The following is a 57,401-nucleotide window of genomic DNA, read 5'->3' as shown; positions in this document are numbered from 1 at the left end:
GGAATGCTGAAAAGCCAGCCACAGGCGCTGAACAAACTGAACGACCAGCTTATCGGCCAGGCAAAGCTAACCGTCGGCAGCAGATGCGGCTTTATACGGCGGCGGAACATACTACCGCGCTATTGCGCCAGCGCCGGATTGAGGGCTTAAGGTGGAAACACAGATTTACGCCGCCGGGACGACACTTCTTTGCCTGCAGATATCATCCGGCTGCGCAGCAGACCGGCGCTCGCCGGAGGTGCATCTTACCCTAAGTGGCTGTCCCTAAGTGACGTCGAGCCGGCTGGAGAGGTCAGTCACGCTTGGTAATGGCGATTTTAACGCCACGCCCGATGAAACAGAGGGGGCCTGTGCTGACAAAGTCGACACCATAAATAACGGGCAGAAGCAAGGAGATGAACAGGCAGCAAACTTTTAACAGCGCACTGACCTCAATCGGCGATAACGCCGTCAGGCGTTTGCCTGAGCCATTAGGAAATGAACGTCTGGCTGGCGGCAAGCAGGGACGGTTCGCTGCCGCAGGATGAGCGCTGCCCCCGTCCAACGCGCAGCAAACCCGGCGTTCAGGCCGGGGGCGCGGAGACGGTTTGTTGAGGGATAAGCGGGCAGTTTTTGTGAAATGATCGTCTCGTCGTCCGCTGGCAATGTAAACAGTCAATAACGAGAAGAGGGAACGGGCATGCTTCTGGTAGCAGTCCACCCTGTTTCTCCGTGCCCGTTCTTTTTGCTCCGCTTACCTGTCGCCATCATCAGCGGCAGCGTGAGCATTGTCGTCAACCTGATAAAGAAACGGATTTGCATATTGAGATCTGAATTGCGTTCTGGCGCAAGTGAAGGATTTGCAAGCGCATTGCGAAGGTGAAATACCCTTGTGGCAGGCGATCAAATCATCCAAATGAGCTTATCAATCCTTGAGGAGGTTCTGATGAACTCCCTGATGATTTGCCAGGCTTTGGCGGTGGTCGCACCTGAGGGGGGCCGTTTTCAATAGAGGCTGTCGAACCCCTGTGACTCGCCCCACAGGCGATTAAACTCCTGCAGGTAGGTGGCCGCCAGCGTTGGCGCATTCAGCACCAGAAGCACGTTTTCAGCGTTGCGCTTCGCGGCGTTGGAAGTGTAGTTGAATGAGCCAGTTTGTACCGTATTGCTGTCAACGACCATAAATTTATTGTGCATGAAGATGTATTGCGCATTCAGACGTACCGGCACGTCCTGATTAGTCAGGAAGGTAACGGCGGTGTACTTATCGTTATTGGCTTTTGCATCGGCTACCACGCGTACAGATACCCCGCGGTTTTGGGCGGCGATGAGTGCGGCAGCAATCGGGTGGCTGGTGAAGCTGTAAGCTGCCATATCAATGCTTTGTTCTGCACCATTAATGGTGTTCAAAACGATCTGCAACGCGCTCTGGCCCGCAGAGGGAGAAAAACCGACGGAAATTTCAGGCGCGTCTGTGGCGTTCGCCAGGGCGGACATGATAGCCAGCACAAAAAATATTAATTTACGCATAGTTGTTAACTCCAGATTATTTCAGCTTATCGAGGAGGGAATTAAGCGGATTAGGGGTCTTTTTATTAACGCATACCGCTTTATTATTGAGTCAGAATTAAAGAGATAACCAGGCAACATATTACTGACGCTGCCGGAGTGATGATTTTTCATCAGCCACCCGCAGCGCCACCGGGTAGTGCTTGTCTCTGCCAGCCGCACGCATGTTCAATGATGTAGGGAATCTCAACAGCGGGGCAGTAGTGGCACTGGCTCAGGCCTGCCAACAGGACTGACATTCGGGGGGACATAATCTGTCCGGTGTTTATTGCGTGAACCAGCAGCGGGTCATGGATTCAGATAGAACCAATAATCTGTCAAGCTGCCTTTATGATCTGAACCTCTCATGCTTCAGGCGGTAGAGGTATTTTCTGCCTCCCTTTATGCGTTCATTAAGCTCATCGTGCTTGACGTAGCTGCCGCTTTTCAGGATGGTGAATTATTTTTATGGCTATTCCATTTCTCAGAAGATTTATTGCTCATCATATTAACATCAACAGATGGTTTGATCTTATGGGATTTTGCGAAGCAGTCCCCATTTTCTGAAAAAGGTTTTTTCTGCATGCAAGGACTGCGGAAAAGGTTATTCCACAGTTAAGGTAAATTATCAGTGATTATTCACTGGCTACAATTCAGCAAATGGCCTGACGGAGTCAGTCGCAGAATTCATGTCGTTATTACAGGTAAGGGTAAATTGTTGTGCTATTGTCCACTGTTGCTGCCCAGTACTTCAGATTGTTGTATCGGCAAGATGAGAGTTTATAATGCCGAACTGAAGGGTTAATAATTACATCACTATCTTTTCTTTCTTATAAGCAAACGGCTTGGTGTTAAATGCAATTTAATTTGTTGAGTTACAGCGGCTGTTAGTCATGACGGGATGGTAAGTGATTGCCTTGCCAGAGTGATCATTCACAAGGAAGCGAAAATATTAATTTTCTGTGAAACCCGCTATGTCAGTCAATCCCTGATGCTAGCCAATAAAGTATTTTTGAAGGTTAGGGAATATCCTGACTTTTCTGGCGCCAAACAGGAAGTAATTATGTGGTTTATAAATGTCAGATCTTCACTGCGCATTGCCTGACGGCGGCGTTAAAGCGGTCGCGATGTGGGCGACTTTTTTGATAAGGTTAATATGTGAACGGGTATATTGACGGAAAGGGCAATTAACAGAGTCGGAGGCATGTCTGACCGTGACAGGGCGACGCTCCTTGAGCGCCCGGACTGTTAACCGGGGAGCGCCCAGACTGTTAACCTGGGAATAGGGGTAAACAGAAAACCAGATAGCTTCAGCACGGCCAACCTGCATCCTGAACGCTGCGATTTACGCAGCACCCTACTTAACTTTGCGAAATGCACACTGTTGATGTTGATCATTCCAGATAACGGCGGTCAGCACGACGATGCTGTTGCTCATTCAGCTATGCAGCGCTTCCGTAAATTCATTAAAGGAGAGTCATTTTATTTCGGTGGGATATTCAAAGTTTAGTCCGTTTTCTCGGTGATCAGGGGGTAGCGGTGACTTTTCTCATCGCAGCTGCCGGGCTCTTCGCGCCAAGCCGGGAAAGCGACCCCAGCGCAATGGCAGCATATCCGACACGGGGTTGCATCGTTCCAGCTACCGCTGGCAGCAGGGCGAGTCGTACGCGGTACGGAAATGCAGGTAAGAGTCAGCGGCTTAAAGCGCCTGTTGATGAAGAAGCGGGAGTCACAGCGAACTGACCCATGCTCCGGCACAGAATGAATTTTTTGCGACACAATTCTCTTTCTGTGATTTCATCTCCACATGGAATTAATACTTCACAAAATGGAATTATCGTATAGTATTACTGTTCCATTTGGCGCGATAAGGGTACAAATTTATGATGAATTGTCCGTTGTGCGGTCGGTCGGCCCACACCAGAAGCAGTTTCCAGGTTTCAGCTGAAACGAAAGAGCGCTACAACCAATGCACCAATATCGAATGTGGACACACATTCGTGACGCATGAAACCTTTGTGCGGACGGTCAGCCGGCCGGCAAAAATCAGCTCAGCACCGCCACATAAGACAGGAGTGCCGGAAAAACGCCTATCGTAGCCCGGTCTTGACTGCTCCAAAATGCAGGCATCTGTTCCCGTTGAGGCCGCATCAGCGGCCTTTTATTCAGCTCAATCCGAGTGGAAGCCTTCCCGACTGAAGTCTAACTGGCCGGAAACCGTGAATAAGCGGTCCTGGCCGATCTGGTGAGATGCATTCCAGCAAAATCTCTGTTTAATCAGAAGATAAATCAGTTTTGCAGATTGAGCATTTAACGGGATGAGATTGCGGATGGTAAGAAACAAACGGATGACAAATCTTTCCATCAACCTCAGAAAAAAAATAAAACGATGCACTATAAAAATCCGCAGAGATGAAAGCTATTGGTGCTTAATCGAATGCTGTTGAAAATATAATTGCTGTGGTTATTTGGCTTAGGTATTTATGATGGACTCACTGCTTATATAAAAGGAGAGGGAATTAGCATGGAAAAGCGGTACGCGAAGGATATTACCAGTCATTTAATCGCCCAGATAAAAGCGCCGTACTCTGCGGAAGAAATAGCTCCCGGCAACGACGACAGGCATGCCCTGTTTGAGGAGCACATGCGGGAAATGGCCCCTGGTATCCTGACCGATGATTTAAGGGTTCCCGTTCAGGCATGTCCTCAGGCGGTGGCGTAATGGCCACCGGATATTGGATAGTCAAAGGGGATAAAACCAGCTGTGGCGGCACCGTTCTGAACGGTCGTCCCGAAAAAAAACTGGGAAAAAATAACAGCTTTACCGCCGTGAACGGCAGCCCGGTTTCATGCGGGAAACATCCGGGCACCTACAGCGTGGGTGGGGGGCATCCCGGCGATATCATTCATGGCAGCTACGCTGCCAGCACGTTGTACAGCCGTTCGACCTGTCCGTGTAAGGCTTTTTTTATCCCGTCTCAAACCTTTATGTCACATGGTCTTTATCAGGCACCACAACGGGCAGCAGCTGTTGCTGCGGACATATCCGAGCCAAAACAGCTCGCGCAAGCGGCCTGCAAGAACGCGCCTTCAGATACTGGTGATGACGAAAAAACGCCAAAGAAAAAGCGGGAGATCACGCTGACTATCGGGGTGTTTTTCGACGGCACCGGCAACAATGCCAATAACTGCGGCGACCGTCAGGCTGCCTGTACCGCCGATAATTTTGGCATGAGCGACGCGGAGTCAGCGTCTGCGTTAAGCCAATGCATCTTGCTAAACCGCGGATTAAGCGGCACCGCCGCCGCAAGTTATCTCGGCTATTACACCAACGTGCACTGGCTTCGCACGTTGTATAACCAGAAACTTATCCCAGATACGGGATATGGCCAGTACACTATTTATATCGAGGGGATCGGCACGGAAAGCGGAGAAGGCGACAGCACCTACGGGATGGGCACCGGCCGGGGTAACACCGGCGTGGTAAGAAAAACCGATAAGGCGGTCGCGGCACTGGCTGCTGGAATTCAGGACTATTTAGTCAACCATCCCGAAGCTGGCTCCTGCATCATCAAGGAATTGCAGTTTGATATTTTCGGGTTCAGCCGCGGGGCGGCGGCGGCGCGGCATTTTGCCAATCGGGTTTTCGGTCAGGACAGCGCCATTATTGCGGCCATCAAGACCGGGCTGGATGGCGTTGAGTTCGCTGGCACCCCCGGCGGTAAGACCCGTTTTCTGGGGATATTTGATACGGTAGCGGCCATCGGCAGCCCGGCGAACGGTTTCAACCCGCACAGCGCCGATACTGGCGAGGTGAACATCGTGCTGCGTCCGGGCGTGGCGGAAAAGGTATTCCACCTTACCGCGCAGCACGAATGCCGGTTTAACTTCGCGCTGAACAGCGTGAAACCGGCGTGGCCGGAGCTGGCCCTGCCCGGTGCGCACTCCGACATTGGCGGCGGCTACAATCCCGATGAGCATGAAGCCTGTTTTTTGACCCGCCCGCAGTTTGAAACCGTACCTCTTTCCACGCCCGATACGGCTACGCGGATTTATCAGCAGACGGGTGAGCAACTCAGGGTGATGGAAACCTGTCCGGCGATAGCCCCGCTGTTGCAGTCGGTGGCGATTCATATCGATACCTGGCACGACGAGCGGATGCCCGCCGACCGCTACGGTATGCTACAAAAACGCAGCGGTGCGGCAGCGGTTATCGACCGTCCGACGCGCAATGACTGGTCAAAGGTGGCACTGCGGGTGATGCTCGATGCGGCACAGGATGCGGGAGTAGTATTCAATCCGATCTTACCTAAAGACGACAATCTGTCACTGCGGCCAGAACTCAATAGCCTGTGTGAAAAAGCGATCGTGATGGGACGCGGCGTCCGCCGCGGTCAACCGGCCAGCGGGTTTACCACCCCGGAAATCGAGATGCTGGCGGTACAATACCTTCACTGCCCGGCCAACTGGAACGGCGTGGTCAGAGACGGCCATGGAATGATCGCCGGGGCGGTAAAGCCGGCGAAGATGGTGACGTTTACCAACCGGCCGGACGAACGCTGGCAGCGGACGGTTTACGATATGGAAGGGAATAAAATATGGAAATAACCCGTCTGGCCGGGCTTCTTCCGGTACTGATGCTGACGGCCTGTCAGGGTGCGGACCAGCCCGGCATCGTGGCGCAAAACGGCGTACCAACCAAGTGGACTTTTAATTTTTTCACGCCTCAGGCGCTGCCTGCGCTGGTGACGTTCGCCGTTGTTCAGGATGCCGGGGGTAAAGTTTATGAGTTTACAACTCTTGACAGCACGAAGGCACTGTACGGTGTTATCGGCGGGTGGGACGATCTCTCACGGACACTCAACGGCTACTGGAATCACGTTGAGCGTCCCCCCAGGCATATTATTTTTTGCTGGGACTCGGTGATGGATAAAAAGGTGTATGAAACCCACCTGACTATCCCGCAACCCGTACTGGAAAAAATGCTCAGACCCGGCGTGTACAAGGGTGATCCGGGTCACACCGGGTACCATAACGCCGTGCAAATTGGTCTGGCTCCGGAAGGAAAGGTGGCCGTCTGGTTGAGCGGGGTCAGCCGGGGAGAGCCCAATTACCGCGTAACGCCGTCAGTGCTGTATACGCTATCCGGCGATAAATTATCTATTTGCAAAGGGATAACACGTTTTTCCACTGGTTATGAATTTGGAGAAAACACAAAGGATTTTATTAAAGGGAAGGTCTATCCGTATGGCAACTGGTAGCCTCGACTGTTCCGGAAATCGAGATGCTGGCGGCACAATACCTTCACTGCCCGGCCAACTGGAACGGCGTGGTCAGAGACGGCCATGGAATGATCGCCGGGGCGGTAAAGCCGGCGAAGATGGTGACGTTTACCAACCGGCCCGACGAACGCTGGCAGCGGACGGTTTACGATATGGAAGGGTGTAAAATATGGAAATAACCCGTCTGGCCGGGCTTCTTCCGGTACTGATGCTGACGGCCTGTCAGGGTGCGGACCAGCCCGGCACCGTGGCGCAAAACGGCGTACCAACCAAGTGGACTTTTAATTTTTTCACGCCTCAGGCGCTGCCTGCGCTGGTGACGTTTGCCGTTGTTCAGGATGCCGGGGGTAAAGTTTATGAGTTTACAACTCTTGACAGCACGAAGGCACTGTACGGTGTTATCGGCGGGTGGGACGATCTCTCACGGACACTCAACGGCTACTGGAATCACGTTGAGCGTCCCCCCAGGCATATTATTTTTTGCTGGGACTCGGTGATGGATAAAAAGGTGTATGAAACCCACCTGACTATCCCACAACCCGTACTGGAAAAAATGCTCAGACCCGGCGTGTACAAGGGTGATCCGGGTCACACCGGGTACCATAACGCCGTGCAAATTGGTCTGGCTCCGGAAGGAAAGGTGGCCGTCTGGTTAAGCGGGGTCAGCCGGGGAGAGCCCAATTACCGCGTAACGCCGTCAGTGCTGTATACGTTATCCGGCGATAAATTATTTATTTGCAAAGGGATAACTAAGAGCGATTTTTCTTATGGATATGACAAAGACACAAAGGATTTTATTAAAGGGAAGGTCTATCCGTATGGCAACTGGTAGCCTCGACTGTTCCGGAAATCGAGATGCTGGCGGCACAATACCTTCACTGCCCGGCCAACGGGAACGGCATGGCCAAAGACGGCCATGGAATGATCGCCGGGGCGGTAAAGCCGGCGAAGATGGTGACGTTTACCAACCGGCCGGACGAACGCTGGCAGCGGACGGTTTACGATATGGAAGGGAATAAAATATGGAAATAACCCGTCTGGCCGGGCTTCTTCCGGTACTGATGCTGACGGCCTGTCAGGGTGCGGACCAGCCCGGCACCGTGGCGCAAAACGGCGTACCAACCAAGTGGACTTTTAATTTTTTCACGCCTCAGGCGCTGCCTGCGCTGGTGACGTTCGCCGTTGTTCAGGATGCCGGGGGTAAAGTTTATGAGTTTACTACGCTGAACAGCACGCCCGATCTGCCCAGAGTTATCGGTGAGTGGAATGACAAGGATCGCGCACCCGGAGGGTACTGGAATCACGTTGAGCGTCCTCCCAGGCATATTATTTTTTGCTGGGACTCGGTGATGGATAAAAAGGTGTATGAAACCCACCTGACTATCCCGCAACCCATACTGGAAAAAATGCTCAGGCCGAGCATAAACAAGGATTATCAGGGAAAGACTGCATATTACAACCGGGTGCAAATTGGTCTGGCTCCGGAAGGAAAGGTGGCCGTCTGGCTACAGGGCATAGGGCTTGAGCCCAATTACCGTGTAACGCCGTCAGTGCTTTATACGCTATCCGGCGATAAATTATCTATTTGCAAAGGGATAACACGTTTTTCCACTGGTTATGAATTTGGAGAAAACACAAAGGATTTTATTAAAGGGAAGGTCTATCCGTATGGCAACTGGTAGCCTCGACTGTTCCGGAAATCGAGATGCTGGCGGCACAATACCTTCACTGCCCGGCCAACTGGAACGGCGTGGTCAGAGACGGCCATGGAATGATCGCCGGGGCGGTAAAGCCGGCGAAGATGGTGACGTTTACCAACCGGCCGGACGAACGCTGGCAGCGGACGGTTTACGATATGGAAGGGAATAAAATATGGAAATAACCCGTCTGGCCGGGCTTCTTCCGGTACTGATGCTGACGGCCTGTCAGGGTGCGGACCAGCCCGGCATCGTGGCGCAAAACGGCGTACCAACCAAGTGGACTTTTAATTTTTTCACGCCTCAGGCGCTGCCTGCGCTGGTGACGTTTGCCGTTGTTCAGGATGCCGGGGGTAAAGTTTATGAGTTTACTACGCTGAACAGCACGCCCGATCTGCCCAGAGTTATCGGTGAGTGGAATGACAAGGATCGCGCACCCGGAGGGTACTGGAATCACGTTGAGCGTCCTCCCAGGCATATTATTTTTTGCTGGGACTCGGTGATGGATAAAAAGGTGTATGAAACCCACCTGACTATCCCGCAACCCGTACTGGAAAAAATGCTCAGGCCGAGCATAAACAAGGATTATCAGGGAAAGACAGCATATTACAACCGGGTGCAAATTGGTCTGGCTCCGGAAGGAAAGGTGGCCGTCTGGCTACAGGGCATAGGGCTTGAGCCCAATTACCGCGTAACGCCGTCAGTGCTGTATACGTTATCCGGCGATAAATTATCTATTTGCAAAGGGATAACTAAGAGCGATTTTTCTTATGGATATGACAAAGACACAAAGGATTTTATTAAAGGGAAGGTCTATCCGTATGGCAACTGGTAGCCAGACTATTCGGGGAGAGCGTCAGTAGCATCATAGTCCCGCAGCGTCAGCGATCCCCGAACAGCGGTTTCACCCTCGTACATCGCCGTTTCGGCTATCGAGCGACGGTTGTCGTCCTTCGTCTGTTTCTACCGGGCATTGCTCCCTTTCAGATACTGATTCGCCACAGCACGGTTGCTTTCTGCATACTCTTCAGGCCAGTAGATCCGTCCGCTGCGGCTGAGCGGATTTTCCTGTGGATCTGCCGGATAAGGCCCGGGAAAGCCTCTGCGTAGGTTACATTGTTCTGCGACAGGTCAGCACAGATGATTTTATGCGTCTTTGCATCGACTGAAAAATGTCGCTGTTGCCCGATCCGGCGGCGCTCTTTACCCTGTTGCTTTGCCACAGGATGACCGGTGTCGTCAGAATGATGCGTTATCTAATCCTGCCATTCAGCAAGAGTTCGATTTATGCAACAAAGCCGTTCAGGCGTCAAGATTGGTGGAGTTCGTAAGCGCATACGCTCAGACAAAAAACGTGTATGAGAATGAAGCTATCCGCTTATACGTGGAAAGTGTGAGCCCCCTGCAAGCACGGTTGCACTTCCCACAAATTTTTCGCCACCTCAGTCGCTGCAGCTAAGCCCTTCAGGTCAGATCGCTGGGCATAGCAAAGATCTCATGGGACAATTTTGTGACGCTGGCAGCCAAAAACAAAAAAGCCACTCTTGGCGGAGTGGCTTAATGCCCTGATTTTACAGGTAAATTCTGGTGGCCCCTGCTGGACTTGAACCAGCGACCGAGCGATTATGAGTCGCGCGCTCTAACCAACTGAGCTAAGGGGCCTGAGGCGCGGGATTATAATGTAACTGCGCGGTACGATCCAGTATTTAACATCTGATTGATGCATTTCCAGGCAAACTCACTACGTCGGGAAGCAGTTGAATCTTAAACTTTATCTTGCCAGCTTCAGTTATCACGCGTCATTGCCAGCGCGGAGCGGCGACCGTACGGCGAATTATTGGATTTGCCATTACGCAGCTGCGTGATAGTTATCATTTTTCGCCTGGTCGATGGGGTTTTTCCGCATCTTGGCATTGGCCCTGTACGCTAACAAATCTGTACTTTTCAGGCTGTCATCTGTTTGTCATACAAAGTGGTTATGATGTGGCACCCAAAGCACAACATGTAAGAATAATCCTTGTTTTCTGACTTTATTCATGGTGAAAAAAAATATCATCATTTTCTTTACGACGCTATGGCTATGATTTTATTAATTATAAATGATTGATGTGCTATCCGGTGGCAAAAAAACGCCTCTAAAATTGGTAAGGCTACTTGATTTATCTACACGCGTAGATACAATGAAGGGGTAGTGGAAATTCACGGTGTTTGATAGTTGTCAGCTACCACAAGGTCAAATTTGTTTTACGTTACTTATGCGACTGGTCATTTTAGACCGTCGGCGTAAAGCGAATATAGCGTTCCAACACCAGGGAACTTTATAACGATCCTTTGTTATGGCTTTTTAACATCGCATCTTCACTGGCGAATTTTCCTCCGCTGAGGAGTGTGTACCAGGGAAGGTGCCCAACACAGCTCCTCACCTCAGGGAAATTTTCATGTCTACACATCAAAACCATGCACAGGATGCTGCGATAACAGCTGATTCTGCGGCAGACGAACGTCTAATCACGCGCGAAGGGCGCAAAGATTTCTGGCGCGCCACCCTGTCATGTTGGCTGGGTACTGCGATGGAATATGCCGACTTTGCGCTATACGGACTGGCCGCCGGTATTATTTTTGGCGATGTCTTCTTCCCCGAATCAACGCCTGCCATGGCGCTGCTTTCTACCTTCGCCACCTGGTCGGTTGGTTTTATTGCCCGCCCGATTGGCGCACTCTTCTTTGGCTGGCTCGGTGACCGTAAAGGTCGCAAAACGGTAATGATCTCTACCATCATCCTGATGGGCGCCTCAACCACTCTTATTGGTCTTATTCCCAGCTACGCGTCGATTGGCCTGTGGGCACCGGCCTGTTTAGTGCTATTGCGTTTCAGTCAGGGCTTCGGCGCCGGGGCGGAACTCTCCGCAGGCACGGTGACGCTGGCTGAATATGCGCCTACACGGCGGCGCGGCCTTGTTTCCTCGATCATCGCCCTTGGCTCAAACAGCGGTACGCTACTGGCTTCGCTGGTTTGGCTGGCGGTGGTGCAGATGGACCAGCGGTCACTGCTGGAATGGGGCTGGCGCATTCCGTTCCTGTGCAGCTCGCTGATTGCGCTGGTCGCGTTGTGGATCCGCCGTAACCTGAAAGAAACTCCGGTATTCGAACGTAAAAAAGCCGAGATGGAAACGCAGCGTGCACAGGTGCTGGCTACACGTTCACAGGTGCTGGATACGCGTTCTTTCTGGCGGCGCAGCCGTGCTTTCCTGACCATGGTTGGTCTGCGTATCGGCGAGAACGGTCCTTCTTATCTGGCCCAGGGCTTTATTATCGGCTACGTGGTCAAAGTGCTGGCGGTAGATAAGTCTGTCGCCACCAGTGCGGTCTTTATTGCTTCACTGCTGGGCTTTCTGATCATACCGCTGGCAGGCTGGCTTTCGGATCGCTTTGGTCGCCGCATTACTTATCGCTGGTTCTGTCTGCTGTTAATCATCTATGCCTTCCCGGCCTTTATGCTGCTGGATTCGCGTGAACCCGCTATTGTTATTACCACTATTGTGACGGGAATGGGGTTGGCATCGCTGGGGATCTTTGGCGTGCAGGCCGCGTGGGGCGTGGAAATGTTTGGCGTGCATCATCGCTATACTAAAATGGCCACGGCCAAAGAGCTTGGGTCAATTCTATCTGGCGGAACAGCACCGCTGGTGGCGGCAGCACTCCTTTCATGGACAGGGCACTGGTGGCCGATTGCCACCTACTTTGCGGTGATGGCGACTATCGGTTTTCTTACCACTTTTGTGGCGCCGGAAACGCGTGGGCGCGATCTCAATGCGGCGGAAGATGCGATATAACCACGGACTGACAGAGTGGTGATGTATGGGCCAGAGATTTTCTCTGGCCTTTATCGTTTTGATATATGAGGGATATCAGCAGTGGCGAAACAGGTTAAGCAGCGCGCCACCCGAGCCGATGTAGCGCAGGAAGCTGGCACGTCGGTAGCGGTGGTCAGTTACGTTGTCAACAATGGTCCGCGCCCGGTCGCTCCCGCAACGCGCGAAAGGGTACTGGCTGCGATCAAAAAAACCGGCTATCGGCCGAACAATGTCGCGCGGGCGCTGGCTTCAGGCACCACTAAAACTTACGGGCTGGTGGTGCCAAATATTGATAATGCGTTTATTGCCTCTCTCGCACATGAACTGCAACAGGAAGCGTTGGCCAACGATATGGTCATGCTGCTGGGCGATGCCGGTGACGATCGCAAACGCGAGCTGCAGCTGATCAATAATCTGTTGAGTCAGCAGATTAACGGGATTATCTATGTCAGCGTTGACCGGCATCCCTATATTGATGTTTTGCAAGCCAGCGGTACGCCATGCGTGATGCTCGACCGGGTCGATCCGGCTTGGCAGGTCAATGTACTGCGCGTGGATGAGCGAGAAGCTGCGCGTCAGGTGACATCTCCCCTACTGAGTCATGGTTATCAGGAGGTGGGCATTATCTGCGGTCCACTGGAAAGGCTTAATTCGCAGGACAGGCTGCATGGCTGGCGCGAGGCGCTGGCAGAATATGGCGTGCAGGAGCGTCCCGAGTGGATCTTCTCCACGCCTTATACCCGTCAGGGAGGTTATCAGGCGGCACAGCAAATGTTACAGGGCGGAACGCTTCCGCGCGCGCTGTTTGCCACCAACGAGGCGCAGGCCATAGGCTGTATTCGTGCCTTGTCGGAGCGCGCGATCAAAGTACCGGATGATGTCGCGCTGGTGTGTTTTAACGGAACTGACCAATCTGCTTATCATCTGCCATCGCTGACTACCGCTCGTCAGCCGGTGCGTGAAATGGCAAAGGCCGCCATCAAAATGCTGGCGAACTGGAACGGAGAAACCGCGCTAAGTGAGTTTTCTCATCAATTAGAAATTGGCGAGTCTTGCGGCTGCAAGCTGGTCAGATAATAAAGATAACAACAGATGATACGATTAATTATTGACTGCGATCCGGGGAATGGCATTGCTGGCGCCAACGTTGATGACGGGCTGGCCATCGCGCTGGCGCTGGCCGCGCCAGAAATTTCACTGGAACTGGTCACCACCGTAGCGGGGAATACCCCAAGCGAGATCGGTTACAGCGTGGCAAGGGATCTGATCGAGCGCGCCGGTCAGTCGGTACCGGTGATTAAAGGGGCGGATGCGGCGTTAAATGAACCCAGCGCACCGTGGCGTGGCGTTCTGGATTCGCGGGTGCACCAGCAGCAGTTGGCACACCTTTGGCAGGGCGTGCGCCAGCCACCCGTTTACTCGCCGCCGCCAGAAGAAGCAGCCGATGCGATGGGACAACTGATTTGCGCCAATCCCGGTGAGATAACGCTGGTGGCAATTGGCCCGTTAACTAACGTTGCTCTGGCGCTGGAGCGTTACCCGCAGATGGCCGAGGCGGTGCAGGAAATTGCCATTATGGGCGGCGTATTTGCGCTGGATGACTTTATCAAAGACACCAATTTTGGTATCGATCCTGAGGCGGCACACAAAGTGCTGACCAGCGGAGCGAATATCACGCTGGTGCCGATGGATGTCACCAGCCAAACGCTAATGACCCATCGGGATCTCGACCGTATTGCGCAAATTGACACGCCGCTGGCGCGCTTTGTGACCGAGACGCTACGCCCGTGGATAGAGTACTCCATGCAAACCCGACGCCTGGCGGGTTGCTGGATACATGATGCACTGGTCGTCGCCTGGCTGCTTAACCAGCAGGTAGCAACCGCTAGCGACTATTTTGTCAATGTAGAACTGCGGGAAGGCATGACGCGCGGTAAATCATGGCGTTATCGCTACCCGCTGCGGCTGGATGTCGGGATTGGTCAGCCGCAGGGCAGCCCGGTGCAGGTATTGCAAACGGTTGATAACCCATTACTGCTGGCCATGCTGGAACAGTATCTGTCGCAGCCATTGGGTTAATGCCAGATCGCCAGGGCGAGCCTCTGCTTTCAGGCCCGCCCGTCAGATCATTTTATTGACCGCTGCCAGCGCCAGCGGTCAATGACCAGCAGAATCAGCAGGCTGACGCCCATTACCGGTAAACTTACCGCGACAAATCCCGTCAACATCAGCAGCATCAGACGAATACCGGGCGTTAACTGCCGCCAGCATCCCAGCAGCGTGGCAAACGGGGAAGTTTCTCCCGGCCCGGGGCGTCGTAACCACCACATGCGGTAGCCAATGGCAATCATCAGGCACAGCCCGAGGCCAAACAGTGCCAGTACCAGCTGATTGGCTATCCCGAACAGCACGCCCATATGCGCATCCACTCCCCAGCGCGTCAGCCTGGCCAGCAGACCAAATTGTGCAAAACCGACCTTATCCACAATCGCATTATTCTGTGGATCCACCGCCACGCTGTCTACCTGAGTCGGCCAGCGGTGATCAGTCTCACTTACCGTCCAGGCCCTGTCCGCGCGATAAGCCGGGCGGATTTCCAGCTTCGCCGCATCAATGCCTGCTGCGCGCGCCGCATGCAGGACCGCGTCGAACTGGTACGGAAAGATCCGGACGCCATCGTGCATTATCTGGCTGTGGCCTTGATGCTCTGCATGCTCATCCATTGCCATCGCCGGTGCGGGGTGTAGCGCGGTGCTAACCACTGGCGTCAACCAGCCAAAATGGCTGCGCAACAGGGAAATGTTATCCCCGGCCCAGCGTGACCAGGTCAGCCCGGTGGCAGAGAAAAACACCATTCCGACTAACAACGCCAGTCCAACAGCCGTGTGCCACTGGCGAAATCGCGCCAGGCGCCGTGCCGGCGTCGAATGGGGGCTGGCAGATTTGCGGCGCGCGGCGCAGTTGCTTACCCATAACAGCGCGCCCCCCAATGCGGTAACCCACAACCAGCTTGCCGCCAGCTCACTGTAAACACGGCCCACATCGCCCAGCAGCAAATTGCGGTGCAGGTAATCCAGCCAGGTGCGCAGGGGTAATATACCGCTGGTGCCGTACACCGTCATGATGCCACGCACCTCAAGGGTTTTTGGATCAATGAATACTGCGCGTGTTTCCGAGGGGCCAAGATCGGCTCGATAAAACATCACGCGGGTGGTTTCCCCCTGCTGGGGAGCGGGGCGCACGGCAGCAATCTTCACGTCTGTGCCGATAAATTCGCTGGCGCGAGCGACCTGAGCAGAAAGCGGCTGGTCAGCGCCGGATGATGAAGTCAACAGCTGCCGTTGATAAAGCACCTTCTCCAGCTGCGGGGTCATGACATACAGGGTGCCGGTGAAAGCGGCGATAAAAATAAACGGGGCGATAAACAGCCCAATATCAAAATGCAGACGACGCAGCAGCGCTGGCAGGCCGCTGCGGGATGATGTGGCGTGCGTGGACGCATGCCGGATTTGTTCTGACATAGACTCTTCCATCCGCCTGTTTAGCAGGCATAAAACGCGGGCTGCGGGGGATTTCCCACAGTCAATAGGCAACGGACTAACGTGAAGCGCCGTAGCGGGGTGGGGCGCGTGGATGGAAGAAGCCTGGGGTAAAACGGGCCAGTGGCGGCGGGGACCGCGTCACGTTCGGGATCTCTGCCACCAGGGACGCTGACCATAGCAGCCACGACGGCAGCAAATCGAGCGGCAGATGCACCAGCAGCAGGCAGTAGCCGCAAGCGCTGTCATCCATTATCGGTCGCACGGGGTGTTGAGTCTTGCCGGCGGCTGGATCGGCTTCGGCCAGCGAACGATCGTCCGCTGACATATCCATCTCCATCGCCATGCCCATGGCATGATGCATCATCATGCTGTTGCCGCCGCGTTGCTGCGCCAGTGATGTTGAAATCACCGGAGCAATAAACAGCAGCAGCATGGCCAGCAGGGCGAAGCAGGCGGCAAAACGGCGATGTGTGACAGAGTGCAGGATCGTTAACATCCTTCTCAGTACCAGGAATATTCTGTGGGATTGTACTGGAATTTACCGCGCGAGGTAAAAAGGAATAGCGTCGAACGGTCCTATTTCGGCGAAATGACCTTTATGATGCCCGGCTGTCCGGTCTCACACGACCGTTTGCGCTGGTGCTGGTGCAAACAAAACCCGGCAAGGCACGCCGCCGGGCCATTTGGCCATGCTGGCGCAGACCTGTGCCAGCCATGAAGAGCTGGATGAAAAAGTACGGATGGCGCGGCCTGTGCCCGATCGGCGCACTGCCGATCCTGCTGCTGGCGTTTATCTGGTTAAAAGCGCCGGAATCGTCGGTATGGCTGGCAGCGCGCCAGCGCCAGCAAAACGTGGCGCTGCTGCCGGTGTACGCTTATCTGATATTGCTGATGACCTGCTTCAACTTTTTCAGTCACGGAACGCAGGATCTCTACCCGACCTTCTTTAAGGTGCAGCACGGACCGGAACCGCATATCATCAGCTTGATGGCCATCTGCTACAGCATTGCGGCGATGCCGCGCGGGGGTTTTCTTCCGGGTGCTGTCGGAGGATCGTGGCCGAAAAAACGTTTATCGCAGCCATTGTTGCGCTGGCGATATTGCCGTTACGGGCGTTCTCCAGCGGTTCCCGCGCCATCGGTATCGGCGCGTTTATGATGCAGGGAGCCTGAGGCGTGGTACCGACTTATCTGAGCGGACCGCTACCCGCGAATGTGCGTGCGCTACTGCCGGGTTTTGTCTGCCAGCCGGAAAATCTGCTGCTTCAGGGAATGCCATCCTGCAAGCCGGCATTGCTTAAGCGCACGGTAATCACGACGGGCTGGCGATGGCCAGCGTTGCCGCAACGGTAGCGGGGTTGATCTGACTGATTGTTGCCGTTGGCCGTGAGACGCACGGCATGAAGATTTCGGGTCAGTCCTGGCATACTGCGCTGGTCTTCCCGCCTGAGGGTGAAAAAACGCGCAGACGCCGGAGAACGATGCGGTAGCCAGTTAGTTAGCACCTGATTTTTATATAATAAGTTAAATCAATGTGGCTGGCCCGCAGAGCAGTTCGGTTGGCTATTATACGATATCTGCAGGTTTACCGAGCGGCATTTTTGCCGCGTCCTGAAGGTGGGTAACCCTGTTACGCCCCCGGCTTTTAGCCAGATACAATGCCCGGTCAGCATGGGCCAGCGCCTTGTCAAAATCATCTGCTATTAATGGCGCAACACCCACGCTGATGGTGACCTGGGTAGCGACCTTATCGTTGAATCTGTGGGGGATCTCAAGACCCAGAACGAACTCACGAATACGTTCGGCCTGCTTTATGGCAATGGATTCGTTGACATTGGTCAGTAACACCAGAAATTCTTCACCGCCATAGCGGGTAACGATATCGCGGGAGCGCACCGCATCGCGTATAGCTACCGACACGCGCGTCAGCGCCTGATCGCCCATCGCGTGACCGTAATTGTCGTTATAGGCTTTGAAATGGTCGATATCCAGCAGCAGGACATAATGATTGCCGGTGAGCTGATCAGCGATATCCGCCAGGCGGTTCTTAAGACCGCGGCGGTTATACAGCCCGGTCAGCGGGTCCAGCATACTCAGGTCACAGTAGGTTTCCTTCTCTTCATAGAGCTGCCGGACCAGACGCCGGGTGAACTTATCGCGCTGCCGCAGCATCAGATGATGCAGAGTAAAACCCAGCAGCGGCAGAATAATGATAAACAGGATGATAAGCATACTTTGGCTTTTATCGAGCGTCAGAACGGCGATCGAAGTCGGTGCCGTATGCAGAATAAAGGCGGGCAGATAGTCTCCCAGTGCAATGGCGCTGATGAATAACACGCTGACCAGCGCAACCAGAAGATAAGCGCCATCAAGATACAAAGCCTGCTGATACCGGATAGTGATATGCCATGCCCACAGTATTCCGCCGATCGCCGCAGCGAGATTTAAAAGCGGAAACTTCGTTACAGGTTTTAACAGCATTAACGCGAGTAATACGGCGCTGGTGATGATAATGGCGATGGTCGGTACGGTGACCTTCAATGTTGCATGATGAATGACGCGAAGGATGCAAAAGGTTGCCGCAGCGATGTTGAGGAAAAGAAACAGCATCAACGACAGCCGTTGCTTGCTGTCCAGTAACTCATCGTAGCTTTGCAAATTCATTATATTTACTCGTGACTGCCCTGAAATATCAACGTGCCAGCACCGTTAAGCCACTGATTCACAGTGCGAATAGCTTGGAGTCATTATGGTGAGAATTTTCTGAAGTGTGGATGTCAATTTATCATTTAAAAACAGCACTGTCATCCGCAAGGGGAATTTCCCAACATTTGTTGCTGCAAAGTGATAATGATTAACATATGCTATTGGTAATCATTATCATTTATATCTGTAAGGGGATGCCGGATAATGTTCAAAAGACTGGACAGTGGCTGGGGCGTGCTGGTGCCCTGTGCAATGATGCCATTGCTGGCAGTGATGAAACTGTCATTTGCCGAATGGCGCATGCTAATGGTAACAGCGTTTTTGGCCACGGTATTCATGCTGTTTCATAAGCGGCTGCGTCACTTCATGCTGCTGCCGTCCTGCATGGCTTTTGCCGGTGGACTTACGGCGATCTCGGTGAATTTTAGCTCGGTATAGCGGTTAATGGGCGGTGAAGATGAATAAATAGCAGGGGGTGTTAAAGGGCGTTGAGCTGCGGGGAAGTAAGGGCGTAAATCAGCGGTATTCAACATGGTGCGAAGAGAGGGACTTGAACCCTCACGTCCGTAAGAACACTAACACCTGAAGCTAGCGCGTCTACCAATTCCGCCACCTTCGCGTCCTGTTGAACTTAATTCATATCACCGCATTGGTGCGAAGAGAGGGACTTGAACCCTCACGTCCGTAAGAACACTAACACCTGAAGCTAGCGCGTCTACCAATTCCGCCACCTTCGCGCAGATGCTGCGTAATATGAATATCGTGGTTTTTGGTGCGAAGAGAGGGACTTGAACCCTCACGTCCGTTAAGACACTAACACCTGAAGCTAGCGCGTCTACCAATTCCGCCACCTTCGCATACCCGCCATATAACAAGGTTATATCGCAACCACGGAGGCGCATTCTAGAGGTTTTACCCTGTACGTCAACAGTTATTTCTTATGGTTGATACAAACGCTGGAAAAAACAACTTGCAGCTGTGATTAGCGTAAAAAAAGACAAGCGGGCGGAAAAATAGCCGCCCCTTATACGTGGTTATTTTTTGGCCGGGCGGCCCTTAACGGCACGATAAACCTTAAAGCGGCCGTTTTGCAGCAGCACTTCATGGCTACCGAAAGCTTCGTCCAGCACCTGTGGATAGGGCAGGAAAGCGTTAGCGACGATCCGCAGCTCACCGCCGGTATTCAGGTGGCTCACCGCGCCACGGATCAGCGTCTGTGCGGCATCCAGGCTGGTTTGTACCCCATCATGGAACGGCGGATTAGACATAATCATATCGAAACGCCCGCTGATGTCGGACCAGACGTTACTGGCAAATACGTCGCCTTCCAGCTGATTGGCCGCCAGCGTCGCTTTGCTGGAGGCAATCGCCGCCGCGTTGACGTCGGTCAATGTCAGGCGAACTTTCGGTGAGAAGCTGGCCAGCATGGCGGAGAGCACCCCGGCACCGCAGCCCACATCCAGCACTTTGCCCTTCATATGCGGTTTTAAGGTGGACAGCAACAGCTGGCTGCCAATATCGAGGCCATCGCGGCTGAACACCCCCGGTAAGGTTTTGACGGTGATTTCGCCCAGCGGGTATTCATCCCAGAACGCGTCGGCATCAAAGGTGGGATGGCTGTCAAGGCGGCCATGATACAGACCGCAGCGGCGGGCGCTGTCGATCTTTTCCAGCTTTGCCCAATCAGCGACCATCTGTTCAGCGCTACGCACGCCGCTGCGATTTTCGCCAACGACAAAAATATCGCTGCCGATCGGCAGCAGCGCCAGCAGGTTTTGCAGCTGATACTGCGCTTCTGGCTTATTCTTCGGCCAGTAGTAAACCAGGGTATCACAGTCGGCTGCCATCGCGGCGCTGGCAACGAGGCCATAATGGGCATTTTCCCCCAGCACGCGACTGAGGATTTGCCAGTGATGATATTGCTGGGTGTGCACCCGGCTCAGCGCGGTTTCAAGTTGGGCGGGCAGGTCATCCTGCAGATCGCCAGCAAACAGCACGCGGCGTTGGGTAAATTCATCACTGTGGCGCAGTATCACTTCACTGGCCGGGGTAAATGCGGACATCGATGGCTCCTTATCAATCAGAGCGGCGATTATAGTTGTTTGTTGGCGCATAATCATCGGCTTTGTTAGCATACGTCCGGCATACTCCAAGACACAAAGGCGAACGCCGCCCTTCTGCAGCGCCATAATTTTGGCGAAAGCGGCGCATGGCGGTACCAGACAGGAAAAAATGATGTCTCCCAGACGTGACTGGTTATTACAGCAAATGGGTATTACGCAGTACACGCTGCGGCGTCCGCGCGCCTTGCAGGGCGAGATTGCGATCACGTTACCCGCTGAAACCCGCCTGGTGATCGTGGCGGATAATCCGCCCATGCTGCACGATCCGCTGGTGGTGGACGTTTTGCGCGCCCTCAATCTGCAGCAACCGCAGGTGCAGGTACTTACTCCTGACCAGCTGGCAATGCTGCCGGATAATGCCCGCTGTCCCAGTTGGCGTTTAGGGCTGGAAGCCCCGGTGACGTTAGCCGGAACCCAAATTGCTTCGCCCGTACTGGCGGAGCTTTATCACAATGCCGAGGCCAAACGGTCGCTCTGGCAGCAAATTTGCCAACATGAATCTGATTTCTTTACTCACCCCGCACGACCTTGACGCTGCGTTTGCCATTGAGCAGCGCAGCCACGCTTTTCCCTGGACGGAAAAGACCTTTGCCAGCAATCAGGGCGAACGTTATCTCAACTTCCGGCTTACGGTGGATGGGGTGCTGGCCGCTTTCGCCATTACTCAGGTGGTGCTGGATGAAGCCACGCTGTTTAACCTGGCGGTAGATCCGGCATTTCAGCGCCGTGGTCTTGGGCGTGAACTGCTACGGCATCTTATTGATGAACTTAAACAGCGCAGCGTCATGACCCTGTGGCTGGAGGTTCGTGCTTCGAACCGTTCCGCTATCGCGCTTTATGAGCAGCTTAATTTTAATGAGGTCTCTGTTCGCCGTCATTACTATCCGACGGCAGGTGGTAAAGAAGATGCAATTATCATGGCGCTGACCATTTAACGGAGATCTGACCGATGCTTAACAACTGGGACTGGATTTTATTTGACGCGGACGACACGCTGTTTCACTTTGACGCGTTTGCCGGTTTGCAGCGGATTTTTCAACGCTACGATGTCGCGTTCAGTCGTGCCGACTACGACGACTATCAGGCGATTAACCAGCCGCTATGGGTTGATTACCAGAATGGCAACATCAGTGCGTTACAGTTACAGCACCAGCGTTTTGAGGGCTGGGCAGCAAAGCTGGATGTGACGGCACAAAGCCTCAATAGCGGTTTTCTGGCGGCGATGGCTGAACTTTGTACTCCGCTACCCGGAGCTGTTGAACTCCTCAATGCGCTAAAGGGCCGGGTTAAAATTGGCATTATCACTAACGGATTTACCGCGCTACAGCAGGCACGGCTTGAACATACCGGCTTGTCCGGCTACTTCGACCTGCTGGTGATATCTGAGCAGGTGGGATCCGCTAAACCGCATCCGGCAATCTTTGATTATGCGCTGAATCAAATGGCTAATCCGCCGCGCAACCGTGTACTGATGGTGGGTGACAATCCGGACTCAGATATTCTCGGCGGCATAAACGCCGGCATGGCGACCTGCTGGCTGAACCATAATGACCGCAATAAGCCGCAAGGCATCCATCCTGACTGGCAGGTCTCCTCCCTGACCGAATTGCAGATTTTACTGGGCGCGTAAGCGCCTTAACTGCGCGCTGAAACCATTCATTAGCTAAGCTTAACCAATTATTTTGGTTATTTGTGCTGCTAATCAGGCGGGTTCGTTTATTTATTCTGGCAATCTGCCTTTGTACAGGTATTTTTAGCAATCAGTGCTATTCCGCCCTCATTTCTGGCGCGTTCGATTTTTCCTTGCCGTGGCGTTGAAAAAATTTAAAAAAAAATTCCAGTCATGCAGAGGTGATTTATCGTCGCGTCAGTACCGACTGGTGATAAAAACCCTTATTGATATAGGAATATTCCTAACTAATTTCAGTCTTTACGCTGATTTCTTACTTTATCCTTATATAAGTTTATCTAAAGATAAATTCCGCTCCGGGTCGCCGTTGAATTATTGCTTTTTGTCTGTAAAATTGCCGAAAACTTACAATTCAGGGTAAACCTTTACTGGTCAGCGGGATGACTGATGTCTGTCTCGTGCGGTAGCTATGCGAATAACTGCTAACCAGCTCCTCCCGACGCGATAGATATCACGCCTAATCCGCTGCATTTGGTTGATTTAGCCGCAGCATGACGGGTGATATTTTAAACGGTCAATCACCGGGGCTGTTCACGCCACCCCGTTTACGTATTTCGAAAGGTTATGACCTGTTACCATCAAGCGGGATCTGCGGGTGATATTGCGGTGCGCGACTTATCACTTATTTATCGATGAAAATTAATCATTCATGCCGCTATGCTTCGCCGGGTGCATTCGCTATGCCGCGTGCAATCAATTACCCGTGCTGATGTAAATCATCTTCCTGAGACAGCCGAAAATGGCTGACATTGCCAGCAAAATATTCAGTTCGCCGTGGTGATCTGTGCTGCTACTGCGCATTTCAACCGGGTCGTCACCCTTCCTTCCGGGCTGATTACTTTCACTTTTTTGATGTTGTACTGCGGGTTTGACTGCCCGTTCCCCGTTATTATTGAGAAAACGTTAAGAGGATTATGGTGAAAATTCGTATCGCATTAAGCTTGCTATTGGTGATGAGCGTCGTTGGCTGTAAAACCCCGCCTCCGCAAATCACCGACGACACGGTGGTTTCCAGCACGGTTGACGGCGTTAAACTGAGCTACCGCCACGCTATTACGCCGCCGCAAAGCTTTACGCCGGTTAATGAAGAGTATCGTGCGCTGTATGCGGCCTCGGTCATGAGCCGCCCGGATTTTGGCGGCAAGCTGGTACGCCATCTGGATAACGGTCAGACCTTTACCGTACTGGGCTCGGTTGAAAACAACTGGTTTGCTATTGCTGATGCCGGGCAGGAGCAGCTGATAGGCTATGTGCCGTTGCGTGCCGGTGTAAAAAGCGATCTGTACAACCAAACGTTAAAAGCGGACCAGCGGCGTAAACGTGTTCGCGCCCCGGCAAAAAAGAAGACCTGTGTTGCGGTGGACGGTGACAGCAAAGCCTGTCAGAACAACAACAACGGTACCTGGATCATTGACTGATAACCCGTTAATGGCAGCATCACTATGCACAGACTTTCGATTTTTCGCCTGGTGACTCAGGCGTTTTTGCTGGCAGCCTTTACCCTGCTGGCAGGTTGTGTTTCCACTTCACGCAGCGTCCCCGCGCAGTACAGCCTGGTCTTTCAGGCACATCCTCAGATCAACAACTCGGCTCCGCTGAAAGTACGGGTGCTGCTGCTGAAGTCGGATGCGGATTTAATGGCGGCCGATTTCTATTCGCTGCAAACCAATCCGCAGGGCGTGCTGGGGCAAAACCTGTTGAACAGCGAGCAGTTTTTCCTGATGCCGGGGCAAACTGACAAAAAACTGGCCGGGCAGAGCAGCCCGGAGGCGCGGTATATCGGCATTATGGCGGAATATCAAATGCTTGATGGCAAAAAGTGGCGTATTTCACTGCCGGTTCCTCTCCCCGCAGAACGCCATTTTTATCAGTTCTGGCAGGGGGATGCGGATAATCTGCGTGCCGACATCATCGCCGATATCAACGGTGTCCGTGTTGTTAATGCCCGCGATTAGCGCGGACACAGGAGTCATCATGAGCAAGGCAGAAAAAGTAGTCTGGACCGAAGGAATGTTTCTGCGTCCGCATCATTTCCAGCAGAGCGAAAACTACCTGCAGAGCACGCTGCGCGACTGGGGACAGGCGCAGCGCCCGTGGCTGTGGGGCCTGCACGACATTGAATTTGATGAATCGATGCTGCGCCAGGGCAAAGTTGCGCTGCTCTCGGCCAGCGGCCTGCTGCCGGACGGCACGGTATTTTCCTTCCGCAATGGGCAAGATGCCCCGGCGCCGCTGTTAATCCCTGATAACCTGACTCAGGGCAAAGTGGTACTGGCGCTGCCGGCGCGGCGCGGCGGCCGTGAAGAGGTGATCTTCAGCGAAGCGGCCGATTCGCTGGCGCGCTTTATCAGCTTCGAGCGCGAAGTCGATGATGTTAACGCCATGGCGGTCGGTCAGGCGGCGGTACAGTTTGGCCGTTTACGTCTGCGGCTGATGCTGGAAAGTGAACTCAGCGCCGAATGGACCGCCATCGGCGTGGCGCGTATCAGCGAAAAGCGTAGTGACCACCAACTACGCCTTGACGCCAGCTATATTCCACCGATGCTTAATGCCATCAACCAGTCACAGCTGATGGAATACATCGGTGATATCCACGCCCTGCTGGCGCAGCGCAGCCAGCAGATTGGCCAGCGCTTACAGCAGCCCGGACGCTTTAACACCGCCGATATGGTGGACTTTATGCTGCTGACGCTGATTAATCAGCAGCTGGGGCATATCAGCCACCTGAAAAGCTTGCCGCTGCTCCATCCTGAAACGCTGTTCCACGGCTGGCTCACCTTTGCGGCTGAACTGACCAGCTGGATGCCGTCGCGCACCCCGGACGGCGCACTCCCGACCTACCAACACGACGATCTGGCTGGCTGTTTCAGTCAGCTGCTGCTGTTGCTGCGTCAGGGGCTGTCGCAGGTGATGGAAGAGAATGCGCTTCAGCTGCCGCTGACCGAGCGCTCTCACGGGCTGAACGTGGCGACCGTGCCGGAGTCCTCAATGGTGCGCGAGTTTGGCTTTGTGCTGGCGGTGCGTGCCAACGTGCCGGCCGACGCGATACAAACCCACTTCCCGGCGCAGATGAAGGTGGCTCCGGTGACGAAAATCCGCGATCTGGTTCAGCTGCAGCTGCCGGGCATTATGCTGCGCGCCATGCCCGCCGCGCCGCCGCAGATCCCGTGGCACGCCGGCTACAACTATTTTCAGCTCGATAAGGGCAGCGAACTGTGGCAGGAAATGGAAAAGTCCGGCACCTTCGCGCTGCACCTGGCCGGTGAATTCCCGGGGCTGGAGATGGAGTTCTGGGCAATCCGCAGTCACGCAGTCTGAGCAGGGACTAAAGCACAATGAAACAGCAAAGACATTCAGATGCCGCCCAGACGGGTATGAACGGTGCCAACGGTCATAATCCCCTGGTCGCCGCCGCCAACCCGTTGCTGAACGCCATTCCCCAGATCCGCCATTCGGTCGCCCATCCCGATCCTGCCGGACTGCGTCAGCGGCTGGTCGACGAAATTCGCCAGTTTGAAATGCATTGCCAGCGTGCCGGGCTGCCCTGGGAAGTGATTATCGGCGCACGTTACTGCCTGTGTACCGCGCTGGATGAAGCCGCTGCGCTTACTCCCTGGGGTGGGCGCGGCGTCTGGCCCGGCAACGGGCTGCTGGTTACCTTTCATAATGAAACCTGGGGCGGCGAAAAATTTTTCCAGCTGCTGGCGCGTCTGTCGCAGACGCCACGTGAGCAGATCGCCCTGCTGGAGCTGATTAATTTCTGCCTGCAGCTGGGCTTTGAAGGGCGCTACCGGGTGATGGATAACGGGCGCTCCCAGCTGGAGACCATCAGGCAGCGGCTGTTGCAGATGATCCGCTCGGTGCGCGGTGGCTATGCACCGCCGCTGTCGGCACATCCCGAAGACCATCCGGTAACGCGACAACTGTGGCGGCCGCTGGTGCCGCTGTGGGCCTGTAGCGCCGTGGTGGGCTTCCTCGCCTGTCTGCTCTATATCCTGCTTAACTGGCGGCTGGGTGATTATACCAGCCCGGTGCTGGCCTCGATTTACCAGACCACGCTACCGGAAGTGAGCATTCACAATCCGGCTCCGCCGCCGCCGGCAGCGGTTAATCTGAAAACCTTTCTGCGGCCCGAAATCGAACAGGGGCTGGTGGCGGTGCGCGACGAGGCCGACCGCAGCGTAGTGACGCTAAAAGGTGACGGCCTGTTTACCTCCGCCTCCACCGAAGTCCGTGGCCGCTACGCCGAGGTGCTGGATCGCGTTGCCGCCGCGATGAACAGCGTGAGCGGCCGCATTCTGGTGGTGGGCTACAGCGATAATGTACCGATCCGCAGCGCGCGCTTTGCCTCCAACTACGAGCTATCTCTGGCGCGTGCGCAGTCGGTTTCCGAGCAATTGCAGCAGCATCTTACACAGCCGCAGCGGGTGAAAGCGGAAGGGCGGGGCGAAAGCAACCCGCTCGCGCCGAACAACAGCGCCGGGAACCGCGCCCGCAACCGACGCGTAGAGATCACCCTGCTGGTTTCGCCGGGCAGCACCCGGGCCGAGCTGAACGACATGGCGCAAGGAAATTAACCGATGTTGAATATGCTGTTTGCCGTTTTAACCCATCGCCTGCTGTGGGGCTTTGTGGGGATTACCGCGCTGTCGTTTATTATCTGGGTAATTGGCCCGGTATTTTCGATAGTCGACTCGCGCCCGCTGGCGCCGGAAGTCAACCGCCAGATCAGTATTGGCCTGCTTTATCTGGTGTGGGCGCTGGGCAACCTGGTGCCGCGCCTGTATAACGCCTGGCTGAACCGCAAGCTGATGGGTAGTCTGAAAACCACTCCCGGCGAACAGCCGGACGGCGACAATCCGCGCCTGACCAGCGAAGACCGGGTGCTGGCTGAACGCTTTAACGAAGCCTCCGAGCTGCTGAAAAAAGCGCATTTCACTCACGCCGACGGCCGCCGCTCGCCGTTCTGGGCGCAGCGCTTCAGCCGCCAGTATCTCTATCAGCTGCCGTGGTATGTGATCATCGGCGCGCCGGGTGCCGGAAAAACCACCGCGCTGGTCAACTCCGGGCTGCAGTTCCCGCTGGCCGACCGCTTTGGCAAATCCGCGCTGCGCGGTATTGGCGGCACGCGCAACTGTGACTGGTGGTTTACCAATGAAGCGGTGCTGCTGGATACCGCCGGGCGCTACACCACTCAGGAGAGCCAGCAGCAGCAGGATGCCGGAGAATGGCAAGGCTTTATCAATCTGCTGCGTAAATACCGCGCCCGCCAGCCAATCAACGGGGTGATTGTTACCGTCAGCGTTTCCGATCTGCTCACCCAGTCGGCCGAGGCTGCGCAGCAGCAGGCGGTGGCGCTGCGCCAGCGCCTGACCGAACTGCATGAACAGCTGGGCATTCGTTTTCCGGTCTACGTGCTGGTCACCAAGACCGACCTGTTGAAAGGCTTTCGCGCCTACTTTGCCCAATTCGACAAGGCCCAGCGTGAACAGATCTGGGGCTTCACCTTCCCGTGGGAACGGGCGAAGATGAGCGATTTTGACCTGCCGACGGCGTTCAGCCAGGAATATGCGCTGCTGCAACAGCGGCTGGATGCCGGACTGGCGGACACCTTGCTCCAGGAGAGCGATGTAAAGGCGCGCGCCGAAAGTTTCTTATTCCCACAGGAATTCGCCGCGCTGCGTCCGCTGCTGGCGGAGTATCTGGACACGGTATTTGCCCGATCTGACTTTGAAACCCAGTTCTCACCGCGTGGGATTTACTTCGCCAGCGGCACCCAGGAAGGGCTGCCGTTTGACCGGGTAATGGGCGAACTTAACCGCGCCTTACAGCTGCCGCAGCAGGATGCGGCCAGCGGCCAGAGTGGCAGCTGGGACCAGACCAGTAAAGCGGCACCAATCCCCGGCAACAAGGGGCAGAGCTTCTTCCTGAAAGACGTGCTGCAAAAAGTGATTTTTCCCGAGTCCGGGCTGGCGGGCAGCAACCGCTGGTGGGAACTGCGTAACCGGGCGCTGCTGTGGTCGGGCTATATCGCCCTCGCCGCCGCGCTGGTGATTAGCGCACTACTGTGGTTTACCAGCTACGGCAACAACAAAAGCTATCTGCAACAGGTGCAGGCGCGGGTGCCGGAAGTGGTGCGGCAGAGCAGTGCGCTACAGGGCAGCGAGCAGGGCGATCTGTTTGCCCTGCTGCCATTGCTGAACAGCCTGTTGAAGCTGCCGGAAAGCAGCGAATTTGACCTCAACTCGCCGCCGATAAGCCGCCGTATGGGGCTGTATCGCGGAGCCGAGGTCAGCGATGCCACCCAGGCGCTGTACCAGAAATCGCTGAAACAGCTGCTGCTGCCGCAGGTGGCGCAGTCGATCGCCGGCTGGTTGCGTAACGACAACGGCAGCGATGCCGACTACAGCTATGAGGCGCTGAAAGCCTATCAGATGCTGTATCAGCCGCAGCACTATGACGGCAAGTTCCTGCACGCCTGGCTGATGCTCAACCTGCAGCGTAACCTGCCGCAAAACGTCACGCAGGCGCAGCTGAAACAGCTGGAATGGCATCTCAGCCAGCTGCTGGAAAACCAGATCCAGGCTTCTCCCTATGCGCGGGATGACGCGCTGGTAAAGCGCGAGCAGGCGCTGATTAACCAGATGCCGCTGTCACAGCGCGTCTGGGGGCGGCTTAAGCGCCTGCTGGAACGCGATGAAAGCCTGAAACCGGTGTCGCTGGCCTCTCTCGGCGGCCCGCAGAGCGAGCTGGTGTTTTCGCGCAAAAGTGGCGGCTCGATTGCCGATGGCATTTCCGGCCTGTTTACCCCGGACGGCTACTGGCAAAGCTTTGATAAGCATATCGCTGCGGTCACGACGGCGCTGCATGACGACGACCGCTGGGTGCTGGGCGCACAATCAGCCGGGGAGAGCCAGCAGCAAACCGATGCGGCGGTGCGCCAGCTGTATATCAGCGACTACATCCGCCAGTGGGATGGCTTGCTACAGGATATTCAGCTGAACAACAGCGCCGATCTTGCCCAGCGCATCAACAGCGCGCGGCTGCTCTCAAGTAACAATTCGCCGCTGCGTAAGCTGGTGATTAACCTCAGCCGCTACCTGGTGCTGGAAAAACTGCCGACGGATGAAAAACAGGCGGGCAAGGATAAGGATGCCGATGCTGATAACAGCGCTGCCCGCACCCTACAGGCGCTGTTCCGTTCGCGGCAGAACAGCGCGGCGGCGGCGGCAGATCAGGCGCCTGAACAGGCGGTTGCCAACCATTTTGCGCCGGTTATCGAACTGGCGCAGCCGCTGGAGCAGGGCGGAAAAACCATCGCTTTTGATGACTTCATCCGCCAGATCGATGACCTGTACCGCTACTTGACGGCGGTGCAGGATGCGGCCAACAGCGGTATGCCGCCGCCCGCCGGGGATGCCATCAGCCATTTGCAGGCCAGCGCCGGACGCTTACCCGGTTCGCTGCAAACCGTATTTTCCACCCTTGCGGTTGGTGCCAGCAGTGACGCACAGCGCCGCGAACTGGAAAACGTGCGCAAGCGCATCAGCAGCGAAGTCGGCGGCTTCTGCCGTCAGGCGATTGCCGGCCGCTACCCGCTGGTGCGTTCGGCGCGCAGCGAAGTCACCCCGGACGACCTGGCTCGTATGTTTGCCCCCGGCAACGGCCTGATGGACAGCTTCTTCCGCGATAACCTCGCCAATAAAGTCGATACCACGCAGCCAGCCTGGCGCTTTACGCCGGGTATTGACGGCAAGGGCATCGGCGGCGAAGACATACTGCGTCCGTTCCAGCAGGCGCAAAGCATCCGCGATGCCTTCTTTGCTAACGGTGCCACCACGCCAGCGTTTCGCGTGACGGTGCGCACGCTGCGCATGGATAACGATATTCTTAATCTGACGCTGGATGTTGACGGCCAGCTACTGCGTTACAGCCACGGGCCGCAGGCGGTACAGCTGATGAACTGGCCCGGCAGCGGCGGCACCAGCCAGGTGCGTATGCAGCTTGGGCTGGCGAATGGCACTACCTCGACGCTGGTGACTAACGGCGTCTGGGCGCTGAATCGCTTCTTTGACCGTGCGCAGTTAGCGCCGGGCAGCAGCAGCCTGAGCCGTCAGGCCAGTTTTAACGTTGACGGCCATCGCGTGACGCTGGAGTTTACTCCGAACAGCATCCGCAATCCGTTTCAGCTTTCCGGATTCTCATGCCCGTAGCCGCAAGGAAATGATGATGAGCCAGATGCCTGCAATTGGCTGGTACGGCAAATTGCCCAGTGCCGGTGATTTTTTGAGACGCCGCTTCCCGGATGCACTGTATAACGCGTGGATCCACTGGTTCCAGCTGGGGCTGCTGGACTGGCAGCAAAGCGAAGAGCAGCGCCCGGACAGCGGCCGCCAGTTTGCCAGCGCCCCGGTATGGAACTTTGTCATTCCGCCGCTGCTGGGTAGCCGCCTGGTGCAAATGGGCTGCCTGCTACCGGCGCGTGACAGCGTGGGGCGGCAGTATCCGGTCTGCGCGTTGCTCAGTTACAGCCTGACGCAGTGGTCTCCCCAGCGCCTGGCGCGGGCGGGCGAGTGGTATCAGCAGCTGGGGCGCACCCTGTTACAGGGCGTGCGCAACGGCTGTTCAGCTGAACAGCTCGACGCGGCGCTGCTGGCGATCCCCGCACCGCCCGAGCCGAAGGATCACGACGCATCCGGCATTCTGCAGGCAATTGGCTACGATGACCAGCAGGACACGCTGGGCTGGCGTCAGGCAGCGGATTGCTTCAGCCCGCAGCAATACACCAGCTTTTGGTGGACCAACCGCACCGACGGCTATCCGCTCTACACCCATCTGCACAGCGGCAACTTCACCAGCCAGCTGTTTAACATGCTGTTCGACCCGGCAGCGGGCGCAAAACCCGGCCGTAACGGGCTGTATCCACCGATGTTTGAGTAACCGAGTAAGGAAACGCGATGAATCTTGAAACGCTGCTGGCCCCGGTCACGCCTGAACGCCCCTGTGGGGAAAATCTCGAATATGACGCCGACTACATGGCGATGGAACAGGCCAGCGCCGGCAAAGCCGAGCAGCAGTTTGGCGACACCATCATTCCGGCAGAACCCGCAGACTGGAACAAAGTCGAGCGGCTGGCGCTGGGACTGCTGGGGCGCAGCAAAGATCTGCGCGTGATGCTGGCGCTGACCCGCGCCTGGACCCAGCTAAAAGGATTGAGCGGTTACGCCGATGGCCTGCATCTTATCCAGCAGGCGCTGCTGCTTTACTGGCAGCCGCTGTGGCCGTCACTGGAAGAGGATGGCGCAGAGGATCCGTTTTACCGTCTTAATGCGCTGGCGGCGCTGGGGGACAAATCGGCGCTGACCAGCGCGCTGCGCCAGGCGCCGCTGCTGCGCTATGCCACCGATGAAATCAGTCTGCGTGACGCCTGTGCACTGCTCGACGGCAGCAAAACCGAATGCCCCGGCTACCCCGGCGGCCGCACCCGTTTGCAGGATGAGCTGATAAGGGGGGGCTGCCCGGCATTGATGCTGTTCTCAAAATAAGTGAGCGGTTACTGACAATTCGCGAAACGCTGACTGAGCAGCTGGGCGCTGCGGCGCTGCCGGAAATGGAGCAGCTGCTGAAAACCGTCAATACCGTGGCCGCCGCCTGTCAGGCCACCGACCTCAGCACCCTGATCCCCCGGGTGGAAACCGCCGCCAGCAGCGCAACGCCGCCGCCAGCCGCCGCGCCAGCGGCACAGCAGCACGCCGACTGGCGCAGCGTACAGCTTGGCTCGCGCAGCGATGCGCAGCTGATGCTGGAAAAGGTGAAACAGTACTTCAGCCAGCACGAGCCAAGCCACCCGGCTCCGCTGATGATCGAGCGGGTACAACGCATGATAGAGCTGGACTTTATGGACATTATCCGCGACCTCGCCCCGGACGGCGTGCACCAGCTGGAAACGATTTTCGGGCGTCGCGACCACTCATAGCCTGCTTCGTCAGGCCCTGTAAGCGTCACTATCTCTAAAGCGCACACACAATGGAGAACACCATGGCAGTCAGTAAATCCAGTGGGCAGAAATTCATTGCCCGTAACCGCGCGCCACGCGTGCAGATTGAGTACGACGTGGAAATTTATGGCGCGGAACGCAAAATCCAGCTGCCCTTCGTGATGGGCGTGATGTCCGACCTGGTCGGTAAACCGCTGGAAGCGCAGCCGGGCATCGATGAACGTAAGTTCCTTGAAATCGACGTCGATAACTTTGATGAACGCATGAAGGCGCTGAAGCCTCGTGTGGCATTCCAGGCAGAAAACACCCTGACCGGCGAAGGGCGTCTTAACATCGACCTGACCTTTAACAGCATGGAAGACTTCTCGCCGGATGCGGTAGCGCGCAAGGTGGAACCGCTTAATCAGCTGCTGGATGCCCGTACCCAGCTGGCTAACCTGCTGACCTACATGGATGGCAAAAACGGTGCGGAAGAGCTGATCGGCAAAATCCTGCAGGACCCGACGCTGCTGCAATCACTTAGCCATCTGCCGAAAGCTGACGACAAGGCAGCCGACGACCACGGCAACAAGGAGTAAGCGATGAGCAATCAATTCCAACAGTCTGGCGACCTGCAACAGCAGGCCTACAGCGAGGACGCGTTCAGCGCGCTGCTGAATAAAGAGTTCCGCCCGAAAAGCGACCAGGCGCGCGCCGCGGTGGAAAGTGCGGTGAAAACCCTGGCGCAGCAGGCGCTGGAAAATACCGTTACCGTATCCAACGATGCCTACCGCACCATTCAGGCGCTGATCGCCGAGATCGACGAGAAGCTCTCCCTGCAGGTCAACCAGATTATCCACCATGAAGACTTCCAGCAGCTGGAAGGCGCGTGGCGCGGCCTGAGCTATCTGGTCAACAATACCGAAACCGATGAGATGCTGAAAATCCGCTTTATGAGCATCTCTAAACAGGAGCTGGGCCGCACGCTGAAGCGCTACAAAGGCGTTAGCTGGGATCAAAGCCCCATCTTCAAGAAGATCTATGAGGAAGAGTACGGCCAGTTTGGCGGCGAACCCTTTGGTTGCCTGGTGGGCGACTACTACTTTGACCACAGCCCGCAGGACGTGGAGCTGCTTAGCGAAATGGCGCGTATCGGTTCTGCCGCCCACTGTCCGTTTATCACCGGCACCGCGCCGGGCGTGATGCAGATGGAGTCCTGGCAGGAGCTGGCCAACCCGCGCGACCTGACCAAAATCTTCCAGAACACCGAATATGCCGCGTGGCGCAGTCTGCGCGAGTCGGAAGATGCACGCTATCTTGGCCTGGTGATGCCGCGCTTCCTGTCGCGCCTGCCGTACGGCATTCGCACCAACCCGGTCGACAGCTTCGACTTCGAAGAGCAGACCGACGGCGCTAACCACGGTAACTACACCTGGACCAACGCCGCCTACGCGATGGCCGCCAATATCAACCGTTCGTTTAAGGATTTTGGCTGGTGTACCTCAATTCGCGGCGTCGAGTCCGGCGGGGCGGTGGAAAATCTGCCGTGCCACACCTTCCCGAGCGACGACGGCGGCGTGGATATGAAATGCCCGACCGAAATCGCCATCAGCGATCGTCGTGAAGCCGAGCTGGCGAAAAACGGTTTTATGCCGCTGGTGCACCGCAAAAACTCCGACTTTGCCGCCTTTATCGGCGCACAGTCGCTGCAGAAACCGGCGGAGTACCACGATGCCGACGCCACTGCCAATGCGCGTCTGGCGGCGCGCCTGCCGTACCTGTTCGCCTGCTGCCGCTTTGCCCACTATCTGAAGTGCATCGTGCGCGACAAAATTGGCTCCTTCCGCGAGCGCGACGAGATGGAGCGCTGGCTGAACGACTGGGTGATGAACTACGTTGACGGTGACCCGGCTAACTCCTCACAGGAAACCAAATCGCGTAAGCCGCTGGCTTCTGCCGAGGTGCAGGTGCAGGAGATTGAAGATAACCCGGGCTACTACGCCGCCAAGTTCTTTCTGCGTCCGCATTACCAGCTGGAGGGCCTGACCGTATCACTGCGTCTGGTTTCTAAACTGCCGTCGCTGAAATCGAACGACGCGTGATATGCCCCCGCAGTAAATAATCAGCGTTTAGCCTGTGGGCCAATCAGGCAGGCCAAACGCCCTTAAATTTAGCGATTAATCATTGAAATGTTATTAATCGCTATCTCCTCTGAGATATCCCGTGTAGCGATATTCAGAAGCAAGGCAGAGGTAAATATGAAGTGCTTATGCATTCATCTATTTTCCTGTATGCCATATCAGTGCTTTATCTAAGCCCAAAGGTTTCCTGAAGGAAGCAGGGTAAAAGCAATAACTTAACTAATGAGAGTAGATAACCATGGCTATTGATATGTATTTGAAAGTTGACGGTGTAACCGGTGAATCTAAAGATTCTAACCACACCGGTTGGATCGACGTGTCTTCTTTCTCCTGGGGCGCTACCCAGCCGGGCAATATGTCGGTAGGCGGCGGCGGCGGTGCCGGTAAAGTGAACTTTAACGATCTGCACATCAATGCAAAAATTGATAAAGCGGTCACCGCGCTGCTGAAAAACTGCGCCAGCGGTAAGCACGTAGGTAAAGTAGAAGTTTCCGTATGTAAAGCGGGCGGCACTCAGATTGAGTACACGCGTATTACTCTGGAAGACGTGCTGGTCACCAACGTGCAGTTCGTTGGTTCCGACGGTGACGATACTCTGGGCGTAACCTACGCATTCCAGGCTGCCAAAGTGAAACAGCAGTACTGGGAGCAGAGCACCTCCGGCGGTAAAGGCGCAGAAAGCAGCGCTGGCTGGAATATTAAAGAGAATAAAGAAGCGTAATTATTCAGCCAAATTGCCCATTCACGATGGAATGGGCAATTTATTTCTTCAGTACTTTTATTCTCATAAGGAAAATTTATGGCAATAAGACCCGCTTTTTTACAGGCATGGCAGCGCTTCAGTGAGATAAATATCGATGTTTCATCCGTTGGGAAAAAGATAGGTGGAAATGTCGGTGCAAATATCATGCTAGGTGAACAGGACCCCTCACAGGGATTTACCAATGCGTGCGCGATAAGAATGAGTTACACGTTAAACTACTCTGGGGCTAGAGTCGAAAGAGGCGTCTGGAAAACGGTTTCAGGGGATGATAAAAATTGGTACATATATCGGGTAAAAGATCTGTTGACGTATATGCATAAAAAATACGGTAAACCTGACAAGATAGTAAAAAACCCAACGCCCGGTGATTTTCAGAATCTGAAAGGAATATTGGTGTTTGCAGTGAATGGCTGGAGTGATGCTAGCGGGCATGCAACTTTATGGAATGGATCGGTTTGCTCCGATCACTGTTATTTCCCAATCTCGAATGAGGGTTCTATATGGTTATTAAAATAGAATGGATTTCATTGGCTGCTGCATTATTATTTTCTGTCCAAGCTGGCGCTAAGACAGCTTATACCCCAGGTCAGTATTTAAAAAACTATGCGCTAAGCACCTGTATTTCTCAAGGCTATCAAAGCAAAGAGGTAAAAGAAGATGCCGCTGCCGCCGCTCGTGGCTATCTGGAATTTGGCGATTATTCCCTTGCGGCACATACGGCTGTTAGAAAGTTGGGTAAGGAGTTTCTGGCTAAGGAATATACCAGTCAGTCAGGTGAGCCGATGACGCTGGCAAAATGCATTGATTTCTATCATAGCAAGCAGCTGGATAATCTGGTGAAGCAGTTTAAAGGTAAGCAGGACGATTAACTCGTTGTCTTATTCTTCATCACCTGGCCTGTTTCAACACCGCTGTTCGCCAATAGCATGATATGCTGATATGCAGCAATGGTAGAAATATGGATAGCCATTTAGTGATGCATATATAACTATATAAATAAGTCCAGATGGATATGAACAGGCTGTTATCACTTTCTATTTATATCATTACATTGCAGGCCAGCTTCTCAGCTTACGCAATTAACGATTGTTCAAAGGAAACCAGCGATCCTGCTGTTTTTACCTGTGCTGAAAACAATAAAGACGTAGCCGAGAAAAACCTTAACCATGAGTACCTCGCAGCGAAGAAACGCATCGAAGATCTGTTTTCTCATGAGGCTGATGTAAAAAAAGAATATCTCACGAATTTTATTGAGTCTCAGCGTGGCTGGCTGAAATATCGCGATGGGCAATGTAAGTTATATGCACACGTTGCCGACAAAAACAGTAATCCTTATATTGTATTCACCAATCATTGCATCGCTCAGCTGGATGAAGACAGAAGCAAGCAGTTAAAAGAGATTCCATACGATTGAATTTAACGCTCTAAAAAAACGCAACCTGCTTTCAGGCGGCGTTGTATTGATTTATTTTTGTAAAAAAATAAAGAAGGGTAAAAGCACGCTAGTTATTACAGAAGTCATCGCTGACAAGGAAAAACATGAATAAGCTATTATCACTTTCTTTTCTGATCCTTTCACTACAGGCAAGCTGTAACGCGTATGCAAACAATAAATATAGCCCGCAAACGAACCTGAAAAACTACGCATTAAGCAGCTGCATATCCCAGGGCTATCAAAGCAAAGAGGTAAAAGAAGATGCCGCTGCCGCCGCTCGTGGCTATCTGGAATTTGGCGACTATTCCCTTGCGGCACATACGGCTGTTAGAAAGTTGGGTAAGGCGTTTCTGGCTAAGGAATATACCAGTCAGTCAGGTGAGCCGATGACGCTGGTGAAATGCATTGATTTCTACCATAGCGGGCAGCTGGATAAGCTGGTGAAAGAGTTTAAAGGCAAGCAGGATGATTAAGACCTTTGCCGCAGCGCTTAAACCCCGCCGCTTTCCCCTTAAAGCGGCGCAGTTTAACCGCCGTATTACCCTGCATCACCTTTGCAGACGGGTCACCACCTAAACGCAGGAACACGTTATGCGATTTACGATTATAACGACTAAACAGGGCCAGCAGCCGCCGCAGGGCAGCTGCGATTTTCTGCCGCCCGGCGGCACCATTGGCCGTGGAGCCGATAACAATCTGGTACTGCCGGATGACGACCGCACCATTTCGCGCCTGCAGGCTATTGTGCATATCAACGCCACGGGCGAATGCCATATCACCAATCGCGGCAATGTCACGCGCGTCCACCTGAATGATATTCCGCTTGAGCGTGGCCGCCAGGTGGAGCTACAGGATGGCGATATCATCGGCATCGATGACTATCGCCTGCAGGTCAGCGAACTTAGCGCAGCGGCGCAGCCGATCATTCAGCCGGTGCCAGCACCCGCAGCTACGCGCCCGCAGCCGGCCGCCGCGCCTGTCGCTCCCGCTCCGGCGGTCAAGGCTGCGCCAGCGGCGATCCCCAGCGAAATCTGGGACAGCCTGGCCCAGGAGTTCTCGATCTCCGATAACCTCTCCAGCCGCAGCAAAGCGAAAGCGCAAAGCCAGGCTAACCCGCTGACCGCCCCGGCCGCCGCCGAGCGTAATCCGGCCGATCCGCTGGCCCAGCTGGCGCAAAGCAGCGATCCGTTAAACCTTGAACGCCGCGATCGGACCCCCGACAGCCTGTTTAACCAGGATCCGCTGTTTAAACAGGACAGCATCTTTGATGACAGCACCCCCAGCACACTGTTCCAGCCGACGGGGGCGAAAAACAGCGTTGCCAATGGCGGACGTGAAAACGAGCAGGACCCGCTGGCGCTGTTCGGCACGGGCGCAGCGCCACAGGTCGACCGCGACGATCCGCTTGGCCTGATGATGGGCAGCGCGGTGCCGCTGACGCCGCCAGAGGATAAGCCGCAGCAGATCTCCGGGCAGCCGAACATCCCGCCAACGCCAGAACCCGTGCCGCCTGTACCCGGCGAAAAAACGCCCTCTCCGGCGGATGAACTGCCGCTGCCGGACTGCGATTTCAGCCTGTTTGGCGATGCCAAAACCCAGCAGTCAGACGAGGCCAGTTCGCCGCTGTTTGACGTGCCGCCGCCAGCTCCGGCTGCGGCTCCGTCCTCCGCCAGCGGCGACTATGGTGGTATCACGCTGCCCACGCCGCAGGCGCGCGCGCGCGCCAGTACGCCACCACCAAAAGGGCGTCTGCGCATTGACCCGGTCGCCAACATCACGGCGCACAGCAGCGATAAAGGCGACAGCGGTGAAGTGCTGGAGGGCGATCTGATGGCGGCGCTGATCGGCGGGATGGGCCTGCAGGATCTGCAACCTACGCCGCGCTTTGACCATCATGCGATGCAGGAACTGGGGCAGATGCTCAGTATGTTCTCGCAGGGCACGGTGGCGCTGCTCTCTTCGCGATCGATCCTCAAACGCGGCGTAAAAGCCGAAATGACGGTGATCCTCGACGAGGCCAACAACCCGTTTAAGCTGCTGCCGTCGGGCAAATCGGTACTGATGCAGATGTTTGGCAGCCGGATGCCGGGTTTTATGCCGCCGAAGCAGTCGGTGCGCGATGCGCTGGTCGATTTGCAGGCGCACCAGCTGGGGATGATCGCCGGCATCCGGGCGCTGATCGCTTCTATGCTGCAATCGTTTAACCCGCAACAGCTGGAGGAGGAAGCGCGCCAGGATGGTGCCATCTCGCGCCTGTCGCTGCCGGGCAGCCGCAAGGCCGCGCTGTGGGACCACTTCAGCAAACGCTATAGCGAAACCGCCGGCGAGATTGAAGACGACTTCCACACCCTGTTTGGCGAAGCTTTCCTTCATGCTTACGATATGGAAGTCAACCAGTACAAAGACTCACAGATCAGATCGGAAGAAAGATGAATATTACTTTAGCCTCAATGTCGAATCAGGGAGCGCGCACCAGTAATCAGGATCAGGTCGGTGAAATTGTTGGCGACCGTTCTGCCTGCTTCGTGGTGTGCGATGGCGTGGCGGGCCTGCCCGGCGGCGATATCGCCGCCAGCGTGGCGCGCGACACGTTATTGCAGCGCTTTAACGGTCAGCAGCATCTTAACGCCCAGCTGATCCGCCAGTATGTCAACGATGCCAACAGCGCCATCCGCCAGCGGCAGAAAGCCGATCCGCCCCATCACCGTATGGGCACCACGCTGGTCAGCCTGTTTATCGACCGCGATTACCAGCTGGCCTACTGGGCGCATGCCGGTGACAGCCGCCTCTATCTGTTCCGCCGTGGTTATCTCTATCATGTCACCACCGATCACAGCCTGGTGCAGCAGATGAAGGATGCCGGCCATCAGACCGACGGCATCAACGGTAACCTGCTCTATTTTGCCCTTGGCATGGGCGATGAAGACCGGGATGCCAGCTACAGCGACGTGGTACCGATAGAAGATGGCGATGCGTTCCTGCTGTGTACCGATGGTTTCTGGCACGGCGTGTCGCAGCATCATATGCAGCAGTCGCTGCATATGGTCAATACGCCGCAAGAATGGCTGACGTTAATGCAGCAGATGATCAAAAAGAATGAACAACAGTCGGACGACAAGCAGGACAACTACAGTGCGGTTGCCGTCTGGGTGGGGGAGCCACAGGACACCACGCTGCTGCATTCCCTGTCGGAAGCGGCACAATTTATTTCTCTGCGCGACTAATACAGGAAAAAGGAACTTATGAAATATTGGCTGTCAGGTGCGTTCACCTTAATGATCGCGTCCAGCGCCTGGGCGCAGGATTTCCGGCTCGTCCAGTCCCCGGCGCTTAAGCTGGATATCTGGATCGATAACGTAAAAAGTACCCGTGCCGAAAGCTGGTGCGCGCGCGAGCTGCCGCTGCGCATTGTTGCCAATGGAAAAAAGGATCCGGCGCTGCTGGATGACTATTTGCCGAAGGTGGGCAGCTTTTTGCAGAAGCAGTGCGCCGCGCTCAATCAGATTAACTGGCAGATGACTGACGGCAGCGGCAAAAAGCTGGCTGCGGGAAGCGCCAGCAAAGCGCTGGGCTGGGCGGTGAAGACCCAGCCAGAAGCGCCGGTTGCCGCGCGGCCAGTGACGCCAGAAACGCCGTCTTCAGCGCCAGTACAAACGGCCGCGCCAACCCCGACGGCGGAGGATCTGTCACCCGCAGCAGATACCACGCCGTGGGTGCAGTTCAGCCTGTTGGACGGCTGTCATTTCCGCACTTACTGGCTCGACAGCAGCCAGACCAGCGCGCTGTTTGTTCCGGCCAAAGGCGGCGTCAGCTGTGGCAGCGACGGCTGGCTAAGGGGATCGGGCGAAACCACCCAGCTGGCAAATGGTGCGGCGAAAAATCTGCCGATGACCTTCCTGCAAGGCTTCCCGGTGGCTGGCCTGAATGGCAAAACGTTGAGCAGTGGCCTGCAAATTGTCACGGTAAACAACCAGCGCATGGTGCTGAACGACAGCAAGCTGGCAGACAGCTGGATGGTGCTGCCCTATGTGCCGGAGCTGAACGGCTGGCAGGCGAACGGCGTGCTGGTGGTGCAGATCCCGGCCGCAGATGCTGCCAATAACCGCACTCTGCAAAAACGCCTGAATGAAGTGCGTAACCTGTGGTCGCCGCTGCTGATAAACAGCACCGACCTGACCATCAAACTGGTGGACGAGCTGCTTCCACAGCTACAGGACCCGGCTGCCGGCGCCTACCGTACCCTGCATTAAGGACACGCCATGCACTCTCTACAATATCTGATGGACGGCCAGTCGCTGGCCGAAACCCTGGCCCGGCTGGAAAGCCAGATTAAGCGCCAGCCCGGCGATGCCGATTTACGTGCCAGCTTCGTCCAGCTGCTGTGCCTGGCGGGCAACTGGAGCCGGGCGCAGACGCAGCTGAAATCCTGGCTGGCGTTGAAGCCGCAGGCACAGCCGACGGTCACGCTGCTGGAGCAGGCAATTAACGGTGAACGCCAGCGGGCGGCGGTATTCGCCGGTGAAGCGACGCCACGGATGCCGGGCGCGGCCTGGAACTGGGCAGAGCAACTGCTGGCCGCGCTGGCGGCCGATGCCGGGGGTGACAATGCCGAGGCGCAACGGCTGCGCGCTGCCGCTATAGATGCGGCGCAGCTCAATCCCGGGCAGTTGACGCACCAGGGCGAGCAGCACGCTTTTGCCTGGCTGGCCGACGGTGACGGACGGCTCGGCCCCGTCTGCGAACTGATCGCCAACGGCCAGTACAGCTGGCTGCCGTTCGGCGCCATCAGCGAAATGCGCTTCCAGGCTCCGGTCAGCGTCACCGATCTGGTGTGGCGGCATACGCTGGTCAGGCTGGTGGACGGCAGCGAACAGGTGTGCCAGATCCCGGTACGCTATCCGTTTGGCGAACAGGCCGACGACCGCTACCGTCTGGCCACGCTGACCGAATGGCAGCCGCTGGCGGGCGACGACCAGCAGTTCAGCGGCCACGGTCAGAAATGCTGGTTCAGCGCCGATGGCGAATTCCCGCTGCTGGGCATGGAGACGCTGGCGTTTAGCGATGCAGAGCCAGCGTTATGAGCCAGCACAGCAACGAGGGGCATAAGCTGCTGCACGGCGGTTACCGCCAGCGCCGCCAGCAGGAAGGGCTGAACGTGCGCGACAAAATGCAGCCATCGCTGCTCGACCGCTTAACCGATAACGCGCCGGATAACCCGCGTGAAGCGGCGCACAGCACCCTGATTTCACACAGCGCGCTGCGGCGTAACGTGCTGCGCGACCTGCAATGGTTGTTTAACACCATTAACAACGAAGCGCAGCAGGATCTGTCACCGTTTCCCCATGTGCAACGCTCGACGCTGAACTTCGGCATATCGCCGCTGGCGGGGCAGCGCATGTCGGATATTGAATGGCTGGATATCCAGCGCAAGCTAAGCGCGGCGATCCTTAACTTCGAACCGCGCATTCTGCCCGCCGGGTTACAGGTGCGCTGCGTGTCGGACACCCGCTCGCTTGACCTGCACAACGTGCTGTCGATAGAGATCAAAGGCCGTCTGTGGTGCGTGCCGTACCCGCTGGAATTTCTGTTTCGTACCGATGTGGATCTGGAAAACGGCCACTTTGCGCTGCGCGATATCGGTTAACCAAGAAGGTCAATTGTCATGGACAGTAAGCAGCTCGACTATTACAACCGTGAACTGGCGTATCTGCGCGAAATGGGCGCGGAGTTTGCCGGGCGTTATCCGAAGGTGGCAGGCCGTCTTGCCATGCGCGGCGACGAGGTCGCCGACCCCTACGTCGAGCGGCTGATGGAGGGCTTTGCCTTTCTCACCTCCCGCGTGCAGCTGAAAATGGACGCCGAGTTTCCGCGCTTCTCCCAGCGCCTGCTGGAGATGATTGCGCCGAACTACCTGTCACCAACGCCGTCGATGGCGATTGCCGAACTGCAGCCGGACAGCCGCAAAGGGGATATCAGCAACGGTTTTCTGGTGCCGCGCGGCACCATGATGGACAGCCAGGCGCTGAAGCAGAACGGCGTCACCTGCAGCTACAGCACCGCCCACGATGTGATGCTGCAACCGGTACGCATCAAAAGCGTGGAACTGGGCGGTATTCCGGCCAATGTCCCACTGGGCGATCTGGGGTTAAGCCAGCGCGGTGCGGTAAGCGCTCTGCGCATCCGCATCGCCTGTGATGAAAGCGTCACGCTGGCGCATCTTAACTTCGACAGCCTGATGTTCTTCCTTAGCGGGCCGGATATGCAGGCGCTGCAGCTGCTGGAGCTGGTAATGCAGCACTACGTGGGCGGCTACTGCCAGAGCGTGGGCAGCAACCCGCAGCGCACGCTGCTGGGCGATAACGCGCTCCGGCAGGAAGGATTTGCCGCCGATCAGGCGCTGCTGCCGAACGATCTGCGCAATTTCGATGGTTATCGTCTGTTGCAGGAATACTTCGCCTTCCCGGCGCGTTTCCAGTTTATCAGCATCGGTCAGCTGCGCCCGCTGTTACAGGCATGCGATGCACAGGCGCGTGAATTCGATATCGTACTGCTGCTGGACAGCACCAACCCGGCGCTGGAGCGGGTCATCGACCACAGCCATCTGGCGCTGCACTGCACCCCGGTAATCAACCTGTTTCCGAAGGTGGCGCAGCGCCAGAAGCTCAGCGACAGCGTGCACGAATATCATCTGGTGGTGGATAACATCCGCCCGCTGGACTACGAAATTTTCTCGGTGCAGAAGCTGTATGCCAGCGGCGAACGCCAGCGCGAGGAGCAGCAGTTCCGCCCGTTCTGGAGCACCTTCAGCGATGATGGCGGCAACTACGGGGCTTACTTCTCGCTACGGCGCGAACAGCGCACGCTGTCCGAACATGCGCAACGCTTCGGCACGCGCACCGGCTATGTCGGTTCGGAAGTATTTCTGTCGCTGGTTGACGAGCACAACTCGCCGTGGCATGAGGATCTGCGCTATCTCACCGCCGAGGTGATGTGTACCAGCCGCGATCTGCCGCTGCTGCTGCTGCAACAGCAGGGGCAGTTTGTGATGCCTGATTCGATCCCGGTGCGCCAGCTGACGCTGCGTAAAGGGCCGACGCCACCGCGTCCGGCGCTGGCGGAGGGGAAAATCGCCTGGCGGCTGGTCAGTCATTTGCAAATGAACTACCTCAGCCTGATGGACGGTGATAATGACCAGGGGGCGGCGGCGCTGCGCCAGATGCTTGGGCTGTATGCCAACCTGGCCGAAGCCGCAGCGGCACGCCAGATCGACGGCATCCGCCACTGCCAGCTGAAACCGGTGTTCCGGCGCGTACCGGAGCCAGGCCCGATTGTCTTTGCCCGTGGCATCGGCATTGAGCTGGAGGTGGACGAGCAGGCATTTTCCGGCAGCAGCCCGTGGCTGCTTGGCAGCGTGCTGGAGCGGGTATTCTCGCGGCTGGTGGCGATCAACACCTTCACCGAAATGACGCTGACCAGCCAGCAGCGCGGCGAGGTCGGCTACTGGGCGCCGCGCATGGGCAAAAGGACGCTGATATGACACCGCAGCCCGCCGCGCAGGCAGAGAAAATTCACCGCCTGCATCGCCTGCCGCCGGACTTCTGGGCGGCGCTGTGCGCCACGCCGTGGCGCTACGATCTGTTCCAGCTGCTGCGGCGGCTGGATGCGCAGGGCGGCCAGCGCTATCCGCTGGGGCGTGCGCCGCTGCCGCGCCACGAGCCGCTGCGCATCGGCCAGCGGCCATCGCTGGCCTTTGCCCCGGCGGCCATCGCCAGCGTCTCGCCGCGTGAAAACAGCGCGCTGCATGACGTGTCGATCTACAGCTTTGGCCTGTTTGGCCCCAACGGCCCGCTGCCGATCCATTTGACGGAGTATGCGCGCGAGCGCAGCGACCATCATCAGGACAACAGCCTGAGCGCCTTTGCCGATCTGTTCCACCATCGCCTGACGCTGCTGTTTTACCGCGCCTGGGCCGATGCGCAGCCCACGGTGGCGCTGGACCGGGCGGAAAAACGCCAGTTTGAGCGCTGGCTCGCCAGCCTGATCGGCATGGGCCAGCCGGGGCAGCTTAACCAGGGTAGCGTTAGCCCGCACTCACGGCTGGCGCTGGCCGGGCATCTGACTCGTCACGCACGCGATGCAGAAGGGCTGCAAAAAATGCTCAGTCACTACTTTCAGGTGCCGGTGAAGCTGGTGGAAAACGTGCCCCACTGGCAGCCGGTTGACCGCCGCGACCGCGCCAGCCTGGGTGCGGGGCGGCGCAAACCGCGCCTCGGCATATCGGCCTTTCTCGGCGTGGCGGTGCGCGATGTACAGCACAAATTTCGTCTGGAGCTGGGGCCGCTGCCGATGAACCGCTATCAGCGTTTTCTGCCCGGCGAACCCTGGGCGCAGCAGCTGCGTGACTGGGTGCGTCAGTACCTGGGCATTGAGTTTGTCTGGGAGGTGCGGCTGATCCTTGACGCCGCCGACGTGCAGGGCGTTACCCTTGGCGGCCCCTCCCGGCTGGGGTACAGCAGCTGGCTGGGACAGCCCGCCGTGCCGCAGCACCGCAGCGATCTCACCTTTAGCCCGGAGCCGCTGGCGGAGATTGCGCCCTGAACCCGGCGCCGGGCTTAGCAATCAGCCGTACGATCAGGATTGCACAATACGCAATCATGCCGTTTTTAAACAGAATACTAACTACTGAGATCCATCATGTCAGAAATCAGCCGCGCCGTACTGTTCGGCAAACTGGATACGCTGTTATTTACCTCTCTGGAGAGCGCCACCGCGTTTTGCAAACTGCGCGGCAACCCCTATGTGGAGCTGGTGCACTGGCTGCATCAGCTGATGCAGCAACAGAGCGGTGACTTACAGCAGCTTATCCGCCATTTTTCACTGGATGAAGAGGCGCTGACGCGGGATATCGTGGCGGCGCTCGACAGGCTGCCGCGCGGAGCCAGCGCGGTCTCTGACCTGTCTGAACATATCGACAGCGCGGTGGAGCGCGCCTGGGTTTACGCTTCGTTGAAGTTCGGCGTACAGCAGATCCGTGGCGGCCACCTGCTTACCGGCCTGCTGAAAACCTTTAACCTTGCCAACCTGCTGAAAGGCATCTCGCCGCAGTTCAGCCGCGTCAGCGTTGACGTGCTGCTGGAGCAGTTCGATCGGGTATTTGGCGACAGCAAAGAAGCCCGGCAGGTCAGCGCTGCCCCGCAGACGCCCGGTGGCGAGGTGCCGCAGCAGCAGGGCACGCTGGCGCAGTATGCCCAGGATCTGACGGCGCGCGCGCGCGACGGCAAGATCGACCCGGTGGCCGGACGCGACCAGGAGATCCGCCAGATGGTGGATATTCTGATGCGCCGCCGCCAGAACAACCCGCTACTGACCGGGGAAGCCGGGGTGGGAAAAACGGCGGTGGTGGAAGGGCTGGCGCTGCGTATCGCCGCCGGCGATGTGCCGGAACCGCTGCAACAGGTGCAGCTGTGGCTGCTGGATATCGGCATGCTGCAGGCCGGAGCCGGCATGAAGGGCGAATTTGAGGCGCGGCTACAGGCGCTGATTAACGAAGTGCAGTCCAGCCCGACGCCGATCGTGCTGTTTATTGACGAGATCCACACCCTGGTCGGCGCGGGCGGCCAGCAGGGCACCGGCGATGCCGCCAACCTGCTGAAACCGGCGCTGGCACGCGGCCAGCTGCGCACCATCGGCGCTACCACCTGGGCGGAATACAAAAAGTACATTGAGAAAGACCCGGCGCTGACGCGCCGCTTCCAGACCGTGCAGGTGCACGAGCCGGACGAAGAAAAAGCGCTGCTGATGCTGCGCAGCACCGTCAGCCCGCTGGAACAGCATCACCGCATCCTGCTGCTGGATGAGGCGGTCGCGGCGGCGGTTAAACTCTCTCATCGCTATATTCCGGCGCGTCAGCTGCCGGATAAGGCGGTGGCGCTGCTGGACACCGCCTGTGCGCGCGTCGCCGTCAGCCAGAGCGCCCGGCCGCCGCAGCTGGAAGATTGCCTGCATCGCATTCATGCGCTGGAAATTGAACGCGATATCGCCGGGCGCGAAGCGAAAGTCGGCATCGGCGAGGCCGGGCGCGTCACGCAGCTGGAACAGCAGCTGGCGGAGCTGGCCGCACAGCGCGACCGGCTGAACGCACGCTGGCAGCAGGAGCGCAGCCTGGTGGATAGCCTGATTGCCTTGCGGGCGCAGCTTAGCGCAGAGACGGCGGAAAACCCGGCGAACCTGCATCAGCAGCTGGCCGAACGCCAGCAGCAGCTGCGTGAACTGCAGGGCGACACCCCGCTGCTGTTCGCGGCGGTGGATGCCAACGTGGTGGCGGCGGTGGTCGCCGACTGGACCGGCATTCCGCTGGGACGGATGGTGAAAAACGAAATCGACGCGGTGCTCAAGCTGGCGGATACCCTGAATCAACGGGTGATTGGTCAGCGCCACGGCCTTGACCTGATTGCCAAACGGGTGCGCACCTCACGCGCCCGCCTTGACGACCCGAACAAGCCGGTCGGGGTCTTTATGCTGTGCGGGCCATCCGGGGTGGGTAAAACCGAAACCGCGCTGGCGCTGGCGGAAACCCTGTACGGCGGCGAACAGAACATCATTACCATCAATATGAGCGAGTTCCAGGAGGCGCATACCGTTTCCACCCTGAAAGGTGCACCGCCGGGCTACGTTGGCTACGGTGAAGGCGGCGTCCTGACCGAAGCGGTGCGCCGCCGCCCTTACAGCGTGGTCCTGCTGGACGAAATTGAAAAAGCGCACCCGGACGTGCATGAAATCTTCTTCCAGGTGTTTGATAAGGGCTGGATGGAGGACGGAGAAGGGCGGCATATCGATTTCCGCAATACCATTATCATTCTCACTTCTAACGTCGGTACGCAGCTGATTAGCGCCATGTGTGCCGACCCGGAGCTGATGCCGCAGCCAGAGGACCTGGCCGGGGCGCTGCGCCCGGCACTGCTGGAGGTGTTTCCCCCGGCGCTACTGGGCCGCCTGCTGGTGGTGCCTTACTACCCGCTCAGTGATGAGGTGCTGGCCAATATCGTCCGTCTGCAATTACAGCGTATTCAGCGGCGGCTCCAAGAGAATCACGGTATCATCTCCGACGTGGATGACAGCGTAATTAGCCAGATTGTTCAGCGCTGTACCGAAGTGGAGTCCGGCGGCCGTATGGTCGACGCCATTCTTACCAATACCCTGTTGCCGCAAATGAGCCAGATGCTGCTGTCTGCCAGCGCGCGCGACGAACAATTCCGTCGCCTGCGCGTTACGTTACAGCAGGGCGAATTCCAGTGTCAGTTTGAGGCGTAAAGCCATTAGCTATCAGGGAGTTATCAATTATGTCACATCAGGATAACAGCCAGGGGATGCCGAATGCATTACCGGTTGGCTACCGATTCAATGAGTTTGAAATTGAGCAGGTGATTGGCGGCGGCGGCTTTGGCATTGTTTACCGTGCACGCGATCATCAGCTGGAACGTACCATTGCCATCAAGGAGTTTATGCCCGCCTCGCTGGCGGTGCGCAACGACGATCTGACGCTGGTACTGCGCAGTGAACATTTCAGCAAAACGTTCCATGCCGGGCTGAACAGCTTTATTCAGGAGGCGCGCCTGCTGGCGCGCTTTACCCACCCAAACCTGCTGCACGTGCTGCGCTTCTGGGTGCAGAACGATACCGCCTATATGGGCACCGCGTTCTACAGCGGCACCACGCTGTCGCGCCTGCAGCAGCAGCGCCCGGAAATCATTAATGAAGCCTGGATCCGCAAGCTGCTGCCGCCGCTGTTTGGTGCCATTAACACCATCCATCAGGAAGGCTACCTGCACCGCGATATCTCACTGGATAATATCCAGATTCAGGATAACGGCGTGCCGGTGCTGCTGGACTTTGGTTCGGCGCGTAAGGCGATTGGCAACCTGTCTGATGAAACTGAAACCATGCTCAAGCCTGGTTTCGCCCCTATCGAACAGTACAGCGACGATAACGAAAGCGAACAGGGCACCTGGACCGATATCTACGCGCTGGGCGCGGTGCTGCATACGCTGATTGTCGGCTCGCCGCCGCCGGTCAGCGTGGTGCGCAGCATTGAGGACAACTACCAGCCGTTAGCGCAGCGCCGTCCGGCAGGCTACTCGCTGGCGCTGTTGAGCGCCATTGACCGGGCGCTGGCGCTGCAGGCGGAAGACCGCCCGCAGACCGTTGACCAGCTGGCGGCGCTGATGGAGCTGAAAGCATCAGATCCCGATGCCATTCATAAGACTAAAGTCGATGCCCCCGGCACCATGCTGGTGGCGGTGGAGGATGAAGATCCCACGCCGACGGTGGCCAACAAGCTGCAGCGCTATAAGCTGCCGGGGCTGATTGCCGCCGGGGTGCTGGTGGGGATTGGCGTGGGTGCGCTGCTGAACTCGGGCGGCGGCGATGCGCCTGTCCAGAGCAGCCAGCCAACGGCGGCGAAAACCGCTACGGAGGTAGCCAGCGCTGCCCCGGCGGCCGCTCCGGCGCAGCCCACGGTCGCACCGCCGCCGGAACCCGTGGCACAAGTCTGGCTGCAGCTGGCACGCGGTGACCAGGTGGAGATCAACGGCAAGGCCGAAGCGCTGATGCCATCCCCCAACGGTTTCGCCACCCTGCAACTGCCGCCGGGCGAGTATCAGTTCCGCATCTCCAACGGCCGCCAGACGCGCAGCCAGACCATCACCATCGAACATGAAGGTGCGTGGTTGTTAAATCCGCAAAGCTAATCCCCCGCCCGCCGTCGCGCGGGCGCTGTTTTCCCGGAGTCATTCCATGTTTGATCGTATCACCGTGCAGCTGCCGATGGACGGCCTGCTGTTCTGGCGCCTGAGCGGGCGCGAGGCGCTGTCGCAGTCGTTTGAACTGAGCGTGCAGCTGCTAAGCACCGATGCGCGCATCGAGCGCCGGGCGCTGCTCGGCCAGCCGATCACCGTATGCATTCCCACTCAGGGGCTGCTGAACACGCGCTACCTGAACGGCAAAATCACCAAAGTCTCGGTCAGCAGCCAGGCGCTGGGCGGCACGCGCTATGCCGTGTACAACCTGGTGATGGAGCCGGACCTGTGGCCGCTGAAGCGTGACAAAAATCTGCGCATTTTCCAGGGCCAGACGGTGCCGCAGATCGTCAAAACCCTGCTGGGCGAGTACAACGTGACGCTGGAAGATCGGCTGACCGGCAGCTACCGCAGCTGGGAGTACTGCGTGCAGTACCAGGAGAGCAGCTTCAGCTTTATCAGCCGCCTGATGGAGCTGGAAGGGATCTACTACTACTTCCGCCACGAGGCGGACGGGCACACGCTGGTGCTGATGGACGCGGCGCAGCAGCACCGGCCGTTCAGCGGCTACGAGGCGATCCCGTACCACGTCACGCCGTCCGGCGGCAGCACCCGCGAAGAGGGCATCGGCCTGTGGTCGCTGGAGGACAGCGTAACGCCGGGGATGTACAGCATCGACGACTACGACTTCCGCAAGCCGAACGCGTGGATGCTGCAGGCGCGGCAGAACCCGGCCTCGCCGCAGCCGGGCGCCATCGACGTCTACGACTGGCCGGGGCATTTCGTTGACCACGACCACGGCGAGTTCTATGCGCGCATCCGCCAGGAGGTGTGGCAGGCGGAGCACCAGCAAATCAGCGCCGCCGGCACCGCGCTGGGGCTGGCGCCGGGCCACACCTTCACGGTACTGAACGCGCCGTTTATCAGCGATAACGGCGAGTACCTGACCACGGAGGCGTACTACGAATTTGAAGAGAACCGGTACGCCAGCGGCGACGGCAGCAGCGGCACGAAGCACAATATCGCCATCCGCGTGATCCCCTCCGCAGTGACCTTCCGCGCGCCGCCGGAAACGCCGTGGCCGCGCACCCACGGCCCGCAGACGGCGAAGGTGGTGGGTCCGAAGGGGGAATCGATCTGGACCGACAGATATGGCCGGGTGAAGGTGAAGTTCCACTGGGACCGGCTGGCGAAGGGCGACGACACCAGCTCGTGTTGGGTGCGCGTCTCCAGCGCGTGGGCGGGCCAGGGCTACGGCGGGGTACAGATCCCGCGGGTGGGCGACGAGGTGGTAGTCGACTTTATCAACGGCGATCCGGACCGGCCAATCATCACCGGGCGCGTGTACAACGAGGCCAGCATGCCGCCGTGGGCGCTGCCGGCCGCCGCGACGCAGATGGGCTTTATGAGCCGCTCGAAGGACGGACATAAAGACGCGGCCAACGCGCTGCGCTTTGAAGATAAGGCCGGTCATGAGCAAATCTGGATCCATGCAGAAAAAAATATGGATACCGAGGTTGAGCACTGCGAAACCCATGATGTGGGCATCGATCGCCATAAAACCATTGGCCGCGACGAGAAAAGCACCGTTAAACGCAACATGCTGGCTAACGTGGGCGTGGATGCGACCAGCAATACCGGGGCGAAACACACCATCAACGTGGGCGGGGATCAGGCCGTTCTGACCATGGATAAGCAGGGCAACGCGTTGCTTGAAGCCACTGCCAGCATCAGGCTGAAGGTGAAAAATAATTATATCCTGATCACCCCCTCAGCCATCGAAATTCAGGTAGCGGAAGGGGACCTGATGGCGGAAAGCGAGAAAGGGGCCTTATTTAAAGGCACAGACATTACCCTGCTGGGCGGCGGAACCAATGCGGAGCTAAGTGCTAATGACACCGTCAGCATTACCGGAACCAACGCTACCGATATCAAAGGTGCGCTGGTCAAAGTGAACAGCTAACCGGACGGGATAAGGGATCTGCATGGGTAAGCCAGCGGCCAGAGCGCGAATTGATAACGGCGCTCACAGTGGCCCAATACAATCCGGAAGCCCTGATGTCATCATTGGCGGTTTCCCGGCGGCAAGGAAAGGCGACACGTTAAGCTGTTCGCAGCATGGCGGCGGGATTATCGTCGGCGGTTCTGCCAGCGTAATCGTCAACGGACGACCTTTGGCGAGACGGGGAGATAAAACCCAGTGCCACAGCGGCGGGAAACCGCCCGCCCAGCCCCCTAAAGCCGCGCCGCCACAGTACTGGGGCGCAACCCTGGCCAAAAACGCGGCTAAAGACGGGTTATTACACGGCGACCTCTACGATGCGCGCATGCTGGGGGCTTTCGCCAGTACGGAAGATAAAACCGGCGATGGTGATCCAGACACCGCCTCGTTGGGATTTGCCTGGGCAGACCTCACTTTGGGCAATATGAAAAGTGGCAGCCTGTTAAGGGGGGAAAGCCGTACTAAGGTTGCTTTCGGCAATGCTGGCGGGACCTATTATGGCTATAGCGGTGATAGCGACATTGCCGGTTTTAACACCAGCGCCTCTGCCAGCGGCGTTCAATATGGCGGAACAGCTGCAGCGGGAAGGCAGAGCGGACTGTACGGCAGTATCACCGGGGATGTAACGGTTGCCACCGCCGAAACAAAGCTTGTCGGTGAGGTATATAAAGGTAACCAGGGGCGTTATGGATTTAACGCCGAAGCGGGCGCGGAAACGGCAGTCGTTAAGGGCGAGGCCGCGGTGAATATAGATGTCTATGGCGTTTTTGTATCGGAGGCTAAGCTCGGGGGGACTGGAGGTGGCGTAGGTGCATCTGCGGGATTTACAGGGTACTTCGATACTACCGATTATTCTATAAATGCACGTTTATCTGGCGAACTTGCGATAGTAGTTGGCCTTAAAGGTGATGTTTCGTTGAAAGTTGCTTTCAAGAAAATCGTAGATTATATATATAAGGGTGTGGGGGGTGAAAGTGAAATAATAGCTAAAGTTGATTCTGGTGATGGTGGGGTTAATACGGGTTGTGTCACGGTTTTAATTGGGGATTGATAAGTTTAGTGGGGGCAGTGATAATGAAATGGATGTTTTTTTTGATTTTCTTATTTGTTAATTTTTATTATTTGTGGAATGGAAAGGATAATTTTAGCAAAAAAACATGGTTGCTATTTGGTCTAAGTTTTATTGGAGTGATTGTTGGTGCTATTATATTCGGTTTTGCATTAAAGAATCTTGTATTGGTGTGGCCTGTCATTACTATTTCCACGGCGAAATTTTTAACTATGGCCGTGGGAGCATCATTTACCGCAGTCCTGGCAATGAAGTTTCTTATTGTCATGCTATGTACAATGTTTTCAGGGTTTATGAGATTTCATAAAAAATATAACTCAGAAAATTATCAAGCGCTCTCATCGCTTTCAAAGGGTTTTTCCCCATCGCTACTTATACTGGCGAAATGTGTTGTTTCATGCGGTAGCGTGTTAATCTTTTATGGCATTTGGCTGGCGTGATTATCTGTCGTTGAGGTATTTCGATGAGCATTAAATTTGGTTTTGACTTTCCGCTAAAATCTCCTTTCACGCAGGAAGAGGTGCAACAGCGCTTCTGGAAATGTCTGTATACCTCAGCAGATCAGCAAATGCTGCATTACTGGGTGGTGCTGCCGCACAGAGTACAGCCTGCCGAACTGACCCCGGTAAACTTCCCTGAAGTGGGATTAACCAATATCGGGCGTTATATCACTAACGACGAGTCGCCGTATCTGGAAGTGTGGGCGGCGTATCAGCACTGCCGCTGGGAGATGAATGCCTCGGACTGGCTGTTTAACCGTCTTGATATGATGGGGGAAAAAGTGCTTCATCAGCGTATCATTGATAACCCCTCGGGCAGCGGCAGTTTTGCCGATGTGTTAACCCTGAAAACGCATGGTTCCGGCGATGAGGTGATTTCGCGCTATACGGTGCAAAAGGACTACAACCCGAAGGACGGTGGCGGTAATTACTTCCTGTTGAAAGCATCCTGTGCCGCGCGCGACTATGCGGCATTAGCCAGCGATATCTTTGCCATTGTCGTCAGTTGGGATCTTCTGCACCGCAGTAATCTGGCAACGGCTGAACTATTGACTTCGGTCGACGTAAATAAAACCAGCTCGTTTAAGATCCCCGCTTCGTGGAAAGCCAAAGGTATAGCAGATAATCGCCTGGTGGTTGAACACACGCTGAATGATATTAATTACGGTGTGGTGAACATCTGCTTCTATCCAAAAGAACGCTATCAATCACCGAATGACGTTTACAGAGATTCCACCGCACGTTTTCATCAACAGGATAACGGGATAACCCTGGATGCCAGGGAAATGGAGATCGTCGCTAATGAAGTTAATGAGGCTTCAAGCGATGTTTTTTATACCTGCACCGGCGAAATATTCAGCGCGACGGAAAATATGCGCGCCTACTATCATATGGTGATATTCAAGCAGGCTGATTATTGGTGCTATGCTGAACTGGTCGGGAAACATAAAAATCATAAAGACTATCGTTACGAAGAAAATAAGCGCTGCCTGGAACTGTTTTTATCAACTATAACAATGATTGAAGAGTGATTATTACTGACGGCGGATAAGCTGCCGGGCTTAACGATATTCAGTTGCAATATTTCCCGGCGTTAACAGGCGCGTGGCTGAATAGTTTGCATGCACTAAATCCGATAATTATATCAACCGACTTAATGTCTCATCTCACCATTTTTATTTCCAATCGTTTAATATTAGTCGTCATGATTGTCATCAGTAAAATATGCTGGTGCCTGGCTGCTAAAACCGCAGAATTTATATCACGCCCGCCACCGTGCGGGCGCTGTTTCAAGGAGCAGAGTTATGTTTGATCGTATCACCGTGCAGCTGCCGATGGACGGCCTGCTGTTCTGGCGCCTGAGCGGGCGCGAGGCGCTGTCGCAGTCGTTTGAACTGAGCGTGCAGCTGCTAAGCACCGATGCGCGCATCGAGCGCCGGGCGCTGCTCGGCCAGCCGATCACCGTATGCATTCCCACTCAGGGGCTGCTGAACACGCGCTACCTGAACGGCAAAATCACCAAAGTCTCGGTCAGCAGCCAGGCGCTGGGCGGCACGCGCTATGCGGTGTACACCCTGGTGATGGAGCCGGACCTGTGGCCGCTGAAGCGTGACAAAAATCTGCGCATTTTCCAGGGCCAGACGGTGCCGCAGATCGTCAAAACCCTGCTGGGCGAGTACAACGTGACGCTGGAAGATCGGCTGACCGGCAGCTACCGCAGCTGGGAGTACTGCGTGCAGTACCAGGAGAGCAGCTTCAGCTTTATCAGCCGCCTGATGGAGCTGGAAGGGATCTACTACTACTTCCGCCACGAGGCGGACGGGCACACGCTGGTGCTGATGGACGCGGCGCAGCAGCACCGGCCGTTCAGCGGCTACGAGGCGATCCCGTACCACGTCACGCCGTCCGGCGGCAGCACCCGCGAAGAGGGCATCGGCCTGTGGTCGCTGGAGGACAGCGTAACGCCGGGGATGTACAGCATCGACGACTACGACTTCCGCAAGCCGAACGCGTGGATGCTGCAGGCGCGGCAGAACCCGGCCTCGCCGCAGCCGGGCGCCATCGACGTCTACGACTGGCCGGGGCATTTCGTTGACCACGACCACGGCGAGTTCTATGCGCGCATCCGCCAGGAGGTGTGGCAGGCGGAGCACCAGCAAATCAGCGCCGCCGGCACCGCGCTGGGGCTGGCGCCGGGCCACACCTTCACGGTACTGAACGCGCCGTTTATCAGCGATAACGGCGAGTACCTGACCACGGAGGCGTACTACGAATTTGAAGAGAACCGGTACGCCAGCGGCGACGGCAGCAGCGGCACGAAGCACAATATCGCCATCCGCGTGATCCCCTCCGCCGTGACCTTCCGCGCGCCGCCGGAAACGCCGTGGCCGCGCACCCACGGCCCGCAGACGGCGAAGGTGGTGGGTCCGAAGGGGGAATCGATCTGGACCGACAGATATGGCCGGGTGAAGGTGAAGTTCCACTGGGACCGGCTGGCGAAGGGCGACGACACCAGCTCGTGTTGGGTGCGCGTCTCCAGCGCGTGGGCGGGCCAGGGCTACGGCGGGGTGCAGATCCCGCGGGTGGGCGACGAGGTGGTGGTGGACTTTATCAACGGCGACCCGGACCGGCCAATCATCACCGGGCGCGTGTACAACGAGGCCAGCATGCCGCCGTGGGCGCTGCCGGCCGCCGCGACGCAGATGGGCTTTATGAGCCGCTCGAAGGACGGCACGCCGGACAACGCCAACGCGCTGCGCTTCGAGGATAAGGCGGGCGAGGAGCAGCTGTGGATCCAGGCCGAGCGCAATATGGATACCCAGGTGAAGAACGACGAAAGCCACCAGGTGGGCGGTAATCAGTCTCTGACGGTGCAAAAAACGCTCAACTGCTCGGTATCAGGCCATTATAACCAGCAGACGCAGCACACGCGCACGGAACTGGTCGGCGATGATTACGTTCTCAACGTGCAGGGCTTGCTGAATATAGCCTCCGGTGCGGGCATCAGGCTGGTAAGCGGTGACAGCATGCTGATCCTTGATCCCAACGGCACCATTTCGCTGCAGTGCAGCAACCTGCAGATCAACGCCTCCGGGCAGGGGGAAATCAATACCGGCGGTACGCTCGATCTCAATATCCAGCAGCCGGCTAAAGGCGCAGCCCCGCAGCCCACGCCGGGTGAGATCACCAGCCTGGTGAACCAGGCCTTTAAAGCCCCGGATTCAGGGAGCGATGCATGAGCCAGCCAGCAGAATATGTCCTTTCGGAAGGTATTCTCCTGCTGCCGGAAACGGCACAGGACCACAGCGTCACCATTGTTAAACTGCTGAAGTCGCGCGCCACGCTGGTGATCACCCGCGCCTGGGACGTCCGGCCCGGCGATGAACAGGCGTATATTGACCAACAGCTGGTGAAGGTAAAGCGTGATATGAAAAACTTCGCTGGCGATGAACCGCAGGAGAGTCGCTTCGGGCCGCTGCCCGCGCGTGAAATCGCCATGCGCTTCGAGACGCAAGGCGTCAAAGTGGCACAAAGGCTGCTGGTGGTAAGGCTGGAAAGCCACCTGCTGGCGCTCACCTTCAGCTGCAGCGGGGGCTTTGATGCGGAAGCGCTGGCCGTCTGGGACGATATCCGCCAGGGCTTTATTCCGACAACGGCACCGGGAGGCCCGGGCGATGGCGGATAAGTTAACGGCGGCAACCCTCGGCGATCCGCTGGTTCACAGCTCGCTGCTGGCTGACTTTGCCTGCGGGCTGGCGGAAGGGGCGATCTACCTCGCGGTGTTTTCCGCCGGGGCGGCGATGGCCGCCAGCGGCGTTGGCGTGGCGCTGGGTGCTGCGCTGGTGGTCGGGGCCATGGTCAACGGTTTTCCGGAACGCATCGGCAGCTTGGTCAGCGATACGGTCGATGGCCTGCTGGACAGCCTCGGCATGCGTGGCCCGCCGGATGCCACCATCACCAGCGGTTCTCCCAACGTGCGCATCAGGGGGAAAGCGGCGGCGCGTGCGGCAGGCATTGTGGATATGATCACCGATCTTCCGGCTGAAGGTCCGGCAGTGGATGCGCTTACTGTCGCCATGGCGATGGCGGCCGGCGTTGCCGATACCGTGCGCCATCCGGGTGCCTTCCTCAGCGCGCTGGGCGACAGCATCAGCCAGACCAGCGCACAGGATGTCGGCGACTTGTTTAAACATACCTGGCACGACACCGTACGGCCGGTGGTGGAGAGCGCCAGTCCCTTTGCTTCCCCGGCCGCCCGGGACAGCATCCTGTGCAGCAAGCATGCATCCGATGCCGATAAC

Annotated in this window: 53 protein-coding genes, 4 tRNA genes and 4 pseudogenes (2 of these 61 running past the window's edge); 51 read left to right on the top strand and 10 right to left on the bottom strand. The window is 56.7% G+C overall.

Features of this window, described 5'->3' with window-relative positions; all coding sequences use genetic code 11:
• From JGC47_RS14455 to JGC47_RS17815, 3 genes and pseudogenes are all read left to right on the top strand, one after another.
• A protein-coding gene (locus JGC47_RS14455; protein ID WP_004159978.1) for a hypothetical protein crosses the window boundary here: on the top strand, positions 1-150 show its 3' portion. It extends 18 nt beyond the left edge of the window; only the last 150 of its 168 coding nucleotides appear in the window; its start codon lies beyond the left edge, outside the window; its stop codon occupies positions 148-150.
• A gap of 1 nt (position 151) precedes the next feature.
• Positions 152-418, top strand: a pseudogene (gene lysC, locus JGC47_RS17690) (Rz1-like lysis system protein LysC).
• Positions 396-527, top strand: coding sequence for a hypothetical protein (locus JGC47_RS17815; RefSeq protein ID WP_004159976.1), 132 nt, complete (start codon positions 396-398; stop codon positions 525-527). The pseudogene lysC and the gene JGC47_RS17815 overlap by 23 nt, the downstream one beginning before the upstream one ends.
• A 457-nt stretch (positions 528-984) precedes the next feature.
• Here the strand turns inward: JGC47_RS17815 and JGC47_RS14450 are convergent, their stop codons facing one another.
• Positions 985-1,509 carry a phospholipase D family nuclease gene (locus tag JGC47_RS14450; protein ID WP_004159973.1) on the bottom strand — a complete coding sequence of 175 codons (525 nt, stop codon included), beginning with the start codon at positions 1,507-1,509 and terminating at the stop codon, positions 985-987.
• A 1,901-nt stretch (positions 1,510-3,410) separates the two neighbouring features.
• Here JGC47_RS14450 and JGC47_RS14445 point away from each other — a divergent pair.
• The 10 genes from JGC47_RS14445 to JGC47_RS14400 all read left to right on the top strand — a co-directional run bounded on the left by JGC47_RS14445 (position 3,411) and on the right by JGC47_RS14400 (position 9,341).
• Positions 3,411-3,626: an ogr/Delta-like zinc finger family protein gene (locus JGC47_RS14445; protein ID WP_004159970.1), complete on the top strand. Its 216-nt coding sequence runs from the start codon at positions 3,411-3,413 to the stop codon at positions 3,624-3,626.
• A gap of 356 nt (positions 3,627-3,982) precedes the next feature.
• Positions 3,983-4,249 carry a hypothetical protein gene (locus JGC47_RS14440; protein WP_004159969.1) on the top strand — a complete coding sequence of 89 codons (267 nt, stop codon included), beginning with the start codon at positions 3,983-3,985 and terminating at the stop codon, positions 4,247-4,249.
• Positions 4,228-6,135, top strand: a complete 1,908-nt coding sequence (locus JGC47_RS14435; protein ID WP_004159968.1) for a phospholipase effector Tle1 domain-containing protein — start codon at positions 4,228-4,230, stop codon at positions 6,133-6,135. Before JGC47_RS14440 ends, JGC47_RS14435 begins: the two co-directional genes overlap by 22 nt.
• A complete protein-coding gene (locus tag JGC47_RS14430) occupies positions 6,126-6,788 on the top strand; it encodes a DUF2931 family protein (protein WP_004159967.1) in 663 nt (220 codons plus the stop codon). The genes JGC47_RS14435 and JGC47_RS14430 overlap by 10 nt, the downstream gene beginning before the upstream one ends.
• 23 nt (positions 6,789-6,811) lie before the next feature.
• Entirely contained in the window at positions 6,812-6,988 is a 177-nt protein-coding gene (locus JGC47_RS14425; protein WP_004159966.1) for a hypothetical protein, read from the top strand.
• A complete protein-coding gene (locus tag JGC47_RS14420; protein ID WP_013035836.1) occupies positions 6,979-7,641 on the top strand; it encodes a DUF2931 family protein in 663 nt (220 codons plus the stop codon). The genes JGC47_RS14425 and JGC47_RS14420 overlap by 10 nt, the downstream gene beginning before the upstream one ends.
• Positions 7,642-7,664: 23 nt before the next feature.
• Entirely contained in the window at positions 7,665-7,841 is a 177-nt protein-coding gene (locus JGC47_RS14415; protein WP_004163088.1) for a hypothetical protein, read from the top strand.
• Positions 7,832-8,491 (top strand): DUF2931 family protein, encoded by a 660-nt coding sequence (locus JGC47_RS14410; RefSeq protein ID WP_013035837.1) that lies wholly within the window; start codon positions 7,832-7,834, stop codon positions 8,489-8,491. Before JGC47_RS14415 ends, JGC47_RS14410 begins: the two co-directional genes overlap by 10 nt.
• A gap of 23 nt (positions 8,492-8,514) precedes the next feature.
• On the top strand, positions 8,515-8,691 hold the full coding sequence (locus JGC47_RS14405; RefSeq protein ID WP_004159958.1) for a hypothetical protein: 177 nt from the start codon (positions 8,515-8,517) through the stop codon (positions 8,689-8,691).
• Entirely contained in the window at positions 8,682-9,341 is a 660-nt protein-coding gene (locus JGC47_RS14400) for a DUF2931 family protein (protein WP_004159956.1), read from the top strand. The genes JGC47_RS14405 and JGC47_RS14400 overlap by 10 nt, the downstream gene beginning before the upstream one ends.
• A gap of 29 nt (positions 9,342-9,370) precedes the next feature.
• On the opposite strand, the pseudogene JGC47_RS14395 reads toward JGC47_RS14400, so the two are convergent.
• Positions 9,371-9,723 (bottom strand): annotated as a pseudogene (locus JGC47_RS14395) (transposase); the annotation flags it as partial.
• 368 nt (positions 9,724-10,091) lie between these two features.
• Positions 10,092-10,168 (bottom strand) — tRNA-Ile (locus JGC47_RS14390).
• Between the two features lie 776 nt (positions 10,169-10,944).
• On the opposite strand from JGC47_RS14390, the gene JGC47_RS14385 reads away from it, so the two are divergent.
• The 3 genes from JGC47_RS14385 (at position 10,945) to JGC47_RS14375 (ending at position 14,439) form a co-directional block, all read left to right on the top strand.
• On the top strand, positions 10,945-12,339 hold the full coding sequence (locus tag JGC47_RS14385) for an MFS transporter (RefSeq protein WP_004159949.1): 1,395 nt from the start codon (positions 10,945-10,947) through the stop codon (positions 12,337-12,339).
• Positions 12,340-12,420: 81 nt separating this feature from the next.
• Positions 12,421-13,437, top strand: a complete 1,017-nt coding sequence (locus JGC47_RS14380; protein ID WP_206215641.1) for a LacI family DNA-binding transcriptional regulator — start codon at positions 12,421-12,423, stop codon at positions 13,435-13,437.
• Between the two features lie 15 nt (positions 13,438-13,452).
• Positions 13,453-14,439: a nucleoside hydrolase gene (locus JGC47_RS14375; protein ID WP_004159944.1), complete on the top strand. Its 987-nt coding sequence runs from the start codon at positions 13,453-13,455 to the stop codon at positions 14,437-14,439.
• Positions 14,440-14,486: 47 nt separating this feature from the next.
• On the opposite strand, the gene JGC47_RS14370 is transcribed toward JGC47_RS14375, so the two are convergent.
• Positions 14,487-15,893 (bottom strand): PepSY-associated TM helix domain-containing protein, encoded by a 1,407-nt coding sequence (locus tag JGC47_RS14370; RefSeq protein WP_004159941.1) that lies wholly within the window; start codon positions 15,891-15,893, stop codon positions 14,487-14,489.
• A gap of 64 nt (positions 15,894-15,957) precedes the next feature.
• Positions 15,958-16,398, bottom strand: a complete 441-nt coding sequence (locus JGC47_RS14365; RefSeq protein WP_004159939.1) for a DUF2946 family protein — start codon at positions 16,396-16,398, stop codon at positions 15,958-15,960.
• 242 nt (positions 16,399-16,640) lie between these two features.
• On the opposite strand from JGC47_RS14365, the pseudogene JGC47_RS14360 reads away from it, so the two are divergent.
• A pseudogene (locus JGC47_RS14360) lies at positions 16,641-17,268 on the top strand (MFS transporter); the annotation flags it as partial.
• A 199-nt stretch (positions 17,269-17,467) separates the two neighbouring features.
• Here the strand turns inward: JGC47_RS14360 and JGC47_RS14355 are convergent.
• Positions 17,468-18,565, bottom strand: a complete 1,098-nt coding sequence (locus JGC47_RS14355) for a GGDEF domain-containing protein (protein ID WP_004159934.1) — start codon at positions 18,563-18,565, stop codon at positions 17,468-17,470.
• 246 nt (positions 18,566-18,811) lie between these two features.
• Here JGC47_RS14355 and JGC47_RS14350 point away from each other — a divergent pair, with 246 nt between their 5' ends.
• Positions 18,812-19,045: a DUF1435 domain-containing protein gene (locus JGC47_RS14350; protein WP_004159931.1), complete on the top strand. Its 234-nt coding sequence runs from the start codon at positions 18,812-18,814 to the stop codon at positions 19,043-19,045.
• Between the two features lie 94 nt (positions 19,046-19,139).
• Here JGC47_RS14350 and JGC47_RS14345 read toward each other — a convergent pair.
• From JGC47_RS14345 to rsmC, 4 genes are all read right to left on the bottom strand, one after another.
• Positions 19,140-19,226, bottom strand: a tRNA-Leu gene (locus JGC47_RS14345).
• 31 nt (positions 19,227-19,257) lie between these two features.
• Positions 19,258-19,344 (bottom strand) — tRNA-Leu (locus JGC47_RS14340).
• A gap of 33 nt (positions 19,345-19,377) precedes the next feature.
• Positions 19,378-19,464: transfer RNA gene (locus JGC47_RS14335), tRNA-Leu, on the bottom strand.
• 177 nt (positions 19,465-19,641) lie between these two features.
• Positions 19,642-20,670: a 16S rRNA (guanine(1207)-N(2))-methyltransferase RsmC gene (rsmC, locus tag JGC47_RS14330; RefSeq protein WP_013035841.1), complete on the bottom strand. Its 1,029-nt coding sequence runs from the start codon at positions 20,668-20,670 to the stop codon at positions 19,642-19,644.
• A gap of 172 nt (positions 20,671-20,842) precedes the next feature.
• On the opposite strand from rsmC, the gene JGC47_RS14325 reads away from it, so the two are divergent.
• From JGC47_RS14325 to JGC47_RS14165, 33 genes and pseudogenes are all read left to right on the top strand, one after another.
• Positions 20,843-21,262, top strand: coding sequence for a DNA polymerase III subunit psi (locus tag JGC47_RS14325; protein ID WP_024015339.1), 420 nt, complete (start codon positions 20,843-20,845; stop codon positions 21,260-21,262).
• Complete coding sequence (rimI, locus tag JGC47_RS14320) at positions 21,225-21,665, top strand: ribosomal protein S18-alanine N-acetyltransferase (protein ID WP_013035842.1); 441 nt, start codon at positions 21,225-21,227, stop codon at positions 21,663-21,665. The genes JGC47_RS14325 and rimI overlap by 38 nt, the downstream gene beginning before the upstream one ends.
• A 14-nt stretch (positions 21,666-21,679) precedes the next feature.
• Positions 21,680-22,360: a pyrimidine 5'-nucleotidase gene (gene yjjG, locus JGC47_RS14315; protein WP_004159925.1), complete on the top strand. Its 681-nt coding sequence runs from the start codon at positions 21,680-21,682 to the stop codon at positions 22,358-22,360.
• Positions 22,361-23,337: 977 nt separating this feature from the next.
• Complete coding sequence (locus tag JGC47_RS14310) at positions 23,338-23,838, top strand: hypothetical protein (protein WP_004159923.1); 501 nt, start codon at positions 23,338-23,340, stop codon at positions 23,836-23,838.
• A gap of 24 nt (positions 23,839-23,862) precedes the next feature.
• Positions 23,863-24,375, top strand: coding sequence for a type VI secretion system lipoprotein TssJ (gene tssJ / locus JGC47_RS14305; protein ID WP_004159922.1), 513 nt, complete (start codon positions 23,863-23,865; stop codon positions 24,373-24,375).
• Between the two features lie 19 nt (positions 24,376-24,394).
• Positions 24,395-25,738 carry a type VI secretion system baseplate subunit TssK gene (gene tssK, locus JGC47_RS14300; protein ID WP_004159916.1) on the top strand — a complete coding sequence of 448 codons (1,344 nt, stop codon included), beginning with the start codon at positions 24,395-24,397 and terminating at the stop codon, positions 25,736-25,738.
• A 17-nt stretch (positions 25,739-25,755) separates the two neighbouring features.
• Positions 25,756-26,997 (top strand): DotU family type VI secretion system protein, encoded by a 1,242-nt coding sequence (locus JGC47_RS14295; protein ID WP_004159913.1) that lies wholly within the window; start codon positions 25,756-25,758, stop codon positions 26,995-26,997.
• A 3-nt stretch (positions 26,998-27,000) separates the two neighbouring features.
• Positions 27,001-30,633 (top strand): type VI secretion system membrane subunit TssM, encoded by a 3,633-nt coding sequence (tssM, locus tag JGC47_RS14290; protein WP_004159911.1) that lies wholly within the window; start codon positions 27,001-27,003, stop codon positions 30,631-30,633.
• 16 nt (positions 30,634-30,649) lie between these two features.
• Complete coding sequence (gene tagF / locus JGC47_RS14285) at positions 30,650-31,360, top strand: type VI secretion system-associated protein TagF (RefSeq protein ID WP_024015338.1); 711 nt, start codon at positions 30,650-30,652, stop codon at positions 31,358-31,360.
• Positions 31,361-31,377: 17 nt separating this feature from the next.
• Positions 31,378-32,396 (top strand): annotated as a pseudogene (gene tssA, locus JGC47_RS14280) (type VI secretion system protein TssA).
• Between the two features lie 62 nt (positions 32,397-32,458).
• A complete protein-coding gene (gene tssB / locus JGC47_RS14275) occupies positions 32,459-32,995 on the top strand; it encodes a type VI secretion system contractile sheath small subunit (RefSeq protein WP_004159903.1) in 537 nt (178 codons plus the stop codon).
• A gap of 3 nt (positions 32,996-32,998) precedes the next feature.
• Complete coding sequence (tssC, locus tag JGC47_RS14270) at positions 32,999-34,498, top strand: type VI secretion system contractile sheath large subunit (RefSeq protein ID WP_004159902.1); 1,500 nt, start codon at positions 32,999-33,001, stop codon at positions 34,496-34,498.
• A 277-nt stretch (positions 34,499-34,775) separates the two neighbouring features.
• On the top strand, positions 34,776-35,258 hold the full coding sequence (locus JGC47_RS14265; RefSeq protein ID WP_004159899.1) for an Hcp family type VI secretion system effector: 483 nt from the start codon (positions 34,776-34,778) through the stop codon (positions 35,256-35,258).
• Between the two features lie 78 nt (positions 35,259-35,336).
• A complete protein-coding gene (locus JGC47_RS14260) occupies positions 35,337-35,816 on the top strand; it encodes a type VI secretion system amidase effector protein Tae4 (protein ID WP_004159897.1) in 480 nt (159 codons plus the stop codon).
• A complete protein-coding gene (locus tag JGC47_RS14255) occupies positions 35,801-36,169 on the top strand; it encodes a T6SS amidase immunity protein Tai4 family protein (protein WP_004159895.1) in 369 nt (122 codons plus the stop codon). The genes JGC47_RS14260 and JGC47_RS14255 overlap by 16 nt, the downstream gene beginning before the upstream one ends.
• Before the next feature lie 137 nt (positions 36,170-36,306).
• Positions 36,307-36,714 carry a lysozyme inhibitor LprI family protein gene (locus JGC47_RS14250; protein WP_004159893.1) on the top strand — a complete coding sequence of 136 codons (408 nt, stop codon included), beginning with the start codon at positions 36,307-36,309 and terminating at the stop codon, positions 36,712-36,714.
• A 125-nt stretch (positions 36,715-36,839) separates the two neighbouring features.
• Entirely contained in the window at positions 36,840-37,208 is a 369-nt protein-coding gene (locus JGC47_RS14245; RefSeq protein ID WP_004159889.1) for a T6SS amidase immunity protein Tai4 family protein, read from the top strand.
• Positions 37,209-37,326: 118 nt separating this feature from the next.
• Positions 37,327-39,168 carry a type VI secretion system-associated FHA domain protein TagH gene (tagH, locus tag JGC47_RS14240; RefSeq protein WP_004159887.1) on the top strand — a complete coding sequence of 614 codons (1,842 nt, stop codon included), beginning with the start codon at positions 37,327-37,329 and terminating at the stop codon, positions 39,166-39,168.
• Complete coding sequence (locus JGC47_RS14235) at positions 39,165-39,959, top strand: PP2C family protein-serine/threonine phosphatase (protein WP_004159885.1); 795 nt, start codon at positions 39,165-39,167, stop codon at positions 39,957-39,959. Before tagH ends, JGC47_RS14235 begins: the two co-directional genes overlap by 4 nt.
• Positions 39,960-39,977: 18 nt before the next feature.
• Entirely contained in the window at positions 39,978-40,985 is a 1,008-nt protein-coding gene (locus JGC47_RS14230) for a hypothetical protein (RefSeq protein ID WP_004165656.1), read from the top strand.
• Positions 40,986-40,994: 9 nt separating this feature from the next.
• Entirely contained in the window at positions 40,995-41,816 is an 822-nt protein-coding gene (locus JGC47_RS14225) for a type VI secretion system accessory protein TagJ (protein WP_004159882.1), read from the top strand.
• Complete coding sequence (tssE, locus tag JGC47_RS14220; protein WP_004159880.1) at positions 41,813-42,379, top strand: type VI secretion system baseplate subunit TssE; 567 nt, start codon at positions 41,813-41,815, stop codon at positions 42,377-42,379. Before JGC47_RS14225 ends, tssE begins: the two co-directional genes overlap by 4 nt.
• An 18-nt stretch (positions 42,380-42,397) precedes the next feature.
• Positions 42,398-44,272, top strand: coding sequence for a type VI secretion system baseplate subunit TssF (gene tssF, locus JGC47_RS14215; protein WP_004159879.1), 1,875 nt, complete (start codon positions 42,398-42,400; stop codon positions 44,270-44,272).
• Positions 44,269-45,333, top strand: a complete 1,065-nt coding sequence (tssG, locus tag JGC47_RS14210; RefSeq protein ID WP_004159874.1) for a type VI secretion system baseplate subunit TssG — start codon at positions 44,269-44,271, stop codon at positions 45,331-45,333. Before tssF ends, tssG begins: the two co-directional genes overlap by 4 nt.
• A gap of 96 nt (positions 45,334-45,429) precedes the next feature.
• Positions 45,430-48,045, top strand: coding sequence for a type VI secretion system ATPase TssH (tssH, locus tag JGC47_RS14205; RefSeq protein ID WP_004159871.1), 2,616 nt, complete (start codon positions 45,430-45,432; stop codon positions 48,043-48,045).
• A 29-nt stretch (positions 48,046-48,074) separates the two neighbouring features.
• Positions 48,075-49,481 carry a serine/threonine protein kinase gene (locus tag JGC47_RS14200; RefSeq protein WP_004159870.1) on the top strand — a complete coding sequence of 469 codons (1,407 nt, stop codon included), beginning with the start codon at positions 48,075-48,077 and terminating at the stop codon, positions 49,479-49,481.
• Between the two features lie 46 nt (positions 49,482-49,527).
• The gene (locus JGC47_RS14195) at positions 49,528-51,492 is read left to right on the top strand and encodes a type VI secretion system Vgr family protein (RefSeq protein ID WP_004159869.1); all 1,965 of its coding nucleotides are present in this window, start codon (positions 49,528-49,530) and stop codon (positions 51,490-51,492) included.
• 22 nt (positions 51,493-51,514) lie between these two features.
• Positions 51,515-52,582: a PAAR domain-containing protein gene (locus JGC47_RS14190; protein WP_004159867.1), complete on the top strand. Its 1,068-nt coding sequence runs from the start codon at positions 51,515-51,517 to the stop codon at positions 52,580-52,582.
• A gap of 23 nt (positions 52,583-52,605) precedes the next feature.
• On the top strand, positions 52,606-53,040 hold the full coding sequence (locus tag JGC47_RS14185; protein WP_013035846.1) for a hypothetical protein: 435 nt from the start codon (positions 52,606-52,608) through the stop codon (positions 53,038-53,040).
• A 23-nt stretch (positions 53,041-53,063) separates the two neighbouring features.
• Complete coding sequence (locus tag JGC47_RS14180) at positions 53,064-54,131, top strand: hypothetical protein (protein ID WP_004159865.1); 1,068 nt, start codon at positions 53,064-53,066, stop codon at positions 54,129-54,131.
• A gap of 273 nt (positions 54,132-54,404) precedes the next feature.
• Entirely contained in the window at positions 54,405-56,339 is a 1,935-nt protein-coding gene (locus tag JGC47_RS14175) for a type VI secretion system Vgr family protein (protein WP_004159864.1), read from the top strand.
• Positions 56,336-56,785 (top strand): DcrB-related protein, encoded by a 450-nt coding sequence (locus JGC47_RS14170; RefSeq protein ID WP_013035847.1) that lies wholly within the window; start codon positions 56,336-56,338, stop codon positions 56,783-56,785. The genes JGC47_RS14175 and JGC47_RS14170 overlap by 4 nt, the downstream gene beginning before the upstream one ends.
• On the top strand, positions 56,775-57,401 hold the 5' portion of the coding sequence (locus JGC47_RS14165) for an RHS repeat-associated core domain-containing protein (RefSeq protein WP_013035848.1). It continues 3,981 nt past the right edge of the window; only the first 627 of its 4,608 coding nucleotides appear in the window; the start codon lies at positions 56,775-56,777; its stop codon lies off the right edge, out of view. Before JGC47_RS14170 ends, JGC47_RS14165 begins: the two co-directional genes overlap by 11 nt.

This window comes from Erwinia amylovora, assembly GCF_017161565.1.
GTDB classification, from domain to species: domain Bacteria; phylum Pseudomonadota; class Gammaproteobacteria; order Enterobacterales; family Enterobacteriaceae; genus Erwinia; species Erwinia amylovora.
Note: the sequence above shows the minus strand (reverse complement) of the source record. Positions and strands in the feature narration are given on the sequence as shown.

Bases quoted from the DNA above. Each gene is read 5' to 3' on its own strand.
- JGC47_RS17815 (WP_004159976.1), top strand. From the start codon at position 396: ATGAACAGGCAGCAAACTTTTAACAGCGCACTGACCTCAATCGGCGAT.
- JGC47_RS14450 (WP_004159973.1), bottom strand. From the start codon at position 1,509: ATGCGTAAATTAATATTTTTTGTGCTGGCTATCATGTCCGCCCTGGCG.
- JGC47_RS14445 (WP_004159970.1), top strand. From the start codon at position 3,411: ATGATGAATTGTCCGTTGTGCGGTCGGTCGGCCCACACCAGAAGCAGT.
- JGC47_RS14435 (WP_004159968.1), top strand. From the start codon at position 4,228: ATGTCCTCAGGCGGTGGCGTAATGGCCACCGGATATTGGATAGTCAAA.
- JGC47_RS14430 (WP_004159967.1), top strand. From the start codon at position 6,126: ATGGAAATAACCCGTCTGGCCGGGCTTCTTCCGGTACTGATGCTGACG.
- JGC47_RS14425 (WP_004159966.1), top strand. From the start codon at position 6,812: ATGCTGGCGGCACAATACCTTCACTGCCCGGCCAACTGGAACGGCGTG.
- JGC47_RS14420 (WP_013035836.1), top strand. From the start codon at position 6,979: ATGGAAATAACCCGTCTGGCCGGGCTTCTTCCGGTACTGATGCTGACG.
- JGC47_RS14415 (WP_004163088.1), top strand. From the start codon at position 7,665: ATGCTGGCGGCACAATACCTTCACTGCCCGGCCAACGGGAACGGCATG.
- JGC47_RS14410 (WP_013035837.1), top strand. From the start codon at position 7,832: ATGGAAATAACCCGTCTGGCCGGGCTTCTTCCGGTACTGATGCTGACG.
- JGC47_RS14405 (WP_004159958.1), top strand. From the start codon at position 8,515: ATGCTGGCGGCACAATACCTTCACTGCCCGGCCAACTGGAACGGCGTG.
- JGC47_RS14400 (WP_004159956.1), top strand. From the start codon at position 8,682: ATGGAAATAACCCGTCTGGCCGGGCTTCTTCCGGTACTGATGCTGACG.
- JGC47_RS14385 (WP_004159949.1), top strand. From the start codon at position 10,945: ATGTCTACACATCAAAACCATGCACAGGATGCTGCGATAACAGCTGAT.
- JGC47_RS14375 (WP_004159944.1), top strand. From the start codon at position 13,453: ATGATACGATTAATTATTGACTGCGATCCGGGGAATGGCATTGCTGGC.
- JGC47_RS14370 (WP_004159941.1), bottom strand. From the start codon at position 15,893: ATGGAAGAGTCTATGTCAGAACAAATCCGGCATGCGTCCACGCACGCC.
- JGC47_RS14365 (WP_004159939.1), bottom strand. From the start codon at position 16,398: ATGTTAACGATCCTGCACTCTGTCACACATCGCCGTTTTGCCGCCTGC.
- JGC47_RS14355 (WP_004159934.1), bottom strand. From the start codon at position 18,565: ATGAATTTGCAAAGCTACGATGAGTTACTGGACAGCAAGCAACGGCTG.
- JGC47_RS14350 (WP_004159931.1), top strand. From the start codon at position 18,812: ATGTTCAAAAGACTGGACAGTGGCTGGGGCGTGCTGGTGCCCTGTGCA.
- rsmC (WP_013035841.1), bottom strand. From the start codon at position 20,670: ATGTCCGCATTTACCCCGGCCAGTGAAGTGATACTGCGCCACAGTGAT.
- JGC47_RS14325 (WP_024015339.1), top strand. From the start codon at position 20,843: ATGTCTCCCAGACGTGACTGGTTATTACAGCAAATGGGTATTACGCAG.
- rimI (WP_013035842.1), top strand. From the start codon at position 21,225: ATGAATCTGATTTCTTTACTCACCCCGCACGACCTTGACGCTGCGTTT.
- yjjG (WP_004159925.1), top strand. From the start codon at position 21,680: ATGCTTAACAACTGGGACTGGATTTTATTTGACGCGGACGACACGCTG.
- tssJ (WP_004159922.1), top strand. From the start codon at position 23,863: ATGCACAGACTTTCGATTTTTCGCCTGGTGACTCAGGCGTTTTTGCTG.
- tssK (WP_004159916.1), top strand. From the start codon at position 24,395: ATGAGCAAGGCAGAAAAAGTAGTCTGGACCGAAGGAATGTTTCTGCGT.
- JGC47_RS14295 (WP_004159913.1), top strand. From the start codon at position 25,756: ATGAAACAGCAAAGACATTCAGATGCCGCCCAGACGGGTATGAACGGT.
- tssM (WP_004159911.1), top strand. From the start codon at position 27,001: ATGTTGAATATGCTGTTTGCCGTTTTAACCCATCGCCTGCTGTGGGGC.
- tagF (WP_024015338.1), top strand. From the start codon at position 30,650: ATGAGCCAGATGCCTGCAATTGGCTGGTACGGCAAATTGCCCAGTGCC.
- tssB (WP_004159903.1), top strand. From the start codon at position 32,459: ATGGCAGTCAGTAAATCCAGTGGGCAGAAATTCATTGCCCGTAACCGC.
- tssC (WP_004159902.1), top strand. From the start codon at position 32,999: ATGAGCAATCAATTCCAACAGTCTGGCGACCTGCAACAGCAGGCCTAC.
- JGC47_RS14265 (WP_004159899.1), top strand. From the start codon at position 34,776: ATGGCTATTGATATGTATTTGAAAGTTGACGGTGTAACCGGTGAATCT.
- JGC47_RS14260 (WP_004159897.1), top strand. From the start codon at position 35,337: ATGGCAATAAGACCCGCTTTTTTACAGGCATGGCAGCGCTTCAGTGAG.
- JGC47_RS14255 (WP_004159895.1), top strand. From the start codon at position 35,801: ATGGTTATTAAAATAGAATGGATTTCATTGGCTGCTGCATTATTATTT.
- JGC47_RS14250 (WP_004159893.1), top strand. From the start codon at position 36,307: ATGGATATGAACAGGCTGTTATCACTTTCTATTTATATCATTACATTG.
- JGC47_RS14245 (WP_004159889.1), top strand. From the start codon at position 36,840: ATGAATAAGCTATTATCACTTTCTTTTCTGATCCTTTCACTACAGGCA.
- tagH (WP_004159887.1), top strand. From the start codon at position 37,327: ATGCGATTTACGATTATAACGACTAAACAGGGCCAGCAGCCGCCGCAG.
- JGC47_RS14235 (WP_004159885.1), top strand. From the start codon at position 39,165: ATGAATATTACTTTAGCCTCAATGTCGAATCAGGGAGCGCGCACCAGT.
- JGC47_RS14230 (WP_004165656.1), top strand. From the start codon at position 39,978: ATGAAATATTGGCTGTCAGGTGCGTTCACCTTAATGATCGCGTCCAGC.
- JGC47_RS14225 (WP_004159882.1), top strand. From the start codon at position 40,995: ATGCACTCTCTACAATATCTGATGGACGGCCAGTCGCTGGCCGAAACC.
- tssE (WP_004159880.1), top strand. From the start codon at position 41,813: ATGAGCCAGCACAGCAACGAGGGGCATAAGCTGCTGCACGGCGGTTAC.
- tssF (WP_004159879.1), top strand. From the start codon at position 42,398: ATGGACAGTAAGCAGCTCGACTATTACAACCGTGAACTGGCGTATCTG.
- tssG (WP_004159874.1), top strand. From the start codon at position 44,269: ATGACACCGCAGCCCGCCGCGCAGGCAGAGAAAATTCACCGCCTGCAT.
- tssH (WP_004159871.1), top strand. From the start codon at position 45,430: ATGTCAGAAATCAGCCGCGCCGTACTGTTCGGCAAACTGGATACGCTG.
- JGC47_RS14200 (WP_004159870.1), top strand. From the start codon at position 48,075: ATGTCACATCAGGATAACAGCCAGGGGATGCCGAATGCATTACCGGTT.
- JGC47_RS14195 (WP_004159869.1), top strand. From the start codon at position 49,528: ATGTTTGATCGTATCACCGTGCAGCTGCCGATGGACGGCCTGCTGTTC.
- JGC47_RS14190 (WP_004159867.1), top strand. From the start codon at position 51,515: ATGGGTAAGCCAGCGGCCAGAGCGCGAATTGATAACGGCGCTCACAGT.
- JGC47_RS14185 (WP_013035846.1), top strand. From the start codon at position 52,606: ATGAAATGGATGTTTTTTTTGATTTTCTTATTTGTTAATTTTTATTAT.
- JGC47_RS14180 (WP_004159865.1), top strand. From the start codon at position 53,064: ATGAGCATTAAATTTGGTTTTGACTTTCCGCTAAAATCTCCTTTCACG.
- JGC47_RS14175 (WP_004159864.1), top strand. From the start codon at position 54,405: ATGTTTGATCGTATCACCGTGCAGCTGCCGATGGACGGCCTGCTGTTC.
- JGC47_RS14170 (WP_013035847.1), top strand. From the start codon at position 56,336: ATGAGCCAGCCAGCAGAATATGTCCTTTCGGAAGGTATTCTCCTGCTG.